The sequence below is a fragment of the Micromonospora sp. BL4 genome (assembly GCF_003667505.1).
Lineage (GTDB): Bacteria > Actinomycetota > Actinomycetes > Mycobacteriales > Micromonosporaceae > Micromonospora.
This window is the reverse complement of sequence record NZ_RCVJ01000085.1, coordinates 57,422-109,384: the sequence shown is the minus strand read 5'-3', so window position 1 is coordinate 109,384 and position 51,963 is coordinate 57,422. Positions and strand designations below refer to the sequence as shown.

Sequence of the window (51,963 nt, the reverse complement as noted above, 5' to 3'; positions counted from 1 at the left end):
TTAGCGGGGGGTGCGGAGGGCGGCGGCTCGGCGGGCGCGGTCTACGGCGGCCGGGAGGGCCGCGATCAGGGCGTCGATGTCGGCCTGGGTGCTGGTGTGGCCGAGGGTGAAGCGCAGCGAGGAGCGGGCGCGGTCGTCGTCGGCGCCCATGGCGAGCAGCACGTGCGAGGGCTGGGCCACCCCTGCTGAGCAGGCCGAACCCGTCGAGCAGGCGATTCCCTGGGCGTCGAGCAGGAGCAGCAGGGCGTCGCCCTCGCAGCCGGGGAAGGAGAAGTGCGCGTTGCCGGGCAGCCGGTCGACCGGGTCGCCGTTGTAGACCACCTCGGGCACCGCGCGGCGGACCCGCTCGATCAGGTCGTCGCGGAGCGCGGCCACCCGGGCCGCGTACTCCTGCTGGCCCTTCACCGCCGCCTCGACGGCGACCGCGAAGGCGACGATGCCGGCGGTGTCCAGGGTGCCGGAGCGGACGTCGCGTTCCTGCCCGCCGCCGTGCAGCAGCGGCGTGGCCGCCACGTCCCGGGCGAGCAGCAGGGCGCCCACCCCGGTCGGGCCGCCCAGCTTGTGCCCGGTGACGGTCAGCGCAGCGACCCCGCTCGCGGCGAAGTCGACCGGCACCTGCCCGACCGCCTGGATGGCGTCGGTGTGGAACGGCACACCGTGCTCGGCGGCGACGGCGGCCAGCTCGGCCACCGGCTGGACGGTGCCCACCTCGTTGTTCGCCCACATCGCCGTGACCACGGCCACCCGGTCGGCGTGCGCGGCCAGCTCGGCACGCAGGTCGGTCGGGTCGAGCCGACCGGCGGCGTCCACCGGCAACCAGCCGACCTCGGCCCCCTCGTGCTGGGCCAGCCAGTCCACCGCGTCCAGCACCGCGTGGTGCTCGACGGCGCTGGAGACCACCCTCCGGCGGTCGGGGCCGGCTCCGCGCCGCGCCCAGAAGATGCCCTTGACCGCGAGGTTGTCGCTCTCCGTACCGCCACCGGTGAAGATCACTTCGGACGGCCGGGCGCCCAGCACCGCGGCCACCCGCTCGCGCGACTCCTCGACCCGGCGGCGGGCACGGCGACCCGCCGCGTGCAGGGAGGACGCGTTGCCGACCTCGCGGGCGGTGGCGACGTACGCCTCCAGTGCCTCGTCGAGCATCGGAGTGGTCGCCGCGTGATCCAGGTAAGCCATCACCGCTCAGCCTACGGCTGACCGGGCGGGGACCGGATGGCGGAGGGGACCCCGGTGAACGGCGCGCCCGCGGCCCGCGCTCGACGCGGTGATGCCGGGGCGGGGAGGGCACAACCCGCCCCGCCCCGGCAGGCACGTGAGAAGCCGTCCGGGCTCAGGCCGGCACCGCGGTGACGACGATGTTGTCGCGGTACCGGCGCGTCTCCGCGTCGAACGGCCCACCGCAGGTGATCAGGGTCAGGCGCGGCTTGCCGTCCCGGGCGAAGTACCGGTCCAACGGGATCTTCGTCTTCGCGTACTCCTCCCGGGCGACGACCCGGTACTGACGTGCCCTGCCGTCGCTGCCGGTGGCGGTCAGGGTGTCGCCCTGGTCCAGCTCGCGCAGCCGGAAGAACGCCCCCTTGCCCTGCTTGGCGCTGTCCACGTGACCGGCGATGACCACCGAGCCGGCGTCCGCCTCCAGGCCGGGGCCGTAGCGGTACCAGCCGATCTGGTCGACGCTCGGCGGCACCTCGAACTCGTCGGTCCGCTCGTTGATGCCGACCGCGTTGACCGTGGCGGTGACGTCGAGCTGCGGGATCACCAGCCGGACCGGCGGGACGGTCGCCGCGTCGGCCGGCAACTCCCCGGTGGTCACCGGGACGGACGGGACAGCGGCGGCGGCCGGCGGGCTCGGAGTGGCGCTGGCCAGCGCGGTCGCCTCCTCGGTGCCCACGTCGTCGGCGGGCTGGGAGCCGCACGCCACCAGGGTCGCGACGGTGAGCGCGGCAACGCCGGCAGCCATGGCCGCCAGCGCGCCGCGGTTGCGCACCGTCACTTGCGGCCGGTCCGCGCGGAGGCCATCCGCACACCGCCGCCGAGCAGCAGCAGGACGCCGGCGCCGGTGAGCCCGTACCACCAGGTGTCCACGCCCGTGCCGGCCTGCCCGCCGTCACCGCTCGGCACGCCGCCCGGGGCGGAGTGCAGGCCGGTGATGGTCTGGGCCACCACGTCGAGGGTCTTGCCCTCGGCGGAGCCGATCGCGTAGACGATCGTCGCGGTGCCCTCCTTGAGGTTCAGGTCCGCCGGGCCGATGGCCACGGTGTCGGTGCCGGCCAGCACCACGTCCGCCTGCACGCTGCCCGCGTCGACGTCGCCCTTGGCCTCGTTCGGGTTGGTCAGGCCCTCGAAGACCGGGGTGCCACCGGCCCGCACGTCCACCTCCGGGGCGGCGGCGGTGTGCCGGACGATCAGCCGGGCCTTGCCGGCGTCGACCTTCGAGACGTCGTTGACGAACGGGGTGATCTTCGGCTGGCCGGCGGCGTCGAGGTGGGCCGCGATGCTGATGTTCGCCCCACCCGGAACCGCGGCGTTGTCGACCTTGAGGATCGCGCTGCCGACCGGCTCGCCGGGCTTGGTGAGCGCGATGTCGTACGCGCCCTCCTCCAGGTTGAGCGGGCCGGCCACGTCACCGGGCTTGAAGTTGTCCAGGGTCTTCTCGCCGTTGACGTAGACGTCCACCGGGGTGTCCGGGATGCCGTGCACGACGGAGACCTTCGACGTGGCGGCGTAGGCGGGGGTGGCGGTGAACGAGCCGACGCCGGTGAATGCCAGCGCGGCGACGGCGCCACCTGCGGCGACCCGACGGAAGTACGAGAGCTTCATGTCTGCCTCCTGGTGATTGGTGCTGATTCGTCAGGCCTGGCTTGCAGAACGGGTTACGCCGGCTCCGCGACGGGTGGATGCGACCCGGAGGTGATTTCTTTTCCGGCCCCGTCCGCATCCGCAGGGGCCCCGGCGGACGAAGAGCTGGGTGAGATGACATCGACGGGGAGAGTGGGGCGGAGGCTGTGGGAGTTACAGTCGGGCATGCCCCATCGAAGGCGAGCTGCTCGATGACGGCGTCAGGACAGGAACCGGACCCCCCGGTGGACGACCTCGCCCTCCGGTTTTGTGCTGGCGACGAGGTCGCGCTCCGCGCGGCGTACGACCGGTACGGCCGGGCCGTGCTGCACCTGGCCACCTCGATGCTGGCCAACCGCAGCGACGCCGAGGACGTGACCCAGGCGACGTTCGTCGCCGCCTGGCTGGGGCGGGAGACCTTCGATCCGGCCAAGGGTTCGCTGATCGGTTGGCTGCTCGGCATCGGCCGGCGCAAGGTGATCGACCGGATGCGGGCCGCGGCCCGGGAGACCCGGGTGGTCGAGACGGTCCGTCAGCTGCCCGAGCCGGCGCAGACCGGTCCCGATCCGGACCGGGTGGTCGATCGGCTGGTGGTCGCGGACGAGCTGGCCCGCCTGCCGGACGACCAACGACGCATGCTGGAGCTGGCGTTCTACGACGACCTGACACACCAGCAGATAGCCACGGTGACGGGCGTGCCCCTGGGCACCGTGAAGAGTCACATCCGGCGCGGCATGGCGAGCTTGAAACGCAGATGGGAGGTGGACGGTGCAGCACCTGGACCACGACCGGCTGGTCTTTCTGGCGCTCGGTGAGAGCGAGGCGGCCAACGGGGAGAGCACTCACCTCGACACCTGCGCGCACTGCCGACTGGAGATGGAGACCCTCCAGCAGGTGGCCGGGCTCGGCGCGGAGACGCAGGGGCTGGCCGACCTGCCCGACCCGCCGGAGCACGTCTGGCAGGGCATCACGGCGGAGATCAGGGCGGCGGAGGGCCTGCCGTCGCTGACCCACCGGCAGCAGGTCGACGACCGGTCGGCCGGCGCGACGCCGCCGCCGGGACCGGCCGGCACGGGCACGCCGCCGGGACCGGCCGGCACGGGGACGGCGGGCCGGTCCCGGGGCCGCCGGCGCGGTGGCTGGTCCCGCTGGGCGGCCACCGCGGCGACCGCGGCCGCCGCCGCGGCGATCGGTGTGCTGGGCACGGTCGCCGTGCTGGGATCGGACGAGCCGACGCCCGCACCGACGCAGGCGGTGGTGGCCAGTGCGCCGCTGGCGGCGTACGGATCGACGCCACCGACGGCCGAGGGTGACGCCCGGGTTTTCCAGAACGGCCAACTACATCTGCACGTGGCGAATCTCCCGCGCGTGCCGGGGTACTACGAGGTCTGGCTCATCAACCCGACGACGATGCAGATGTTCTCGGTCGGCACTCTCGGCGGCGGCTCGGACGCCCTGCTCCCACTGCCCCCGAACGTCGACCTGCGCAGCTATTCGGTGGTCGACGTCTCCGCCGAGCAGTACGACAACAAGCCCGCCCACTCCGGCGACAGCCTGCTGAGGGGCACCCTGACGGGCTGATCGGCGGGCCGGCTCAGCTCCCCGGCCCGCCGATCAGCTCCCTTTCCCACCAGGACGCGACGAAGCCGCCGCCCGGAGCACGGGCGGCGGCTTCGTCGGTACGCGTCACTTGCGCTTGCGGATCTCCTCGGCGGCCTGCGGGACGACCTTGAACAGGTCTCCCACCACGCCGAAGTCGGCCAGCTCGAAGATCGGCGCCTCGCCGTCCTTGTTGACCGCGACGATCGTCTTCGAGGTCTGCATGCCGGCGCGGTGCTGGATGGCACCGGAGATGCCGAGTGCGACGTAGAGCTGCGGGGAGACCGTCTTACCGGTCTGGCCCACCTGGAACTGGTGCGGGTAGAAGCCGGAGTCGACCGCGGCGCGGGACGCGCCGACGGCGCCGCCGAGCAGGTCGGCCAGCTCCTCGACCAGCTTGAAGTTGTCGGCGTTGCCGACGCCGCGACCACCGGAAACGACCACGCCGGCCTCGGTCAGCTCGGGGCGGGAGCCCTTCTGCTCGGCGACCCGGTCGACGACCTTCGCCAGCTTGTCGGTGTCGGTGACCGACACGGTGAGCTGCTCGATCGCCGGGGTGGCCGCCGCCGGGGTCGGGTTGACCGAGTTGGGCCGGACGGTGACCAGCGGCAGACCCCTGGTGACCTTGGACTTGACGATGGTGGAACCGGCGAACGCGACCTGCGTGGCGGTGCCGTCGGCGTCCAGGCCGACAACGTCGGTCAGGATGCCGTTGTCCAGCTTGACGGCGAGCCGGGCGGCGATCTCCTTGCCCTCCTGCGCCGACGCCAGCAGCACGGCGGCCGGCTGCACCCGCTGGACCAGCTCGGCCAGCACGGTGGCCTTGGGAGCCACCAGGTAGCCGTCGATCTCGTCACCCTCGGCGGCGTAGATCTTCTCCGCGCCGTACTCGCCCAGCTTGGCGCTCAGCGCCTCCGCGGCGCCGGCGCCGCCGAGCACCACGGCGCTCGGGGTGCCCAGCTCGCGCGCGAGGGTGAGCATCTCCAGGGTGACCTTCTTGACGCCGAATTCCTTGGTGGCTTCGACGACGACGAGAACCTCAGACATGTCCAGACCCCGCTCTCACACGAACTTCTCGGTAGCGAGGAACTCGACCAGCTTGACGCCGCCCTCGCCCTCGTCGGTGATCTTGGCGCCGCCGGAGCGCGGCGGGCGCTTGGTGTGCTCGATCACGGCGCTGGTGGCGCCGTCGACGCCCACCTCGGTCGGTGCGACACCGAGGTCGGCCAGGGAGAGCGACTGCACCGGCTTCTTCTTGGCCGCCATGATGCCCTTGAACGAGGGGTAGCGCGGCTCGTTGATGGTGTCCCAGACGGAGACCACGGCCGGGGTGGAGGCGGTGACGACCTCGTAGCCCTCCTCGGTCTGCCGCTCGACGGTCAGCGTGGCGCCGTCGACGGTGAGCTTGCGGGCGCCGGTGAGCGCCGCGACGCCCAGTCGCTCGGCGATCATGTGCGGCATGACCTGGACCCGGCCGTCGGTGGACTCGGCGCCGCAGATCACCAGGTCGGCGTTGAGCTGACCGAGGGCGGCGGCGAGCACCTTCGAGGTGGCCACCGCGCAGGAACCGTGCAGGGCGTCGTCCACCACGTGCACGGCCTTGTCCGGGCCCATGGAGAGCGCCTTGCGGATCGACTCGGTCGCCCGGTCCGGACCCATGGTCAGGATGGTGACCTCGCCACCGTGCGCTTCCTTGATCTTCAGCGCCTCCTCGATGGCGTACTCGTCCATCTCGTTGATCACGTTGTTCGCCGAACCGCGGTCGACGGTGTTGTCGTCATTGCGCAGGTTGCGGTCCGCGCCCGAATCAGGCACCTGCTTGACGAGTACGACGATATTCATCGCGCTTCGACGACCCTCCTGTGTGGTGTTGCGATTGGCTCGCCCGGTCTCGGGCGCAGCCTCGCGCGTCGGTCGACGCCCGGTCAACCGCAGGCTGCTGTGCGGTTGCCCACGGCGCAATGTTACCTGCCAGTAGGTTGCCGCCCCCGAGGCACTCAGAGTGACACAGCTCACCGATGCCGACAGCGGCGCGCGCCGGTCAGGCCGGGTCGGCCAACGCGCCCCGGATCCGGTCGATGACCGCCGCTTCCTCCGGGGCCACCCCGTCGTGCGCCCGGGCCACCCGGTCCGCCGCGGTCAACACCACCGCCCGGTACGCGTCCACGTCCGCCGGTGACTTCTCCCGCAGGATCCGCAACGCCCGGTCGAGAGCCGGCAGCACCACCGACTCGATCTCCAACTGGGAATCCCGGGGCAGCCGGGGCAGTGGACCGCTGGTCAACGCCTCCTTGACCACCCCGCTGGCGTCGGCCAACGCGCCGGAGGCGGCGACGCTCTCCCGGATCACGCCCAGCATGCCCGGATCGGCGTTCGAGACCAGGAAGACGGCCCCGAACGCGCCTGTCTTGAGAATCAGCCGCTCCTCGTCCGTCAACCGCTGCTCCATGATCACGGAGTGTAGACGTACGGGGTGGTGGTGGTGACCGGGACGAGGCCGAGCCGCTGAAGGATCGGCCGGCTGTCCTCGGACGCGTCGACCTGCAGCAGCGTCCGGTCCCGCTGGTCGGCCAGCCGCGCCCGGTAGGTGACCAGCGCCCGGTAGATGCCCTTGCGACGCCACTGCGGCAGGGTCGACCCGCCCCAGAGGGTGGCGAAGCCGGTGTTCGCCGGGAAGCGCACCCAGCCGGCGCTCACCACCGTCTCGTCCGTCTCGGCCACCACCACGGTGATCGAGTGCGGGTCGGCGTCGATCTCCTTGGCCAGCCCCCAGACGAGGTGCGAGCGGTCCTCCTGCCAGACCTCCTCCTCCATGGCGGCGATCCGCTCCAGGTCGGCCCGGGAGGTCACCTCACGCAGGCGTACCCCCTCGGGTGTGACCGGCAGCGCGGCGGCCAGCGGCGCGACCGGCCCGACCACGACGGTCTCCCGCTCCTCGGCCACGAAGCCGGCGGCGCGCAACCGGTCCGCCAGGTCCGCCGGCTCGTCGTGCTCGTTGAGCTTCCACTCCACCGACTGGCCACGCTGGCGGAACAGCTCCACCTGACGGGCGATCAGCTCGTCCAGCGCGTCGCCGGTCAACCCACCCAGGTCGCGGTAGGTGAGGAAGCCACCGGCGTCGAGCCCGATGATCCGGACCAACGGCCCGTCCCGCTCCACCGTCACCCCGGCCGGAACCGGGTCCGGGATCTCCGGGCGGAGCTGGTTGTCGTAGGCGGCGCGCAAGGTCATCACGTCAAGGTCGGTCACCGGCTCAGGTTAAGCGGCAGGACAAGCGGATAATCGGCAGCGTGCGGGAAGCGATCAGGCGGTGGTTCGACCCGGCGGACCTACGCTCGGTCGGCGAACCACCCGACTACCGCTTCTCCCTGGCCAACGAGCGCACCTTCCTCGCCTGGCTGCGCACCGGCCTGGCGCTGGTCGGCGGGGGCCTGGCCACCGCGCAGTTCCTGCCGCCGCTGCCGCTGGCCCACCTGCGGGAGGCGATCTCCGTCGCGCTGCTGCTGCTCGGCGGCGCCGTCGCCGTCCGCGCGGTGGACCACTGGGCGCGGACCGAACGGGCCATCCGGCTCGGTCAGGAGCTGCCCGCCTCCCGTTTCCCCGCCATCCTCGCCCTCGCCGTCGGTGCTGGCGCGGCGCTGCTGGTGGTCGCGGTGCTGGTCCGGGCGATCGGCGAATCGTGACCGGCGAGCCGGGCCGGGCGGCGCACGGCGGGCGCGACCCCGGGCTGCAACCGGAGCGGACCCGGCTGGCGTGGCGACGGACGGCGCTGGCGCTGACCGTCGTGACCGCGCTGGCCGTCCGGCTGGGCTCGACCGGCGACCCGAGCGGCGCGCTGATCGCCGGCGCCGCCGTGCTGCTCTGGGGGGCCGTGCTCGTGCTGTGCTGGCCGCGAGGCACCGGCACGGGACCGGCGCGCACCGGCGGTCGGACACTGCCCCTGGTCGCCCTGGCCATCGCCGGGCTCGCGCTGCTCGGTGCGCTGCTGGTGGTCCGCGGACTGTGGTGACGGGACCGGGTGCGCCATGATGGGTGCATGGCCCGGCTGTACGTACTCCTCTTCCTGGTGCAGATCGTCCTCGCCGTCTGCGCGCTGATCAGCTGTCTCTCCGCCGAGGAGGGCCAGATCCGCGCCCTGCCCCGGATCGCCTGGGTGCTGATCATCTTGTTCTTCCCGCTGGTCGGCTCGATCGCCTGGTTCGTCGCCGGCCGGGAGCCCGGCTCCGGCGCCCGCAAGGCCTGGCCGACCGGCAACCGCCCCGCCGAGCGCCGCCGCCCGGTCGCCCCCGACGACGACCCGGAGTTCCTCCGCTCTGTGCAGGAGCGCTCGCAGCAGCAGGACCAGGAGCTCTTCCGCCGCTGGGAGGAAGACCTGCGCCGGCGCGAGGACGACCTGCGCCACCGCGACGGCGAGCCGCCGCGCGAGGGTGACCGGCCGGAGGTGTGAGACCCGCCCGCGGGTCACACCCGACGCTTGAGCCCACGCACCGCCAGCGGAGCGAAGATCACCGCGATGCCGGCGCCCCAGAGCAGCGTCTGGAGCACCGGGCCGGCGACCGGACCGCCGACCAGGAGGCCGCGTAGCGCGTCGGCCACCACGGTCACCGGGTTGACCTCCACCCAGTTCTGCAGCCAGCCGGGCATCCGGTCGGTGGGCACGAAGATGTTGCTGGTGAAGGTCAGCGGGAAGATCACCATGAAGCCGAAGATCTGCACCTTGTCCGGCTCGCTCACCAGCACCCCGACCAGCACCGAGATCCAGGACGCGGCCAGCGTGAACGCCAGCAGCAGCGCGAACGCCCCGACCACCCCGAGCAGCCCATTGCCGACCCGGAAGCCCAGGATCGCTCCGACGCCGAGCAGCAGCGCGATCGACCAGGCCTGCTTGACGGTGTCGGCGAGGATCCGGCCGGCCAGCGGCGCCCACCGGGCGATGGGCAGCGCCCGGAGCCGGTCGAAGACGCCCTTGGTGAGGTCGTTGTTCAGCCCGAACCCGGTCGTCATGGTGGCGAAGAGCGCGTTCTGCACCATGATGCCGGGCAGCATGAAGGTGAGGTACTCGCCGGAGGACCCGGCGATGGCGGTGCCGAAGACGTACGTGAACAGCAGCACGAACATCACCGGCTGGATGCTCAGGTCGAGCAGCTCCATCGGGTTGTGCTTGATCTGCACCAGGCTGCGCCAGGCCAGCGTGAAGGTGTGCCGCAACCCGGCGACGGGACTGAGCCGGCGGGCCGGCGTCGACGCAGGGGCGAGAGTGGCGGCCGTCATGCCGGCGTCCTTTCCAGGTCGGTGCCGGCCGGGGCGTCCTCGGCCCGGTGGCCGGTGAGAGAGAGGAAGACCTCGTCCAGACTGGCGCCGCGCAACGCCAGCTCGGCGACCGCGATCTCGGCCGCGTCGAGGCGACTCACCACCGCCGGCAACACACCGGGATCGTTCACCGCGACGGTGACCGCGTTCTGGGCAACCTCGGGAGACGCGCCGGACACCGCGTGGGCGATGGTGGTCACGGCGCCCAGGTCGGCGAGGTCGGCCGGTCGCACGGTGAGGGTCTGACCGCCGGTCTTGGCCTTCAGCTCCTCCGGCGTGCCCTGCGCGATCACCCGCCCGTGGTCGACCACCGCGATCTCCCCGGCGAGCTGGTCGGCCTCCTCCAGGTACTGCGTGGTGAGCAGCACCGTCACCCCGTCGGACACCAGGGCGCGGACGATGTCCCACAGGTCGTTGCGGCTGCGCGGATCCAGGCCGGTGGTCGGTTCGTCGAGGAAGAGCACCTGCGGCCGGCCGACCAGGCTGGCGGCGAGATCCAGCCGGCGCCGCATGCCGCCGGAGAAGGTCTTCGCGGCCCGGTCGGCGGCGTCGCTGAGCTGGAAGTCGGCGAGCAGTTGACGGGCGCGCTGCTTGGCGTCGGCCCGGCCCAGCCCGAGCAGCCGGCCGATCAGCAGCAGATTCTCCGCGCCGGTCAGGGTCTCGTCGACCGATGCGTACTGGCCGGTCAGGCCGATCAGTTGACGCACCTGATGGGCGTCGCGGACGACGTCGAAGCCGCCGACCGTGGCCCGGCCCTCGTCGGCGCGCAGCAGGGTGGCGAGCACCCGCACCGCGGTGGTCTTGCCGGCGCCGTTCGGCCCGAGCAGGCCGAAGACGGTCCCGGTCGGGACCGCCAGATCAACGCCGGCGAGGGCGGTGGTGGCGCCAAAACGCCGCACCAGACCCTCGGCGCGGATCGCGTAGTCCATCGCAACTCCCTGTCGTCTCCGGTGGTGACACCACCATGGGCGACAGGTCTGACATCCCCGCCGGTCCCCGGCTGACGTTACGACGACCGGCGCCGACATTCCGCTGATTTAGCTGCCGGACGACGCCGCGCCGCCGCCCGCTGGGGCGACGGCGCGGCGGCGGGTGCGACTCAGGCCAGGTTCGACGACCGGGGGTACGCGTCGGTCGGGTCGGTGAGCACGTTGACCAGGTACGGCACTCCGGCGTCGAACGCCCGCTGCAGGGCCGGCCCGAGGTCGGCGGCCTTGGCGACCGTCTCCCCCGCGCCGCCGAGCGCGCTGACCACCGTGTCGTAGCGCAGCTCCGGCTGGAGGTCGGCCGCCACGTCGTAGCCGTACATGGCCCGCATCGGGTGCTTCTCCAGACCCCAGATGCCGTTGTTGCCGACGACGATCACGACCGGCAGCTTCTGGCGGACCAGCGACTCGACGTCCATCAGCGAGAAGCCGGCGGCCCCGTCACCCATCAGCACGCAGATCTGCCGGTCCGGGTGGCTGACCCGGGCGCCCATCGCGTAGCCCATGCCGGTGCCCAGGCAGCCGTACGGGCCCGGGTCCAGCCAGGTGCCGGGCTGCGCCGGCTCCAGGTACCGACCGGCGTACGAGACGAAGTCACCGCCGTCGCCGATGGTGATCGCGTCGCGGGCCAGGACCCGACGCAGCTCGCCGTAGATCCGGGCTGGACGGATCGGGTCGGTCTCGGCGGCCATCTCGGCCGCGTCGCGGGCCCGGGCCACGTCCTCGGCGGTGCGCAGGTCGGCGATCCAGTCGGTGTGGTCGGCGCGGTCGCCGGTGTGGTCGGCCAGCGCGGAGAGGATCAGGCGCAGGTCGCCGGCGGGTGCGGCGGCCGGTTGCACGTGCCCGGCGCGCTGGCTGGGCGCGTCGACGATGTGCACCACCTTGGCGTCACCGAAGTCACCGAAGCTGAGCCGGAAGTCCAGCGGGGTGCCGACCACCACGACCACGTCGGCGCCGGAGAGCGCGGCCCGGCGGGCCTTGGCGAAGGCGAGCGGGTGCTCCGGCGGGAGCGAGCCGCGACCCATCCCGTTGGTGAAGACCGGCACCTGCAACGCCTCGGCCGCCTCACGCAGCGCGGCGACCGCGTCGCCGGCGTACACGTCGGACCCGGCGATGATGACCGGCCGCTGCGCCCCGGCGATCAGCGTCGCGGCCCGGGCGACCTCCTCCGGGTCCGGCTCGACCGGGTCGATGCCGCCCGGGGCGGACACGTCGGCCTCGGCGACCGAGAAGACCGTCTCCAGCGGGAAGTCCAGGAAGGCCGGGCCGCGGTGCGGGGTGAGCGCCGCGGTGAGCGCCGCGCCCACCGCGCGGGGGATGTCGTCGGTGCTGAACACCGTCTCGGCGTGCTTGGTGACCGGGGCCACCAGCGGCAGGTGGTCCATTTCCTGGAGGCTGCCCGAGCCCCAGCGGAACGCGGGCGCCCTGCCCCCGAGCACCAGCACCGGGGAGGCGTTGAAGAAGGCGCTGGTCATGCCCGAGATGCCGTTGGTGACGCCGGGACCGGCGGTGAGCACGGCGAGGCCGGGACGACGCTGGAGCTTGGCCACCGCCTCGGCGGCGAAGACGGCGGACTGCTCGTGCCGGACGTCGTAGATCGGGAAGCCGGTCTTGTGCGCGGCGTCGTAGAGCGGGAAGACGTGCCCGCCCGAGAGGGTGAACATCTCGCGCACCCCGTGCGCCCGCAGCGCCGCGAGCGCGAGCTCCCCGCCGTGACCTTCGACCCGCTCCGTCATCGCCGCTCCCCTTCGTCGCTTCAGACCGGAGGCCCACGCTACTGGCCGGTAGGCAGAATGTGAACCGTTCTCGGCTCACTGTCGGGCCGGCGGCGCGGACCGCCGGCCCGAGCCACTCAGCGGCCCGTGAAGCCCGGCTTGCGCTTCTCGACGAACGCCGCCATGCCCTCGCGGCGGTCATCGGTGGCGAACAGCGCCGCGAAGAGCTGACTCTCCCAGGCCAGGCCCGAGTTCAGGTCCATGTCCAGGCCACCGTCGACCGCCAGCTTCGCCGCGCGCAGCGCCTGCACCGGCCCGGTCACGTACGGCTGCACCAGCGCGACCGCCGCCTCGTACACCTCGGCCGCCGGAACAACCCGGTCGGCCAGGCCGATCCGCAACGCCTCCTGGGCGTCCACCATCCGCCCGGACATGATCAGATCCTTGGCGCGGGCCGGGCCGACCAGCCGGGCCAGCCGCTGCGTGCCGCCCGCTCCGGGAATGATGCCCAGCTTGATCTCCGGCTGGCCGAGCTTGGCGTCCTCGGCCACCACCCGCCAGTCGCACGCCAGCGCCAGCTCGCAGCCGCCGCCGAGGGCGTAGCCGGTGATCGCGGCGACCACCGGCTTGGGAATCCGGGCGATCGCGCCGAGCGCGCTGGACAGGTTCGCGGCCCGGTCGGCCATGTCCACGTAGGACATTTCGGCCATCTGCTTGATGTCCGCGCCGGCGGCGAAGACCTTCTCTCCGCCGTACACGATGACGGCGCGGACCTCCGGGTCGGCGGTGGCCGCCGACGCGGCGGCGCGCAACTCCTCCTGCACCTGGGTGTTGAGCGCGTTCATCGGCGGCCGCTCCAGCCGGATGGTGCCGATGCCGTCCTTGGTCTCCAGCCGAACGAACTCGCCCACGCTGCCCTCACTTCCTCGTCGAAGTCGCGTGCCAACCTTACGACCCGGCTCGTTGGGGTAAGTAGTCTGGTGTCAGCCCCGCGGGCGGGAGTCCAGCCATGATCACCTATTACGACGACAGGTCGGTGCAGGTCACCTCCACCGCCGTCCGAGTGGACGGCCGCAGCTACGCGCTGGCCGACATCACCATGATCTGGCACCGCCGGGGCAGTCGCTCCTGGCGGGTGCTCGTCGGGCGGGGTGCGATCGGCGCCGCGCTGGCCGGTCCGCTGGTCGCGGCCGTGCTCGGCATCGGCGTGGCCGTCTGGCTGCACAGCTCCACCACCGTGACGATCGCGATCGTCGGCGCGTCGGTGCTGGTGGGGCTGGCCGTCGGCCCGATCGCCGACTTCCTCTTCGAACACCTGGACCGCTCGTACGCCCGGGGCAGCCGGCAACTGGAGATCTGGGCGCGCTGGCGCGGCCAGCCGGTACGGCTGCTGCGCACCGGCGACGCGCTGCGCTTCGGTCAGATCTACCGGGCGGTGCAGCGCGCCGTCGAGCGCAGCCAGCCGGCCCGCCCGGCCACCCGCCGCTAGGGGACGGTCAGAACCGGATCGGCTCGTCCGGAACCAGGTCGAGCCCGCGCAACAGGCCGTACAGGTCCTGCTCGCCCCAGAACTCGACGATTCGGCTCTGCGCCAGCCGGTACATCTTGCAGGCGCTCTGTACGGCGGTGGCGCCGGTGGCGTCCCGCCGGTAGGTCTGCGCCAGCGAGACGACGACCCGGTCCTCGGCCGCGAAGAGTTCGATGACCTGCTGGTCGAGCACGGTCAACCCGGGCGAGAGAACGGCCTGTTCCACGACATGCCGACCCCGCACGCTCGTGCCTGACCCGTAGATCCGGACGTCCTCCGCGACCACCGCCCGCAGCTCGACGAGGTCCCGGGTGACGAACGTACGCAGGTAGCGGCGGACCACCTCGACGTTGCGCTCCTGCTGCACCATGCCTCGACAAGCTACCCGTCGGACGCGTGCGCGCGGCGCACCGCTAGCCAGCTTTCAGATCTTGGACACTTGTCGATCGGCGCGGACGGCAACTGTCCAAGATCTGAGCGGAACGCACCGGACGGGTGGGTTGCCTGCCGGTGGTTAGGCTTAGTGATGACCCTCTATTACCGGGACGACGCGGTGCAGGTGACCTCCGAGTCGATCCGGGCGGGCGGTCACCTGGTCGCCCTCTCCGACGTGACGTACGTCTGGCACGCGCGCGGCCCGAAGACGCTCGCCGTACGCGGCCGGGTGCTCGGTCGCGGCGTCCTGGTCCTGCTGCTCTCGCTGCCGCCGCTGGTCGCGCTGGTCTGTGTGCTCTCGCTGGCCTACACGGCGCAGGACCGGGGCAACTGGAAGATGGCGCTGATCATCCTCGCGGCCTGCGCGGTGGGGGCGCTGGCGTTGACCCCGTTCCTGGAGATCCCCCTCGGCTGGCTGGACCGCTCCTACGAGCGCGGCAGCCACGTGCACGAGTTGTGGGTGCAGCACCACGGCCGGGAGCAGTTGCTGCTGCGTACTCCGGATGCGCTGCGGTTCGGGCAGATCTACCGGGCCGTGCAGCGCGCCGTCGAGCAGCAGGGGGACCACCGATGACCACCCGCCGGGCGGGGGCCACCGCGCCGGCCGGCCGCCGTCGGGCGGTTGTGGTGCGGTCGGCGCACACTTGATCGCATGGCGATTCCTCTCCCCACACCCTCCGCGGTGGTCGGCCTGACCCGCTCCGCTCTCGACCAGGCGCTCGGCTCGGCCGCCTCGTTCGCCGCCGTGCCCGTCCGCGCGTTCGCGGTGCTGGACGGGGTGGAGGCGCTGCTGGCCCGGATCAACGGCGTGGTGGACCGGATCGAGACGACGTTGGACCGGACCGACCGGGTGCTCACCGACGCCGAGACGGCGGTCCGCGAGGTGGCCGTGATCAGCGCCGCCGCGACCACCGCCATCGACACCGCCACCGAGGTGGCGACGGCGGCAGCCGTGGTGGTCCGGGAGGCCGACCAGGTCTCTCGCCTGGCCGGCACGGTGGTCGCCGAGGCCGAGACGGTCGCGGGCCGGGCCGCGGCCACCGTGGGCACCGCGGCCGAGGCGGCGGCCACGGCGGCCGAGCTGCTGGCGGCGTACGAGCCGGCGCTGCGGCGGGCCGCGCCGATGGCGGACCGGTTCGTCGGGGAGCTGAGCCACGAGGAGGTCACCGCGGCGATCCGCCTGATCGACGAGCTGCCCAAGCTCAAGCAGCACCTGACGGCGGACATCCTGCCCATCCTGGCCACCCTGGACCGGGTGGGGCCCGACCTGCACGACCTGCTCGATGTCACCCGCGACCTCAAGCTCGCCGTCGCCGGCATCCCGGGGCTGGGCATGCTGCGCCGGCGGGGCGAGAAGCTCAGCGACGACCTGGTCGGCTGAACGACCGGAGTGGTGCTGCTCGACCTGGTCAGCAGTCGCAGGTGATCGTGGCGCGGGGCGCGGTCAGGTCGTCGACCGGACGGCGGGTCAGCCCGGTCCCGGTCATCACCGGCAGTCCCTCCCGCACCCAGTACTCGAACCCGCCGAGCATTTCCTTGACCGGGTGGCCGAGGCGGGCGAACTCCAGCGCGGCCCGGGTCGCGCCGTTGCAGCCAGGCCCCCAGCAGTACGTGACCACGGCCGAGCCGGCCGGGATCAGCTCGGCCGCCCGGCTGGCGATCTCGGCGGTGGGCAGGTGCACCGCCCCCGGCAGATGTCCCTGCCTCCAGGAGGCCTCCCCGCGGGAGTCGACCACCACCAGGCCGGGAGTACGGGCGGACAGGTCGGCGTGCACGTCGCTGACGTCGGTCTCGACGCTGAGCCGGGCGAGAAAGTGGGCGGCGGCGGCAGCCGGATCGGCGGCGGGGACGGCGAAGGTGAAGGTCATGGACCGATCCTGGCCGGCGTCACCACCCGGAACGAGTGGCGGGAACGACGTCCTGCGCTAACATCCCGCCATGCCGATCCCCGCTGTGGCGACCGAGCCGCTTCCGGTGCCCACCTCCCGGCGCCCGGCCGCCGGTCACCGGGTCGCCGTGCTCGCGTACCCGGGAATGTCGGTGTTCGAGACCGGCATCGTCACCGAGGTGTTCGGGCTGCCCCGGCCCGAATTCGACGTCGACTGGTACGACCTGGTGGTCTGCGCCGAGCAGCCCGGGCCGGTGCCGGTGGTCGGCGGGGCCAGCCTGCACACCCCGTACGGCCTGGCGGAGCTGGCGGCGGCGCAAACGGTGATCGTGCCCGGTGTGCCGGACGTGACCGCCGACCCGTCGCCGGAACTGGTGACCGCACTGCGCCAGGCGCACCAGCGCGGCGCACGGATCATGTCGATCTGCTCCGGCGCGTTCGCGCTGGCCGGCGCCGGGCTGCTGGACGACCGACGGGCCACCACCCACTGGCGGTACGCGGACCTGCTGGCGCGCCGGTACCCGCGGGTCGAGGTGGACCCGGACGTGCTCTACCTCGACGACGGCGACCTGCTCACCAGTGCCGGCAGCGCCGCCGGGCTCGACCTCTGCGTGCACGTGGTCCGGCGGGACCACGGCGCGGCGATCGCCAACGCGGTCGCCCGCCGCCTGGTGATCCCGGCGCACCGCGACGGCGGGCAGGCCCAGTTCGTCGAGGCGCCGGTGCCCACCGACCCGGACGACGACCGGATCGCCGGCAGCATCGACTGGGCGCTCGCGCACCTCGCCGAACCGCTGACCGTGGCCCGGCTCGCCGGGCAGGCGCACATGTCGCCGCGGACCTACCTGCGGCACTTCGCCCGCGCCACCGGGACCAGCCCGATTCGCTGGCTGATCGACCAGCGCGTCCGGGCCAGTCTGGCGCTGCTGGAGGAGACCGACGCCCCGGTCGAGCAGATCGCCGGGGCGGTGGGCTTCGACACGCCGGTCACCTACCGGCACCACTTCGGCCGGGTCATGTCGACCTCGCCGTCGGCGTACCGCCGGGCCTTTCGCATCAGGGCGACGCCCGGCCGACCGGCGTAGGGCGGCGGGGTCAGCCCGGGGCGTACAGCTCGTCGATCTCGGCGCGGCGGGGCAGCGCCACCGAGGCGCCGAGGCGGCGGACGCAGGCCGCGCCGGCCGCCGACGCCCAGCGCACCGCGTCGACCAGCTCCCGTCCCTCGCCCCAGCCCACGGCCAGCGCGGCGGTGAACGCATCACCGGCGGCGGTGGAGTCGACGACGTCGACCCGGACGGCCGGGACGTGCACCTCGGTGCCCTCGCGGTCGACGTACCAGGCGCCCTCGCCACCGAGGGTGAGCACGGCCCGGGGCACCAGGTCGAGCAGCGCCCGTGGCTCGTCCCGACCCCGGCCGGTGGACGCCTGCGCCTCACCCTCGTTGACGACGAGCAGGTCCACGGCGGCGAGCAGCTCCGGTGGGAGATCCCGGGCCGGGGCGGCGTTCAGGACGACCCGGGTGCCGGCGGCGTGGGCGGCCACCGCGGCGGCCGCCACGGTCTGCACCGGGATCTCCAGCTGGGCGACCAGGACGTCCGCGCCGCGTACGGTGGTCAACTCCTCCTCGGTGAGGCCGGTCAACGCGTCGTTCGCGCCGGGGGTCACCACGATGGCGTTCTCCCCCTGCGCGTTGACCATCACCAGTGCCACCCCGGAGGCGCCGTAGACCACTCGCAGGTGGCTGGTGTCCACGCCGGCCGCGGTGATCCGCGCCCGGAGGGTGACGCCGAACGCGTCGGAGCCGATCGCGCCGAGGAAGGTGCTGGAGGCGCCGGCCCTGGCCGCGGCGACCGCCTGGTTGGCGCCCTTGCCGCCGGGCACCATCACGAAGTCGGTGCCGAGCATCGTCTCGCCCGGCCGGGGCAGCCCGGGCGCCATCGCGACCAGGTCCATGTTGGCGCTGCCCACCACGACCACCCGGGTCTGCGGCACGGTCACCTCCCGCCCGGTCCCACGTTCAGGAGGCGCGGGCGGTGTAACGGTCGCCCGACCGCTCGACCACCAGCGGCAGGCCGAAGGTCTTGGAGAGGTTGTCGCCGGTCAGCGTCTCGGCGAGCAGACCCTGGGCGACCACCCCGCCCTCCCGCAGCAGCAGCGCGTGGGTGAACCCGGGTGGGATCTCCTCCACATGGTGGGTGACCAGGACCAGGGCCGGGGCGTCCGGGTCGTACGCCAGCTCGGCCAGCCGCGCCACGAGGTCCTCCCGTCCGCCCAGGTCGAGGCCGGCGGCGGGCTCGTCGAGCAGCAGCAGTTCCGGGTCGGTCATCAGCGCGCGGGCGATCTGCACCCGCTTGCGCTCACCCTCGGAGAGGGTGCCGTAGCGGCGCTCGGCGAGGCCGCCGATGCCGAGCTGGCTCAGCAGCGCCCGCGCCCGCGCCTCGTCGCCGCGGTCGTAGCTCTCGCGCCAACGGCCGACCACCGACCAGGCGGCGGTCACCACCACGTCGCTGACCCGCTCCTCGGCGGGCAGCCGCTCGGCGAGCGCGGCCGTGGAGAGCCCGATCCGGGTACGCAGCTCGTTGACGTCGGTGCGCCCGATCCGCTCGCCGAGCACGTGCGCGACACCGGTGGTGGGGTGCAGCCGGCCGGCGGCGAGGTTGAGCAGGGTGGTCTTGCCGGCCCCGTTGGGACCGAGCACCACCCAGCGCTCGTCCAGTTCGACGCGCCAGGTCAGATCCTGCAGCAGGGCGGTGCCGGACCGGCGTACGCCGACGCTGTCGAGGCTGACCACCAGATCCGGGTCCACGGGTGCGGCGGCAGGCGCGGCGCCGGCAGCGCCGGGGATCAGGTCACCAGTCACCGGACCATCCAACCACGCAGCGCCGCGTTGCCCCCCACGGGCGGCGTCCCGGTCATAGGGTGAGGCGCCGTGTCGTTGATCACCATACTCGGAGGACGGTCCATGCCCCGTCGAGGTACGGAGCCGCGCGGATGAGCGCGGTCATCGAGATCGAGGGTCTGCGCAAGACCTTCCACAGCCTGCGGAACGGCCGACGGATCGCGGTCGACGGGTTCGACATGCTGGTCGAGGCGGGTCAGGTCCACGGGTTCCTGGGCCCGAACGGCTCCGGCAAGACCACCACGTTGCGTGCCCTGCTCGGGCTGGTGCGGGCCGACAGCGGGCGGATGAGCGTGCTCGGTGAAACGTCGCCACAGCGGCTGCCCCGGGTGGCCGGCCGGGTCGGCGCCATCGTGGAGAGCCCGCAGTTCTTCGGCAACTTCACCGGCTACCGCACGCTGCGGCTGCTGGCCCGGGCCGGCGGGGTGCCGATCACTCGGGTGGACGAGGTGCTGGAGACGGTGGGCCTGCGTGACCGGGGCGACGAGCGGGTGAAGGGCTACTCGCTGGGCATGAAGCAGCGCCTCGCGGTGGCGTCCGCACTGTTGAAGGACCCGCAGTTGCTGATCCTGGACGAGCCGGCGAACGGGCTGGACCCGGCCGGCATCCGGGAGATGCGGGACCTGATGCGGGAGCTGGCGGCGGCCGGGGTGACCGTGCTGGTGTCCAGTCACATCCTGGGCGAGATCCAACTGATCTGCGACCACGTCACGATCATTTCGCGGGGCCGGCGGGTGGCGACCGGCCGGGTGGACGAGGTGCTGGCCGGTCACGACCGGCACGAGTTCCTGGTCCGGGTGGCCGAGCCGGAGCGCGCCGTGGAACTGCTGCACGAGGCCGAGCTGACGGCGAGCGTGGACGGCGCGGCGCTGGTGGTGGGCGGGGTGGCCGACCCGACGGTGATCAGTCGGGTGCTCGGTGAACAGGGACTGTGGGTGGGTGAGCTGACCCCGCTGCGGCCGGATCTGGAGAGCGTCTTCCTGGAGCTGACCGGCGCCGGCGGGCATCCGTCGGTGCCCCGGCAGGTGGACGACTCGGGGCGGCCGCCGGGCGCGGGCGATGCTGAGATCGATCTCGACGTACGGGGAGTGGACGCGTGAACCTGGTCCGTGCCGAGGTGGAGCGGCTGTCCGCGCGTCGCTTCGTGCAACTCATGGTCGTCCTGCTGGTGCTGGCGTTCGGTGTCACCGCGGCGACCACCCTGGCCGGCTCGCACAAGCCGACCGCGGAGGAGCTCAGCTCCGCGCGGAGCCAGGCCGCCGAGGCGCGGCAGAGTATGGAGGACACCTTCCAGCAGTGCCTGGCCCGACAGAACGGCACGCTCCCGCCGAGCGACAGCGAGCAGTACTTCCCCTCCGACTGCTCGGAGATCGATCCGACGCTGCGGGACCGGCTGCCGATCGCCGCCGATTTCCTCCCCGGTGTGTTCAGCTTCGCCCAGCAGGCGCGCCCGCTGCTCTACTTCCTCATCGCGTTCCTGGTGCTGTTCGGGTTCCTGGTGGGCGCCTCCTACATCGGCGCCGACCTCAACTCCGGCGGCGTGGTGAACCTGCTGCTCTGGCGACCGCGCCGGCTGACGGTGCTCGGCGCGAAGCTGGGCACCCTGCTCGGCGGGGTGCTGACGCTGGCCGTGGTCGCCTCGGTGTTCTATCTGGCGACGTTCTGGGTGATCGGGCAGACCGCCGGGCTGGGCGGGGAGCTGGGCGGTGACTTCTGGCGCTCCCTCGGCGCGGTGCACGGCCGTGGCATGGTGCTGGTGCTGCTGGCCAGCGCCCTCGGCTTCGCCATCGCCACGCTGGGTCGGCACACCTCGGCGGCGCTCGGCGCGGTCGCCGCGTACGCGGTGGTCTGGGAACTGGGCGCCCGGCTGGTGCTGGAGATCGTCGACGCCCGCCGTCCGGACCAGCTGATGCTCTCCAGCTACATCGGGGCGTGGCTCAGCGGTGAGGCGCGGTTCTACGACAGCCAGCTCTGCACCGGGACGGAGATCGGCCGGTACTGCGACGGCTTCTACACCATGTCCTGGGCGCCGGGGCTGGTCGTGCTGCTCGTGCTCACCGGCGGGCTGACCGCGGCGGCGTTCGCCGTGTTCCGTCGCCGCGACCTGATCTGAGTCACGGCTCGGGCCGCCCGCCGTGGCGCGGGCGGCCCGGCGGGCCGGGGCTGCCACGGCAGGAGGTTGCAGCAGGCCGGCCAGCGGTGAAGAATTCCTTCACATGACCGCCCCAGCGGGCTCAGCCGACGGTCGAGCCGAACACCTCGTCGCGGACGGCGTCCAGTGCGGTGCGCAGCGCACCGCGCAGGATCGGCTCCTCGGTCAGCCCGGTGGGCACCACCCGGGGCCGCACCAGCGTGATCGCGGCGACCTCCTGCTGCACCCGGTCGGCGAGCGCGGCGCCGCCGGCCTGCCCGACCTCCCCGGCGAGCACCACCAGCGGCGGGTCGAGCACCACGCAGGTGCTGGCCACGCCCAGCGCGAGCCGGCGGGCGAGTTCGTCGAGCATCGGCGCGCCGGCGTCGCCGTCGGCCACGGCCGACCGCACCGCCTCGGCGGCGTCGGCGTCCGGGTAGCCGTGCTCGCGGGCCACCGCGCGCACCGAGTCCCCGCCGATCAACTGCTGGAACGCCGGCTTCGCGCGTCGGGAGACGTCCCGCGGGATGGGCGCCCCGGGCACCGGCAGGTAGCCGATCTCACCGGCCGCGCCGCTGCTGCCGTGGTGCAGCCGGCCACCCAGCATGATCGCCAGGCCGACGCCGGCACCCACCCAGACCAGTACGAAGTCGGTCAGCCCCTGCGCGGCGCCGGACTGCGCCTCGGCCACCGCGGCCAGGTTGACGTCGTTCTCGAAGACCACCGGGGTGTGCAGGTCGTCGCGCAGCGCGGCGAGCAGACCGCTGTGCCAGCGCGGCAGGTTGAAGGCGAAGGTGATGTCGCCGGTGTGCGGGTCGACCAGACCGGGCGTGCCGAGCACGATCCGCCGTACGCTGCTCAGCTGCGCCTGGGCGCTGCTCGCGGCCTGCACCACGGCGTTGTGCACCACGCCCACCGGGTCGTCGGTGTCCCGGGTGGACTGTTCCACCCGACCGATCACGGCGCCGGTGATGTCGGCGCAGGCGGCCACCACCCGGTCCGGCCCGACGTCGACACCGACCACGTGGGCGCTGCTCGGGCGTACCGCGTAGAGCTGGGCGTTCGGGCCGCGCCCGCCGGCCTGCTCGCCGACCCGGGTGACCAGGCCACGCTCCTCGAGTCGCTCGACCAGTTGGGAGGCGGTGACCTTGGACAGCCCGGTCAGCTCGCCGAGCCGGGCCCGGGTCAGCGGGCCTCGTTCGAGGAGCAGTTCCAGCGCGGCGCGGTCGTTGAGCGCCCGCAACAGGCGGGGGGTGCCGGGCAGCCGGGTCGCACTCATGCCACGTCCTCTAGTTTTAGTAAACTTTGCTAACTGTAAACCGACCTGCGAACGGGTAGCCGTAGCGTAACGGCCACCCGGAGGCGGAGCGCTCGGCCGACTCGGCAGGGCGATGACCACCGCCGGTACGACATTCGTACCCGTGGGCACCGAAGGGGGAGATCACGTGGGGCTCGATCCAGGACTGCGCCGGCTCGCGCTCGGCACGCTGCTCGCCGCGTACCCGGGACCGGTCCCCCCGGACTGGGCCGTCGACCTGGTGGCCGAAGGGCTCGCCGGGCACACCCTGTTCGGCACCAACGTGCACGACCCGTCCCAGGTGGCGGCGAGCACCGCCGCGCTGCGCGCCGGCCGGGCGGACGTGCTGATCGCCATCGACGAGGAGGGTGGTGACGTGACCCGGCTGGCCCACGCCACCGGCAGCCCGTACCCCGGCAACGCCGCCCTCGGCGCGATCGGCGACGTGGCGCTCACCCGGCGGGTCTACCAGGCGATCGGCGGCGAGCTCGCCGCCCTCGGCGTCACCGTCAACCTCGCCCCGACGGTGGACGTGAACACCGCCGACGACAACCCGGTGATCGGTACGCGGTCGTTCGGCGCGGACCCGGTGCGGGTGGCCGCCCACTCGGCGGCCGCCGTGGCCGGCCTGCAGGCCGCCGGCGTCGCCGCCTGCGCCAAGCACTTCCCCGGCCACGGCGCCACCGTCACCGACTCCCACCACGAGCTGCCCACCGTGGACGTTCCGCTCGCCCTGCTGCGTGAGCGGGACCTGCCGCCGTTCGCCGCGGTCGTCGCCGCCGGGGCGCAAGCGGTGATGACCGCGCACATCCGCGTGCCGGCGCTGACCGGCGCCGGTCCGGCCACCTTCAGCCGGGCCGTCCTCGTCGACCTGCTGCGCACCGAGTACGGCTTCACCGGCACCGTCATCACCGACGCGCTGGAGATGAAGGGGGCGGCAGTGGCCGCCGGCGGCGTGGGCCCCGCCGCGGTCCGGGCCCTGGCCGCCGGCGCCGACCTGCTCTGCATCGGCGCGAAGGTCGACGCTGAATTGGTCGAGCGGGTGGCCACCGAGATCGTCGACGCGCTCACCGACGGTCGCCTGGCAACCTCGCGCGTCGAGGAGGCGGCCGGCCGCGCCGCCGCGCTCGCCGCCTGGACCCGGACCGCCGGCGAGTCGCCGGCCGTCCCCGACACCGACCTGGGGTACGCGGCGGCCCGTCGGGCGGTCCAGGTGGACGGAATCCTCACCGGCCTGGATCGGCCGCTGGTGGTGCAGCTGCACACCGAGTCCACCATCGCCGAGGGGCGGGTGCCGTGGGGCCTCGGCCCGCACCTGAACGGCGTGCAGGAGATCCGGGTGATCGCCGCCGAGACCGACCGGGCGACGCTGCGGGAGCTGGCTGGTGAGCGACCGATCGTGCTGGTCGGGCGGCACCTGCACCGGTTGCCCGGAGGCCCGGAGCTGATCGCCGGCCTGGCCGCGGAGCATCCGGTGACCGTCGTGGAGATGGGCTGGCCGGCGCAGTGGCGGCCGGCCGGCGTACGCGCCTTCGTCACCACGTACGGCGCGAGTCACGCCAACGGTCGCGCGGCCGCGGAGGCGCTCGGCCTGGCCGGCTGAGACAGACCTACCTGCACTCTGCGTCACCACACTGCACCGGCCGCTCGGCGAGCTCCGATCCAGGTCAAGTCCGCTATTCGACACTCCGAACCGACAGCTCGCACCTTGCACCGAGCCTCCTCGATACGTAGCGTGATCGGCACGTACCGGCCCGTCCACCGCGGTCGGTCGCCCGAAAACCGGGACCTGGGGGAAGGTTGCGGACCGTGGATCCGGCCCGGGATCCACGGTCCGCGCCCTGCGACAGCGATCTCAGCGCGGATAGACCCCGTAGGCACGCCAGCCCCGGTCCGGGAAGCCGGCCGCCTCCGCGACCCGGGCCGAGGCGCGATTGTCCCGCTCGTGCAGGTAGGTGGGCACCGCACCCTCGTCGAGCACGCGCCGGGCCGCCTGCGCCACCAGCCGGCGGGCGAGGCCGCGCCCGCGCGCGGCGGGCACGGTGCCGACGGCCAGCTCGCGCCCGTACGCGTCGTGCCGCTTCACCCCGGCCCCGGCCAGGTAGTTGCCGTCCGGGTCGCGGACCACCAGCACCGGCCGGTCGAACAGCCGCAGCCAGGGCGGCAGCCCGGGGGCCGTCGACTCAATCCACTCCCCCACGTCCGGCAGCGGCGCCGGGTTGAGGGTCCACCGGAAGGGGCCGTCGTGCACGCACCAGTCCGGCAGCCCGACAGTCTCCGGCAGCGCCGGAAGCAGCCGGTCCGGCGCACGCCGGACCAGAGCGCGGACCGCCGCCAACCGGTCCGGCGGCACGGAGAGCACGGCGCTCTGCCCGGTGTCCACGGCGAGCGCCGGGCGCAGCCGGCCGTCCCAGGCCGGTTGCGCCCGCCGGTGCGAGGCGACCACGTGCAGCCCCGGCCCGGCCGGCCACTGACCGAGCCAGGTGGCCAGGTGCAGCTGAAGCCGCCGGTCGAGCATGCGCACCTCCCCGTCAGCCGGCCCGTCGTGGATCACCGTACGCCGGGCGGCCCCGGCGGGCGGGCGATCCGTCAAGGGCCGGGCCGTGGACCACTCTTCGCGCACCCGGAACCCCCGGCACTGATCGACCGTCATAGGTATTTCCATACATGGACACCTTTGTTTGGGACGGTATGGTCATGCCGATTCAGCCGAACGACCGCTACCACCAGGACCCCGAGCGACTCTGGCGGGCAACGGAGCCCGCTGGCCGTTTCCCGGCCCAGCCGCGGTACCGCGGGACCCGTACGACGGGAGGCGCGGACGCCCTGTCCTGGTCAGAGCTGAACAAGCTGCCGGCCGGAAGGTCCGCACGGCGGGGGCTCAACACCCGCTGACCCACCACGGCGCCGGCCACGACACACCCGGGCTGTCCAACGCGGGCTTTCGCACACCTGTCGGGTAACTTCTTCTGGTCCGAAATCCGGCCTACGACAGGAGAAGCTCCGCGCATGGGCAAGAAGACGATCCACGTCTCCGACTTCACCGGCACGGTCCTGCAGGACGACGACGAGGTGGTCCGCGTCGTCGTCCTGGAGCACCCGGACCTGGTCGCCGGGCCCGTGCAACTGGACGCCACCCCGACCGAGGTGGAGAACATCGACGACGCCGCGCTGGACGTCGCGGTGGTCGAGATCCACGACCGGCACGGTGGGGGCGAGCCGCGCCGGGTGGTGCTGACTGCCAGCGAGTTCGACGCGATGGCCACCGACGTGCCGATGGCGCAACTGCTGAAGACGGCCGAGCGGGTCCGCCCGCCGAAGGCCCGCAGGAGCGCCGAGAAGATCGACTACGGGACGCTGGACCACGCCGGCAAACCACATCGGGGACGGGTCACCGAGGAGGAGGCCCGGCTGGTGCGCGAGCAGCTCGACGAGGTCAACAAGCGCCTCGCCGACGCGGGCGTGCGCCAGATCGACCCGACCGATCCGGAGCACGCCCTGCGTTACGGCTTCCCGACGCCCTGATCGCGGGAGGTCACTTCTGCGCGACGGCCGCGGCGAGGGCGGCGGACAGGTCTGCCTCGACGGCCGCCTTCTCCAGACCGAGGTTGGTGAGCACGCCCGCGCCGCCCTCCTGCTCCAGCAGGGCCAGCAGGATGTGCTCGGTGCCGATGTAGTTGTGCCCGAGCCGCAGCGCCTCCCGGAAGGTCAGCTCCAGCGCCTTCTTGCCGCGCGCGTCGTACGGGATGAGGTCCGGGACCTGGTCGGCCGGCGGCCCGAGGGCGGCACCCACCGCCTCGCGTACCGCCTCCGGGGAGGCGCCCCGGCCGACCAGCACCTTGGCGGCCAGCCCGTCCGGCTCGGCCAGCAGGCCCAGCACCAGGTGCTCGGGGCCGATTTCGGCATGGCCACTGGCGCGGGCCTCCTCCTGGGAGGCCATCACCACATTGCGGGCCCGGGGGGTGAACCGACCGAAGCCGGCGTTCGGGTCGAGCGCCGCCGCCTCGGTCGAGGCCTTCGGCACGAAGCGCTTCTGTGCGGCCTGCTTGCTGACCCCCATGCTGCGGCCGATGTCGGTCCAGGAGGCGCCCGAGCGCCGGGCCTGGTCGACGAAGTGACCGATCAGATGGTCGGCGACGTCACCGAGGTGGTCGGCGGCGATCACCGCGTCGGTGAGCTGGTCGAGCGCGTCGCTGTGCGCCTTCTTGATCGCCTGGATCAGGTCGTCGAGGCGAACGGGGTTGGTCATCTGAAGAGGATCCGTCATGCGTCAACCATAGGTTGACGCCATCTCGGCGTCAACCACAAGTTGACGATCAGAGCGACCGGTCACCTGATGCCCAGCAACATGGAGCATCAGGTGACCGAGCCCAGAGGCGGTCAGCCCCAGTTCTGCGGGGCCGGCTGGCGGGTGGTGACGTTGAGCCGGTTGAAGAAGTTGCTGGTGGCCACCCAGAGCACGATCGCGGCGAGCTCCTTCTCGCCGAAGTGCCGGGCCGCCTCGGCCCAGACGTCGTCCGGCACCGCGTCGGCCCGGTCGGCCAGCCGGGTGGCGGTCTCCGCGAGCGCCAGCGCGGCCCGCTCCGCCTCCGTGAAGTACGGAGTCTCCCGCCAGGCGGCCACCGCGAACAGCCGCTCCTCGGTCTCGCCCGCCTTCCGGGCGCCCCGGGCACCAGAGTCGACGCAGGCGCCGCACCCGTTGATCTGGCTGACCCGCAGGTGCACCAGCTCCAACGTGCTGCCCGGCACCCCGGCCGAATGCGCGGCCTTGTAGAGCAGATTGATCGCCTTCACGATGTCCGGCAGCAGGCTGGCGGGGTTCTGGAGGCGCGGTTCGATGATCATGTCGGTCGTCCCGTCTTGTTAGGCTGCCCGGCGTGCGTCGCGGTACGAGGCCGTCCCGGTTGTCACTGGGATGTCGGCCGGGCAGCCGACGGCGTGACAGATGTGGCGGCGGTCACAACGCAGTCATGGAGCGCCCGGGGGTGGGGAGATCATGATCGAGGCGGATCTGCTGGCCCGACGCTTCGAGGAGAACCGCTCGCGGCTGCGGGCGGTCGCCCACCGGATGCTGGGCTCCGGCACGGAGGCCGAGGATGCCGTCCAGGACACCTGGTTGCGGCTCAGTCGAGCGGATGTCGCGGGCATCGACAACCTGCCGGGATGGTTGACGACCACGGTCGGCCGGGTCTGCCTGGACCGGCTGCGCACGCGTACCGCCCGTCCGGAGCAGCCATGGGACACCGCCGCACCGGAGCCCGACCCGACCGACGGCGCCCCGGTCGACCCCGAGCGTGAGGCGGTGCTGACCGAGTCGGTCGGCCGGGCGCTCCTGGTCGTCCTGGACACCCTCGCGCCGACCGAACGGTTCGTCTTCGTCCTGCACGACATGTTCGCGGTCTCGTTCGAGGAGATAGCCGCGGTGGTCGACCGCAGTCCCGCCGCCGTCCGCCAGATCGCCAGCCGGGCCCGCCGCAGGGTCAACCAGGGCGGGACCGTCCGGGAGGCGGACCCGGCACGTCAACGGCGAGTGGTCGAGGCCTTCCTCGCCGCCTCGCGCGAGGGCCGGTTCGACGACCTGGTCAGCCTGCTCGACCCGCACGTCGTGATGCGCGCCGATCCGGTGGCCGCGAGCCTGGGGTCGGTCGCCGAGTCGCGCGGCTCGGCCACCATCGCCGGCTTCTTCAACGGCCGGGCCCAGGGCGCGACTCCGGCGTACGTCGACGGCCTGCCAGGGGCGGTCGTGGAGCGCGGCGGGAACGTCCGGCTCGCGCTCAGCTTCATCGTCACCGACCGGATCATCGGCATCGAGGTGGTGGCCGACCCGGCAGACCTCGCCACCCTCGACCTGATCGTCGGATAGCCGCTGTGCGTCTGCACGTGGGATGCGCGATGTGGACCCACCGGTCGTGGCAGGGCCGGCTGCTGGCGCATCCACTTCCGCCGCACGAGCGCCTACGGCACTACGCCAGCTGGTGCGACGCCGTCGAGGGCAACACGACGTTCTACGCCACCCCGTCCCGGGACACCGTGGCGTCCTGGGCCGCGCAGACGGATCCCGACTTCCGGTTCGTCCTCAAGCTTCCCAAGATCGTCACCCACGAACGCCGGCTCACCGACGCCGACGAGCCGCTGCGTGCGTTCCTGGACGCGATCGAGCCGCTCGGCCCACGCGCCCATGCGCTGTGGATCCAGTTGCCCGGGTCGTTCTCGCCCGCCGACGTCCCCACCCTGAGCCGCTTTCTGGGCCGGCTCCCCCGCTCCCACCGGTACGCCGTCGAGGTCCGCCATCCCGCGTTCTTCACCGAACCGCGCGCGGCCCGGCTCCTGGCCGAGGCCCTCACCGTCGCGGCCGCGGAGTGGGTCCCCTTCGACACCACCGCGTTCTTCGCCAGCCCACCGACCAGCGACGCGGAGCGGGACGCCTGGCTCAAGAAGCCGCGCGTGCCGCTCCGTTCGCTCGCCCTGACCGACCGGCCGATCGTCCGCTACCTCGGCCGGGACGACACCACGCGAACGGTCGAAGGGTGGCAGCGCTGGGTCGACGTCGTCGCCGCATGGTTGCGCGAGGGCCGCTCACCGACGATGTTCGTCCACACCCCGGACAACGCCGACGCGCCCGTGCTCGCGCGCCGCTTCCACGATGAGGTACGAGCGCGCGTACCGGAGCTCGAAGCCCTACCCGAGCCGATACCGGTCGGGCCCCTGACCCTGTTCTGACGAGGCTGCCATTGAGGAACGGGAGCTTCCGCAATCGCCGATAGCGTGGCCGCAGAACCCATCGACGAGGGGAGACTGATGAGCCTGCGAGGATTCGCCACACTCAACATCTGGGCCGACGACGTGGCAGCGGCGACCGACTGGTACGCGGAGTTCCTGGGGCTGGAGGCGTACTTCCTGCGCACCGGCCCCGACGGACGCCCCGCCTACACCGAGTTCCGTGTCGGCGACTACCAGGCGGAGCTGGGCATCATCGACCGCCGGTACGCGCCGCCCGGCGCGACCGGCCCCGGCGGCGCCGTCATGCACTGGCACGTCGACGACCTCGACGCGACCGTCGAGCGACTGCTGGCGATGGGCGCCACGGAGTACCAGCCGATCACTCCGCACGGCGACGAGGGGTTCGTCACCGCGGCGGTGGTCGACCCGTTCGGCAACGTGCTCGGCGTCATGAGCAACCCGCACTACCTCGACGTCCTCTCGTCCATGAGGTCGGCGTGACGTACGAGTCTCAGCGTGCCGCCGCCGTCCCGCCCGATCTGACGGCCGCGTTGGCCGGCGAACCCCGCGCCACCGCCGCCTTCGAACGGCTCGGCCGCTCCGCCCGGTACGCCGTGATCCTGCCGCTGCTCAAGGCCCGCACACCCGAGACGCGGGCGAAGATCCTGGCCCGGACGGTCGCGCGGCTCGCGGATCAGGCGCAGACCGTGCCCCGTGGGGATGTCAGGGGTCCCTGATACCACTGCGGTGACGAGCGAATGCGGGTGGGCGAAGGAGACGGTCGTGGACACTCGGGAGCTGGCCCAGCGGTGGGCCCGGACGTGGACCGAAGCCTGGCCGGTCCGGGACGTCGAGGCGATCGCAGCCCTGCAGAGTGCGGACGGCGACCACTGGGCCTCGATGTTCCGCCCGTACCGGGGGCGTTCCGGCCTCCGTGCCTACCTGACGGAGTGCTTCGCCGAGGAGTCCCACCCGGCGGAGGTGTGGTTCGCCGAGCCGCAGGTCGACGGACAGGCGGCCGCCGTGGAGTACTGGTCGGTGATCTACGTCAAGGGTGCGGCCACGACCATCTCGGGCTGCACCCTGCTGCGCTTCGACGAAGCCGGCCTCGTGGCCGAGGCTCGCGACTACTCGCACGTCATGGAAGGCCGCCACCTGCCGCCCGCCGGCCTGTTCGAGTCAGCCCCCGCGCCTCAGTCCTGCTCGTCCTGATCGACGGCCCGCCGCACCAGCTCGGCCGCCGGGTCGGCGTCCAACCCGCTGGCGATGAGCAGGTCGTGCGCGGCTGTCCGGAACTCACCCACGGCGATCAGCCCGGAGTAGCCCAACCGGTGGGTGTGCGGGCGGGTGGGGTCCAACCCCGCTTCTCCCCGCGCCCGTCCGACCATCTCGACGGCCATCAGGATCTGCTCGCGCGCCTTGTGGGGCCCCTCGCGGGCACGGATGCTGGACCGCAGGGTCTGCACACCGTCGGCGAGCAGGTCGATGGCCGCCGGCAGCTCCGCGGGTATCGGTTCATCATCCTTGAGGGCTGTCGTGAGTCGGCGTGCGATCGACCGGCAGCTGTGCAGGGTGCGCTCCAGGTGCCGGACGGCCTCGGTGTAGAAGGCCAGGGAGGTGCGGTCGCGCCAGCGTAGTGGCGCTAATCGCACCACCTCCTGGGCCGCGCTGAGCCCCTCCTCCAGCGCGGTCAACCGGGGGTCGAGGTCACGCAGTCGTCGTAGGCTCCGCTGAGCCTCACCAAGATCACGCGCACGTAGCGCGGCGGCCAGGTCGTGCATGGCGGCCATACCCGGATCGAGGACGGGTTCGGCCAGCCGCTGCACCGTCCGTTGCGGGTGGATGGGCACCAGCAGCAGACCGACCGCCAGCCCGATCAGCCCTCCGACCGCGGCGTCGACGAAGCGGGGAACGGACAGGTCACGCACCGGCGGCTCCAGGGTGGCGATGAGCACGGCGGTACCACCAGCCTGGGTGAGCAGTGAACCACCGCCCTTTAGCAGGATGGCGACGATGATCGCCAACACGACCACCAAGCCGGTCTGCCAGGGCCCGATGCCGAACAGCGGCATGAGCGTGTCACCGACAGCGAGTCCGAGGACCACCCCGGCCAGCAGCTCAGCGGTACGGCGCAGGCGTGAGCCCATCGCGGCGGCCACGATGCCGACCGCGGTGGTCGGTGCGAAGACCGGGCTGGAGTTGTCCAGGAACTGGTAGGCCACGAACCAGGCGATCGCCGCCGCGATGCCGGCCTGCACAGCGAGCAGACCGAACAGGCGTAACCGCCAGGCGCGGGCGCGTACCAGGCGTTGCCCACGTTCCCGCAGGCCAGCGAACGTCCGGCCAACCAGGGACCGCCGCTGCGGCGCCGGGTCGACGTCGGCTGTCGCCTCCTGGTTCGCGGGCACGCGCGCCGTCTACCCACCACACGCGAACCTATCCGGCGCGGATGTACTCCCACAGACAGCGGTAACGACTCGCCGCGGGCGGTGGAGCCGGGGCGCGTAGGTATCGACAATTGCTGTTATGATCAACGGGCACGCGCCCCGATTGTTTATAAGATCCGGTGGATACCATGTTTCCTGACGGACAGGATCCGTACACGCTTCTCGGCGTGACACGTGAATCGTCGGTCGCGGAGATTCGGGAACGCTACCTCGTTCTCGCGCAGATCTGGCATCCGGACAGACATCAGTCGAGCTCCGCGAAGGTCCGGGAGGAAGTCACCCGGCAAATGCAGCGGATCAACGCGGCGTACCAGCATCTGACAGATGTCCACACTCGCGCACATCACGACCGCGAGCGTCAGACCCGGGAACGCCGGGACCGCGAGCGCGAAAACCGCCAACGCCAGGACCGCGAACGTCAGAAGCGCGAGGGTCAGAGCCGCGAACGGGAAGCCCGGGAACGTCAGGATCGGGAACGCGAGACCCGCGAACGCGAGAATCCCAGAGCACAGTGGACGCACCCGGGCTTCCCGGGCGCGAGCCGGCCGGTCACCTCAGCTGACCCGCGTTCAACTATTCACCCGATTGCCATCACACTTCGGTCCGGCGAAAGGGGATACACGCTTCGCGCGCACCTCGACGACCAACAGACCGACGCGGCATTCCTCGGCGCTCAGAGTCACCTGCTCCTATTCAGATCCGCAGAATCCATGCGCAAGTATGTGACCAGGACCGAAACCCATGAATTGGCTTCCATCGAGGGGTGGGAAAGCTTCCTGGACGGCATGGGCAGCACTGCGACGGAGCCTGACGATGAACACACCTTCGACTTCGACCTCATCACCTACAGCCTGAGGTTTCCGCCGGCGCAGTGGGTCCCGACATTGTTCATCGCCAACCGTGACCTCATTCGAGAGATCTCGGAGGCGTTCGAGCTCGACGGTGTGCTGAAGCACCTGGCCGTGGGTTCGCCCCTGGATTACCTCGATGACCTGTTTCGGGTCGCCGACCGGCCAGTCGCCGGCTGGGGCGCCCGTCGCCAACTCGCGTCCCTCCAGGGCGGGCTGTTCAGCGCTGTGTGGCGGACAGCGATCGGCGGAATCGAAGAGCGCGTCCGCTGGCTGCGTTGAACGTCTCGAAAGAGCACCCTGCCCGGCGCGAGTCACGGGACCATCGGGAGCACGTCGTCGTCGCAGCCGGCCTGGGGCAGTCCGGCAGCCGCGGCGATGACCGCTACGGGGGCGGGACAGTTGGCACAGAGCCGTATACCTCTGAGGCATAAATATGACTCTGAGGTATGAGGATGCCTGGCGACCACGCCCGGACCCGCGTCACTCCCCCCGAAACCACATCTGGGCACCCACCCGTGAGGGTGAATGCCCAGATTATTGCTGGTGCGCCGCCAGGGACTCGAACCCCGAACCCGCGGATTAAGAGTCCGCTGCTCTGCCAGTTGAGCTAGCGGCGCTCGTCGGCAACGGAGAGAACATTAGCACCCCGCCGAGCCGGGCTCCAATCCGGTTGCCCGGGTCCCCCCTTCGGTCGAGCTTAGCGGGCAAAAGGTCTCAAAACGGCCCGCGCGACGAGGACGGGACCGTCTGCCAAGGCGGTGATGCGGCACGATGTCCGCCAGGTACGCGAGAACAGAGGTGGGGATGGCACGGTTCACGCGAGCCGGGGCGGTGGTGGGCGCTCTGGCCCTGGTGGCGTCGCTGGCACTGACCGCCTGCGGCGACGAGCAGAAGAACCCGGAGTTCGTCGGCGGGTCCGGTCCGAGCGCAAGCGCGAGCGCCGAGCCCGGCGCGGCGGAGCCGACGACGCCGGCCGCGCCGAGTGGGCCCGCGCTCGCGCTGAGCCCGGGCGACGGCACGAAGAACAAGCCGGTGAGTACGGAGATCAGCGCGAAGCTCCCGGACGGCGCGAAGGTGTCCACGGTCACCCTGACCGCCGCGAGCGGCGGCGCGGTCGCGGGCACGCTGCGCACCGACGGCTCCGCCTGGGTGCCGAACGCCCCGCTGAAGTACGGCACCAGGTACACCGCCACGGTGACGGCGACCGGGGCCGACGGGACGAGCAGCCAGGGCACCAGCAGCTTCACCACGATGGCCAAGCCCAGGTCGACCATCGGGTCCGGCCTCTACCTCTTCGACGACAAGAGCTACGGCGTGGCCATGCCGGTGGTCACCGAGTTCCACCCGGGCATCCCGAAGAAGGACCGGGCGGCGGTGCAGAAGCGGATGTTCGTCCGCACCGACCCGCCGCAGCCGGGGGCGTGGCACTGGGTCGACAACGGCACGCAGGCCTACTACCGGGCGCCGGAGTACTGGAAGCCGGGCACCACGCTCACCGTACGGATCGCCCTGGCCGGGGTGCCGCTGAGCAATGGCCGCTACGGCGACGTGGACCGCAAGGCCACCGCCAAGATCGGCCGGTCGTTCGTGATGAAGGTCGACAACGCCACCAAGAAGATGACGGTGTACGAGAACGGCACGCTGGTCCGCACCGTGCCGGTGAGCCTGGGCAAGAAGAGCACCCCGTCGTCCAGCGGCACGATGGTGGTGATGGAGAAGAAGGAGTCCACGGTCTTCGACACCCGTGACGACCCGGACCCGGCCAACCGCTACGTCACCGAGATCGACTTCGCCCAGCGGCTCACCTGGGGTGGCGAGTACATCCACGCCGCGCCCTGGTCGGAGCACGTGCAGGGGCGGCAGAACGTCTCGCACGGCTGCGTGAACGTGTCGACGGCGAACGCCCGGTGGCTGTTCGGCAAGACGCGGATCGGTGACCCGATCACGGTGAAGGGGACCGAGCGCAGGCTCGCCGCCGGCAACGGCTGGACGGCGTGGAGCCTGAGCTGGTCGCAATTCGTCAAGGGCAGTGCGCTGCCGGTGCCCGCGGGTGGGTCCGGCCCGGCGCTTTGAGCCGTACTCCGGCCGCACGCCGGCCCGTGCGACCGCGCGGGCCGGCGCGTACCCTTGCACTGCCCGCGGCGCGACGGCGCCCGCGGCGACCCCTCAGTCCCGGCACGGAGACGAGCCAGACTCACGAAACGCCGGATTTTAACAAAATTCCGGCATCATCGTCGGCGTGTTCCGGTTCACCCTGTGCAACCAGGGCCGGTCCTGGTGCGTCAGTAGGAGACGATGGGTCAGGGACCACGACTGTGAGGGAATCATGCGAGCTAGCCAGGACCAGCTGATCCGGCCCGGTGGGCGACGCCGCGTGTTCGCGGCGGGGCTTCTCGCCGTGGCACTGGCCTTCACCTCCGCCTGTACCGACGGTGACGGCGGTAAGCCGTCCTCGTGGCAGGGCGGCAGCGAGAGTCCGGCGCCGAAGGCGGCGGCGACCATCAGCGAACCGGCGACCGACGCCAAGGACGTGCCTGCGTCCACCGGCATCACCTTCACCACGAAGGACGCCGTCGAGACCGCCGTCGAGCTCAAGGACGCGGCCGGCAAGGCGGTCGAGGGTTCCGTCAGCGCGGACGGCAAGACCTGGCTGCCGGCCGGGGCACTGGAGTACGGCACGAGCTACACCGCCACGGTGACCGCCACCGGCGACGACGGCCGTCCGGCCACCGCGACCAGCACCTTCACCACCATGGCCAAGCCGGGCAAGCAGGTGCGGGTGAGCAGCTTCCTCGGCGACAACCAGGTGGTCGGGGTCGGGATGCCGCTGATCGTGAAGTTCAGCCGCGCCATCCCGGAGGACTACCGCGACGACGTGCAGCGCCGGATGACGGTGACCTCGACGCCGGCCCAGGAGGGCATCTGGCACTGGGTCAGCCCCACCGAGATCCGGTACCGGCCGAAGCAGTTCTGGAAGGCCGACAGCAAGGTCTCCTACCGGGTGCAGGCCGGCGGCCTGCCGATGGGGGACGGCTGGTACGGCCGCGCCGACCTGACCGTGGACATCAAGATCGGCGCAGCGGTGGTCATGACCGTGGACAACAAGACCAAGCGGATGACGGTCACCCGGAACGGCTCCGTGGTGAAGACCATCCCGGTCAGCCTGGGCAAGAAGAGCACCCCGTCGTCCAGCGGCACCATGGTGGTGATCGAGAAGCTGCGCAAGACGGTCTTCGACACCATGGAGGAGCTGGGCCCCGAGGAGGGCTACCGCACCAAGATTGACTTCGCCCAGCGGCTCACCTGGGGCGGGGAGTTCATCCACGCCGCGCCCTGGTCCGAGGGGCAGCAGGGCACCACGAACGTCTCACACGGCTGTGTGAACGTGTCGATGGCCAACGGCGACTGGCTGTTCAAGAACACCCGGGTCGGTGACCCGATCACCGTCAAGGGCACCGAGCGGAAGCTCCAGAACGGCAACGGCTGGACCGACTGGAACATGAGCTGGGACGAGTACGTCAAGGGCAGCGCGCTGCCGTACGAGCCGCCCGCCGACCCGGACACCTCGCCGACCCCGGACGCCGGCACCCCGACGCCCACGCCGACCGCCTGAGGCAGCCGAAACGACGAAAGCCCCCTCCGTGGCGGAGGGGGCTTTCGTATGGGCGCCGATCCGCCCGTGGTCCTCTGACCGTCAGTCCCACATACGGCTCAGGCCCCCTCGTGGGAGGGGGCCTGAGATCCACTAGCTGGGTGACTGATGGGAATTGAACCCACGACAACCGGGACCACAACCCGGTGCTCTGCCAACTGAGCTACAGCCACCATGCCGCCGTCGCCCGGTCGATCGCCCCGGGCGGGGTGCGGACCAATAATAGCCACACCGCGCCGGACCCCGTCCAGCGGGTTGCCGGCTCACCCCGGCGGCGGGTCAGAGGTCGGCGGCGATTCCCTTGGCGGTCTCCACGTCAGGGCCGGGCAGCGGGACGAAGATGGTCCGCCGGTAGTACTCCAACTCCCGGATGCTCTCCCGGATGTCGGCCAACGCGCGGTGCGCCAGGCCCTTCTGCGGCTGGCCGAAGTACACGCGGGGGTACCAGCGGCGGCACAACTCCTTGATCGACGACACGTCGATCATCCGGTAGTGCAGGTGCGCGTCGAGTCGGGGCATGTCCCGGGCGATGAAGCCCCGGTCGGTGGCGATCGAGTTGCCACAGAGCGGCGCGGTACGCGGATCCTTGACGAAGCCGCTGACGTACTCCAGCACCCGGTCCTCGGCCTCGGCCAGGGTCACCGCGGAGCGGCGCACCTCCTCGGTGAGGCCGGACTTGGCGTGCATCGTCCGGACGATCTCCGGCATCGCCTCCAGCGCGGCCTCGTCGGCGTGGATCACCACGTCGACGCCGTCACCCAGCACGTTGAGGTCAGGATCGGTGACCAGTGCCGCAACCTCGATCAGCTTGTCCCTGCCGAGGTCCAAACCGGTCATTTCACAGTCGATCCAGACGAGGAGATCAGCCACCGGGACAGCCTACGCGCCGCCCACGACCCGCGGCTGCGCGCTCTCGACCGAGCGGCCCGCTAGGGTTTCGGAGTGCCAGCCGAACCCGTCGCACCGCCCGCCGTCACCGACGACGATCCCGGCGGCCGTACGGTCCGTCGGCTCGTCGCGGTGGTGGCGCTGATCGCCGTGCTGCCGGCGCTCTACCTGCCCGGCCTGGTGCACAACTTCTTCGACCTGAAGATCTACATGTCGGCGATGGACTGGTGGCGCGTCGGCCACCCCCTCTACGACTACGTCCAACCTGACCGGGTGCAGGGCGAGCTGTACTTCACGTACCCGCCGTTCAGCGCTCTGCTGCTGTGGCCGTTCGGGCTGCTGAAGCTCGGAACCACCGTGACGATCTTCACGGTGCTCACCGTGCTGGCCGTGGTGCTGACCACCCGGTGGCTGGTGATGCCGGTCATCGCCCGGCACAACCTGCCGCGAACGTTCACCCTGTGCGTCGCCGTGCTGCTGGTGCTGGCGGTGGAGAGCACCCGCGAGACGCTCACCTTCGGCCAGATCAACATGCTGCTGGTCGTCCTGATCCTGGCCGACCTGCTGTTCGCGGTGCCGCAGGCGCGGCGCTGGGCCGGGGTGGGCATCGGCCTGGCGACGGCGCTCAAGCTCTTTCCCGGCATCTTCATCGTGTACCTGCTGGCCACCCGGCGGTGGCGGGCCGCGGTGGTGGCGAGCGCGACAGCGGCGGCGGCGACTCTGCTGGCGGCGGCGATCGCCCCGAGCGACTCGTGGCGGTTCTGGACCCACGAGCTGTGGGACACTGATCGGGTCGGGCGCACCGACTACGTCGGTAACCAGTCGCTGTTCGGCCTGCTCAGCCGGTTCACGGCTCCGGAGAAGCCGGAGCGGCTGCTCTGGTTGCTGGTGGTCGCCGTCGTCGCCGTGTACGGGTTGTGGCGTGCGGCCCGCGCGGCCCGGGCCGGCGACGCCTTGACCGGCCTCACCCTGACCGGGCTGGTCGGTTCCCTGGCGAGCCCGATCACCTGGACCCACCACATCTACTGGTTCGTGCCGGCGGTGGTGCTGCTCGTGGACGCCGCGTTGAGTGCCGACCGCCCGGACGAGGCACGCCGGCGTCGGTGGTTGGCCGGGCTGGCGCTGGTAACCACGGCAGTGATCATCTACGGAATGGTGACGTTCCAGAAGTGGGGCACGGCGGTGGTCCGCACCGGCGATCCGGTGGACTTCGTCCTGCAGAACGGGTACGTGCTGCTCAGCCTGCTGCTGCTGGCCGCGCTACCGGTGCGCTCCAAGCACTCTGAGGAAAAATCGCACCAAATGGACAGGCCTCCCCACTAGCCACCATTGGCGCTAATCTGACCTCATCTACCTCAAGCGTCGCTCGGGTAGCACCGATCCCCCGGTGAGGGTGGCCCTCCGCGTCGGCAGCGCGGAGGGCCGCTCGCCGTTTCGTCCACCGTGACCGGTCGGGCCGTCGGCGCCGCAGTGGCCGGCGGCCAGGCCAGACTCAACGCCACCTCCGGGGGACGGGGCAGCCGGGCCGGCGCCTCCAGGTCGGCGAGGGTGCTCGGCCGGGCCGGTTCGGCGCCGATCGCCGACCGGGGCCGCGCGTCCGCGCCGGAACCGACCGGGGTGAGCTGCCGCCCGGCCGGCAGCGAGCGTGCCACCGCGACGTCCGGGGCGGGCGCGGTGCCCAGTCCACTCAACGAACTGACCCCGAGCCGACCGGCGAGCACCGGCACCTGATCCGGCTCGACCACGAAGACCACCTCGCGGGGGCGCGGCGGGCGCAGCAGGAGCACCGCCGCGCCCACCACCAGCAGCACCCCGACCGCCAGCAGCCCCCAGGTGGCCGGGGTGGTCCACCCGGCCCGCAACTCGGCGCGCAGGTCCAGAGCCAGGTCGCCGCCGCCGTCCGGCCGCATCACCACGAGGCTCATCGGCTCGCCGGCCAGGTCGTCCGCACTCCACTCCAGCGAGCCGATCCCCTCGCGTACCCAGAACGGGCGACCAAGGGGGGTCACCGGCCCGGCGGTGGTCGGGGCGCCGGCGGCCGGGCCGGCGGGATCGAGCCGGACGGGCAGCGGACCCCGCGCCAGTGCCACCCGGCGGACCGAGGCGTACGGCACCGGCTCCAGCCAGCGGCGCACCTCGGCGGTGGGCGCCAACCCCACGAAGGCCGGGCCGTCCGGCGTGCGCGCGTCCAACTCCAGCCGGGTCTGCGCGGTGCGCGCGAACGGCGCCTCCTGGCGCAGCAACCGGTCGAGGTCGGTGACCACGACCGCGTGGCCGGGTGTGCGGACGGTCTCGAACCGGGCGGCGAAGGTCCCACCGGGGTCGGCGTGCCGGGTCACGAGCCAGAGCGCGCCACCGGCGAAGATTGCCGGAATCCCGATGACCAACAGCAGCACCCCAGCGATCCCCCGCACGAAACGCATTCGCAACGTCCCCCTCCGTAGCCAGATACCCGGCCGACCTTACCGACGTACACCGTCTGATCAGGGGATATCCGCCGCACGGTCGGTCCCGTCCCGGGGAAAGCACGCTGGCCCGCCGGATTCTCCGGCGGGCCAGCGGGTGAGCGGCGGGTCAGGACTTGGCGACCGGCTCCCGACGGGTGCGGACGAACGCCAGCCCGCCCAGCACCAGCCCGGCGAGGCCGGCGACCAGACCGGCGACGCCGAGGCCGACCGCGACGCCCTCGCCCTCGTCGTCGTCATCGTCGGTCGTCGCCGCGGCTGCCGCAGCGGGCGCGGACGGCGCGGCCGACCCCGACGCCGCGGCGGCGGTCAGGGTGAGCACCGGCGCCGGGTGCTCCGGCTCCTCGCCCCCCGCGGTCGGCTCGTCGATCCAGCGCGACACGTTGCCGTCCGAGTAGGTCTGCAGGGTCTTGAAGATCATCGAGTCGACCTGCGGCAGCGGCCCCATCGAGACCGGGAACTCCTGGAACTGGCCCGGCTTCACACCCGCGTCACCGGTCGCGGTCCAGGTCAGCTTGGAGACCGCCTCGGTGATCGGGCTGCCGTGCACCTCGATCGGCGGGTCGACCTTGCGCTTCTCCACGGCCACCGTCCAGCCGGGCACCGGCATGGTCGACACCGAGCCGACCGGAGCGTTCTCCGGCAGCACCACCTCCAGCTTGGTGGTCGACGCGCTGTCGCTCTCGTTGGGCACGCGGAACGCCACCCGGGCGTACCCGCCCTGGGTCGCCTCCTTCGGGTTCACCGTGACGTGGGCGGAGGCCGGCCCGGCGAAGCCGAGCACGGCGGTCGCGACGGCGGTGAACGCCAGGGCGGTGGCGGCGGTTGCGGTACGCCGGAGACGGGTCATGGGTTTCGGGAGCCTTTCTAGCGGATGGGCACGGTGGCGGTCACCGTGGCCTGGTCGATGTCGGACGTACGAACGGTGATCTTCAGTTGCCAGTCGCCGGCGGCCGGCAGGCTGACGTCCCCGTAGGCGTGGCTGTCCGTCAGCGGCAGCAACGGGACCTCGATCGGCTCGATCCCGGCCGAGGGCAGCGCGGCGGTCGCCTGCCACTCCACCACGGGCTGCGGCTGGTTGTCCTTGGTGTACGCGTACAGGTGCATCGAGTTGTTGCCCCGCTCGGCCGGGTCCAACTCGACCTGGACGGTCAAGAGCGGGCTGGACAGGGTGGTGGAGAAGAGACCGGCCTGGGTGCCGGACGGCTCGGCCACGGCGGTGCGGGCGGGCGTGGTCTGCACCAGGGTCGCGGACAGGCCGAGCACCACCACGGTGACGGCCAGTTCCACCAGGACCGCCCGGCGCACCGGCGCCGGCCGCTGCGCCGCGGTGCGTCGGCGCACCAGCTGCCGGGAGTACGCGGCCACGGCGATCACCAGCGCGAACAGCCCGATCTTGGCCAGCAGCAGCCGCCCGTACGTGGTGTTGATCAGGGCATCGAGGGTGGCCACCTCGATCAGCGCCTGGACGGTGCCGGCCAGCAGCAACGCCGAGACGGCGAGCGCCGCCCAGCGCGACCAGATCGGCAGGATCGCGCCCAGCTCCCGCTCGTCGGCCTGGCGCAGCAGGAAGCCCGCGAGCATCAACAGGCCGCCCAGCCAGACGGCCATGCTGCCCAGGTGGACCGCGTCGACCACCACGGAGACCGCAGGGGCCGGGGAGGCCGCCGGGTGCCCGGCCAGCGGCCAGGTCAGCAGGGCCGCGCCGCCGAGCACGGCCAGGATGATCGCGTCGGTGCGCCCGGACGGCCCGGTCAGCAGCGGCCGGAGCAGGAACGCCGCGGCCGCCAGCAGGCCGAGCCGGACCAAATGGGCGGCGCCGAAGGCGCTGCCGAACACGCTGCCGAACCCCTCGCCGGTCACCTCGAAGAGGCCACCGCCGGCGGTGTAGGGCACCTGCAGCCACAGATCGGCGAGGGTGGCGACCGCCACGAGACCGAGGCCGGTCCAGGCCAGGCGGGCCGGTCCCCGCCGGGACAGCCGTCGTGGCCACAGCGCGGCGAGCACCAGCGCCGGGCCGACCAGCAGCACCAGGCCGGCGTACCCGAGGAAACGCGCCACCTTCACCGCGTTGCCCACCACCGGGTTGGCCCGGCTTTCGTCACCGGTGTCGGCCGGTGGCGTCGAGGGCGCGCCGACCGAGTAGGTGAACGCGCCGGAGACCGGGTGGCTGTCGGCGGAGATCACCCGGAAGCTGACCAGGTAGGTGCCGCGCTCGCCGGCCGGATCGACCGGGATGGTGACGGCGTTGCCGTCGAAACGTGGCTCACCCCGGTCGGCGCGGGAGCCGTCCGGTGCGATGACGCGGATCTTGCCGGGAACCTTGCGGACCGACTCGCTGAACGTGAGGACCACCTCGGCCGGCCCGCTCGGCACCACCGACGAGGCGGCCGGGCTGCTGCTCTGCAGCACCGCGTGCGCGCTGGCGGGAGTGGCCGGGGCGATCAGGAGGAGGACGACGGTGACCATAAGGCCGGCGGTGGCGGCCAACCGGGCGAGCCAGCGGCGGGGGGCGACAGTCATGCTGGCCATGCTCGCCGACGAGAGTGGATCTCGGCGACCCGAGTCTGCTGAGTCATTCAGCCGCGCCCCACCGCCAGCACCGGCGCGAGCGGCCGGTCCTCCCCGCCGGTACGCACCAGCGCCCACAGCAGACCCGCCTGCACCACGGCGGCCAGGTGGCCGACCTCGTGCATCAGCGCGGTGGTCGAGTTGGCGATGTCCACCACGCTGGTGCCGGCCAGGCAGACCGCCAGCACCAGAGCCACCGGCAGGAACGCTCGTGCCCGCTCGGGCCGCCAGGCGGCCAGTCCGAAGCCCACGGCCAGCGCCACGTCGAACGAGGCCATCTCCCGGCTGGTGTGCGGGTCCACCGACACGCCCAGCCCGGCGAGCAGGATCGGCAGCGCGATGGCCAACTGCGCCACCGCGGCCACCGCCACCGCGATCCGCAGCACCTGCCGGCGGGCCCGCCGGACGACGGCCGGGCTCCGGTGGGCGGAATCGGCGGCGACCGCGGCCAGCACCGCCGCGGTGAGGTCGGGCACCTCCACCGGCTGCACCCGGGCCAGCCGGGTCACCTGCTCGACGCTCGCCAGCCAGGCGCGGCAACCGGCGCAGGTGGCGGTGTGGGCGTCCAGCGCCGCCGGGGACGTCTGCGAGTCCTCCCCGTCCAGGCGCGCCGACAGCGCCGCGCGCACGTGGTCGCAAGTCATGACGGGGTAGTCGGCCCATGGCGGGGAAAAGTTCCCGACGTGGCGCAGAACATTCATGAGCCCAAGGGCTCCGCCGTTGCGCCGGGCGCCGCGTAACCTGGTTTGTCGTGATCCCCGTCCCGCGTGACACCGGTGCCGCCGGTCCGGCCGACCCGGCGGAAGGCGGTGCCCGGGATCCGGCCACCGAGTGGGCGTTGACCGCGCGCGACGGCGACCCGACCGCCCAGGCGGCCTTCGTCCGGTCGACCCAGGCCGAGGTCTGGCGCTTCACCGCCGCCCTGGTGGACCCGGACAGCGCCGACGATCTGACGCAGGAGACCTACCTGCGGGCGTTCCGGGCGCTGCCCGCGTTCGAGGGTCGTTCCAGCGCCCGCACCTGGCTGCTCGGCATCGCCCGACGGACCTGTGCCGACCACCTGCGCACGGTGATCCGCCGTCGCCGGCTCGACGAGCGGCTCGCGGCGAACGCGTACACCGACCGCCCGCACCCGGACCCGGCCGGGCAGCTCGGCGCCGCCGACCTGGTCCGCCGGTTGAGCGCCGAGCGGCGCGCCGCGTTCGTGCTCACCCAACTGCTCGGCCTGTCGTACGCCGAGGCCGCCGCCGTCGAGGGGGTGCCGGTGGGCACCATCCGATCCCGGGTCGCCCGGGCACGCGACGACCTGGTCGAGGCGGTCGGCGACGCCCTGACCGGCTGAGCGGGAACTTCCGGCGACGACGGGACGACAAATGACCGTGACAGCACCTTTGACCCGCGCCGGTCGCTGGGCCGCCGTCCGGCCCTGGCTCGGTGTCGCGGCCCGACTCGGCCTCGCCGCCGTCTGGCTGGTCGCCGGCGCGTCGAAGGTCGGCGACCTGGCCGCCTCCGGCCGGGCCGTGAACGCCTACCAGGTGCTGCCGTACGACGTGGCGACCGTGGTCGGCGCCGCGCTGCCCTTCGTCGAGTTGGCGCTGGGCGTGCTGTTGCTGCTCGGGCTGGCCACCCGGCTCAGCGCGGGAGTCTCGGCGGCCCTGCTGGTGGTCTTCGTCGCGGGGATCGCCTCGGCCTGGGCGCGTGGCCTGGCCATCGACTGTGGCTGCTTCGGCAGCGGCGGGCAGCTCGCCGAGGGGCAGGCACCCAGTTACCTCCCGGAGATCCTGCGCGACCTGGGATTCTTGGTGCTGGCCGGTTTTCTGCTGATCTGGCCGCGTACGCCCGTCTCGGTGGACGGGTGGTTGTCCGGTGAACCCGCCGTGGAGGACGAGGATGAGTAGTCGCAAGGGGCAGCGGGACGCGGCCCGGGTGGTCCGCCAGCAGCTGGCCCGCGAGCGGCGCCGCCGCCGCACCCTCTGGGTCTCCGCCGCCGCCGTCGCCGTGCTGGTCATCGCCGGCCTGATCGGCTGGAGTGTCTGGTCCAGCCAGCGCTCGGACGACTTCACCACCCCGCCCGGCGCCAACGCGGACGGCACCGGCATCGTCACCGGCGGCGGGCCGGTCACCGTCGACGTCTACGAGGACTTCCTCTGCCCGGCCTGCAAACAGTTCGAGCAGACCAGCGGGGCGACCCTGGAGCAGTTGGTGGCCGAGAACAAGGCGAAGGTGGTCTACCACCCGGTGGCGTACCTCAACCGCTTCTCCACCACCGAATACTCCACCCGCTCCTCGGCCGCCTCCGGCTGCGCCGCGGCCGGCGGCAAGTTCCGCGAGTACGCCAAGGCGCTCTTCGACCAGCAGCCGCCGGAAGGCAGCGCCGGGCTCACCGACGACCAGTTGATCGACATCGGCGCCGGGGTGGGGCTGGACCGGGGCTCGTTCGGCGTCTGCGTCAAGGACAGCACGTACCGGACGTGGACCGAGCACGTCACCGACGAGGCGAGCCGGAGCGACGTCACCGGCACACCGACCATCCTGGTCAACGGTCAGCCACTCGCCGACCGCAGCCCGCAGGGCCTCACCGCGGCCGTGGCGGCGGCCGGCAGGTGATCCGTACCCTGCTGGCCCGCGCCGGCCTGGTCGCCACCGCCGCCTGCGCGGCCACCCTGCTCACCGCGGCGCCCGCCGCCGCGCACGGCGCCGACGCCCCGGACGGCAGCGACTACCGCACCCGGACCACCGGCGTCACCCCGGCCCGACCCGGGCTGGAGGTACGGGTGGTCGAGGCGGGCGCCCGACTGGAGCTGACCAACCGCAGCGGCCGCCCGATCGAGGTGATCGGCTACTCCGGTGAGCCGTACCTGCGGATCGGCCCGGACGGGATCTTCGAGAACACCCGCTCCCCCGCCACGTACCTGAACCGCACCATCGCCGGGGACACCACGCTGCCCGCCGAGGCGGACCCGGCGGCAGCGCCGTCCTGGCAGCGGATCTCCGGCGGGACCACGGCCCTTTGGCACGACCAGCGCGCGCTGTGGCGGGAGTCGGCACCGCCGGACGCGGTACGCGCCGCCCCGGACCGCGAGCACCGCGTCCGGGACTGGACGATCCCGCTGCGCGACGGCGCCGAACCGGCGCAGATCCGCGGCACCCTGGACTGGCTGCCACCGCCGGACGCGTACACCTGGTGGGCGGTGACCATCGTGGGGCTGCTCGCGGTGGGCGCGCTCGGCCTGCTCGCCGCCGCCGCGCCCGCCGGCGCCCGGGCGCTGTCCGCGCTGGGCGTGCTGCTGGTCGCCGGGGGCGTCGTCGCCGTGCTCTACCCGGTGGGCCGGGAGCTGGACGCCGGCGCCCAGGGCGTGGGCGGGGTGCTGGCCGGGCTGCTGTCCGGACAGGTCTGGTCGCTGCTCACCGGCCTCGGCGCGATCGCCGCCGGTTGCTACGCGCTGGCCCGCCGCCCGGCCGCCGACTTCGCGGTGGCGCTGGCCGGGGCCTGCCTGGCGCTCTTCGCCGGGGTGGCCAACGCCGCGGTGTTCGCCCGGTCCGTCGCGCCGGTGCCCTGGCCGGCCGAGGTCGCCCGGGTGATGGTGGCCCTGGTGCTGATCACCGGCGCCGGCGCGACCGCCGCCGGCATCCTGCGCCTGCACGCCGCCTCCCGAACCGCCACCCCCGCCCAGACCTGACCCGCGCCGGTCAGGCGCGCGGAGCGAAGCCGTACGGAAGTTCGAGGCGGTGGCTGGCCAGGAGCGTGGAGTCGGCCAGCAGGTCCAGCGTGGGGGCGTCGGCGACGATCCGGCCACCGTCCAGGATCACCGAGCGCTCGCACAGCTCCGCCGCGTACGGCAGGTCGTGGGTCACCATCAGCAGCGTCACCGGCAGCTCGCGCAGAATCTCGGCCAGCTCACGCCGGGCCGCCGGGTCCAGGTTCGACGACGGCTCGTCCAGCACCAGGATCTCCGGGTGCATGGCGAGCACGGTGGCCACCGCCACCCGGCGGCGCTGCCCGAACGACAGGTGCTGCGGCGCCCGGTTCCGGTGCTCGCTCATCCCGACCGCCGCGAGCGCCTCGTCCACCCGGGCGGCCAGCTCCGCCCCGCGCAGACCCAGGTTGGCCGGCCCGAACGCGACGTCCTCCGCCACGGTGGGCAGGAAGAGCTGGTCGTCCGGGTCCTGAAAGACGATGCCCACCCGGCGGCGCACCTCGGACAGGGTGGCCCGGTCCGGCGTCACGGTCAGGCCGCCGACGCTCACCGTGCCCTCGGTCGGCGTGAGGATGCCGTTGAGGTGCAGCACCAGCGTGGTCTTACCGGCGCCGTTGGGCCCGAGCAACGCCACCCGGCCCCCGCGCGGCACGGTCAGGTCCACCCCGTGCAGGGCGACATGCCCGTCCGGGTACGCGTACCGAACGCCACGAACGTCCAGCGAGACAGCGGTCTGCACGACACCGATCATGTCAGCACGACGGCGGTGGCGGCGATGGAGGCCGCCACCACCGGCACGGTCGCGGCGACCAGCCACTGGCCGGTGGTCGCCGCGCCGTCGCCCTGCCAGACCTCGGGCATCCGCCCCGAGTACCCCCGGGACAGCATCGCCAGGTAGACCCGCTCACCGCGTTCGAACGCCCGCAGGAACAGCGCCCCGATCCCGGCGGCGAAGCCGCGCAGCTGCCACAGGAAACGCGGATCGTCACCCCGGGAGATCCGGGCCACCCGCATCCGCCGCGCCTCGCCGACCAGCACGTCGAGGTAGCGCAGCATGAACGTCGCGATCTGGGTGAGCACCTGCGGGCAGTGCAGCCGGTCCAGCCCGACGATGAGGTCCCGGGTGGTGGTGGTCGCGGCAAGCAGCAGCGAGGCGAGGACGCCCAGGGTGCCCTTGGCCACGATGTTCCACGCGCCGTGCAGCCCATCCTCGGACAGCCGCAGGCCCAGCACCTCGACCCGCTCGCCGGCACCGAGGAACGGCAACGCGACGGCGAACAGCACGAACGGCAGCTCGATCAGCGCCCGGCTGAGCAGCCACCGCGGCCCCACCCGGGCCAGCGCCGCCACCACCGCCACCAGCAGGGCGTACGCGCCGAAGGCCCAGAACGCGGAGCGCGGGGTGGCCACCACGGCGACCGTGAAGACCACCATCGCCACGATCTTGACCTCGGGTGGGAGCCGGTGCACCGGCGAGTCGGACTCCCGGTACAGCACGTGCCCGTGACCGGCACCCATCCGCGTACCCCTGCTCAGCCGTTGGCGTCGGCGTGGCGCCGGTCGTCGGCGGACGTTTCGACATCGCCCTCGGCGGGCGTCGTGGCGCCACGGCGGCGCAGCAACCAGAAGCCGCCGGCGCCGACCGCGAAGGTGAGCAGCACGCCGAGCACCCCGGAGAGGCCGGTGGAAAGGAAGCTGTTCTCCACGCCCCGCACCCCGTAGTCGGCGAGCGGGCTGTCCCCCAACTCGTGGTCCCGGGCCTGCTGGGCAGGGCAGCTTCCGCCGACGATGTTGTCATCGGCGTCCACGGTGCATCCCTTGAGCAGCGACGAGTCCAGCCCGTCCGGGTGGGACGAGGCGTAGTTGCTCACCACCCCCGCCAGCAGCAGGGCGACCAGCAGGCCACCGGCCAGGAAGGCCCAGGAGCGGTTCTTCATCGGACACCTCCGACGGCGGGAACGGTGGGTACGGTCGCGGGACGCAGCCCGCGCAGCGCGTAGACGAGATCGGGGCGCACCTTCGCCACGGTGACCACGGTGGTGGCAGTGATCAGACCCTCACCGATGCCGATCAGCAGGTGGACACCGGCCATCGTGCCGGCCAGGCTGGCCAGATTGCCGCCCAGGTCGGTGGTGCCGCCCAGCCAGTACTGCAGAACGAAGCCCTGGGACGCGACCACCACGCTGAGCATCGCGGCGACGAACCCGGTGACCGCCAAGCCGGCGGGCGTGCGGGGCAGCACCCGCAGCAGCACGGCGATCAGCACGTACGCCGCGGCGGTGCCGAGCAGCGCCATGTTGGTGATGTTGAGGCCGAGCATCGCCACGCCCCCGTCGCCGAAGACCAGCGCCTGCACCACCAGCACCACCGACACGCAGAGCGCGCCGACCCACGGGCCGACCAGCATCGCGGCGAGCGCGCCACCGAGCAGGTGGCCGCTCACGCCGGCCGTGAAGATCGGAAAGTTGAGCATCTGGACGGCGAAGATGAACGCGGCCACCAGGCCGGCCATCGGGGCCAGGCGGTCGTCGAGGTCGCGCCGACCGCGCAGCACGCAGCCGGTGAGCGCGGCCAGGGCGAGCGCCGCGAATACCGCTGCGACGGGACCATCGATGATCCCGTTCGAGATGTGCATCGCCAAGGTTTCCACGCGACCTCCCACGCGTCAGCGGACCCGTCCGGGGCCGGCGGAAGTCAGCCTATTTCCCGAACCCTGTTGTTGCCATACCCTGGCAACAAGGCATGTTGTTGATCACCCTTCGGGACCGGGGCGCCGCCGACCAGTGGCCGCGACCGCTCCGCGCGTCGCCTGCGGCGGCACCGGCTCGCCCGGCGGTATCGTCGGGCCATGACCCCCGGCTGCACCAAGCAGGCCTGCGACTTCCGCGACTCGCTCGCCTCCCTCCAGGCCGCCGGCTACGAGGTGATCGGCATCTCCCCGGACAAGCCCGAGAAGCTGGCGAAATTCCGCGACCGCGACGCCATCACGTTCCCGCTCGTGTCGGACGTGGACAAGGCGGTGCTGACCGCGTACGGCGCGTACGGCGAGAAGCAGCTGTACGGCAAGACCGTGACCGGCGTGATCCGCTCGACCTTCGTCATCGACGCCGACGGCAAGATCGAGCGGGCGCTCTACAACGTCAAGGCCACCGGGCACGTCGCCAAGCTCCGCCGCGACCTCGGCCTCGACTGACCTGTCGTACCGGGCGGCTACGTTCCGTCAGTGGTTCGATACAAGTACACGCCCGAGGCGCTGGCCGCGGCGGCGGCCGCGGCTCGCAACATCACCGAGGTGATGCGGCTGCTCGGCATCCGGGTCAGCGGCGGCTCCCACGCGCACATCAGTCGTCAGCTCAAACGATTCGGCGTCGACACGTCCCACTTCACCGGCCAGGCGCACAATCGAGGCGTCCGTTGGCGGCGGACATCGCCGGAAGAGTTGCTGGTGGTGCTTCCCGAGGGCTCCCGCCGAATCCCTGGTGTTCGTCTGAGGCGCGCTCTCGCCACGATCGGTCTTCCCGAGAACTGCGAGGTCTGCGGCACCGGCTCGACATGGCAAGGAGGCAAGTTGACGCTGCACGTGGATCACATCAACGGCGACTTCCTCGACAACCGCCCACGAAACCTCCGGCTGCTGTGCCCTAACTGTCACAGCCAGACCTCCACCTACGCTGGTCAGCGACGGCCCGCCCTCGTGGAGCCCGGGGTGGTTTACGATCCTGACGCTGTCACTCCAACCGGCTTCCCGATAGGCAGACGACTGCCTCGTCGGCAAGAATGGCCGTGGACGCTGGTGGAGTACAGCATCAAGGGGCCGTAGCCCAACGGCAGGAGGCATACGGTTTAGGTCCGTACCAGTGCGGGTTCGAATCCCGTCGGCCCCACGTCATCGTCGCGGGACGAGGCACCCAGCTCGATCAAAGCGCCCCGTCGTGCATGTCACGATCACGGGCCGGCGCCCTGGTCGCGGAGTCAGGATGGCGGGCGTGACTTTGCGCTTCGTCCTCGATCCCGAGCTGACCCCGCAGCTGCGCGCCGAGATCGTCGCCCTCTGGGTGGATGTCAGCAACGCCGGCGGCGCGGTCGGCTTCGTACCCCCGGTCACCGCGGCCGACGTCCGCGCCACCGCCGATCCGACCTTCGCCGGCATCGCCGACGGGCCGGACCGGCTGCTGGTCGGATACGACGGCGACCGGCTGGTGGGTGTAGCGATTTTCTGCGACAACCGGTTCCCGCTCAAGGCGCACTGGTGCGTGCTGAAGCGGGTGATGGTCCACCCGGACACCCAGGGTGCCGGTTACGGCTCGGCGCTGATGCGCGAGGCCGCCCGGCTGGGCCGGGAGCTGGGCCACGAGGCGCTGCACGTGACGGTGCGGGACGGGCTGGGGTTGGACGCGTTCTACCGCCGGCTGGGGTACCGGGAGATCGGTCGCCTGCCGCGCGCGTTGCGGGTGGCGCCCGGTGACGACCGGGACGAGATCCTGATGTGGCTGGACCTGACGTCCACGGACTGAGCGGTCAGCTCGCGCACCAGCGGGCCGTGGCCCCGGCCGGCCGGGTGCCCGGCGGGTTGGCCACCGCGGTGACCGACGCGCTCGCCTTCGCCACCTCGGCCGGGCGGCGGGCCGGCGTCGGCGTAGCCGCGGGTCGATTGGCGGACGGCCGCGCCGACGCGGACGGACGCGAGGTGGCGGTTGCCGCGCCGCGCCCGTACATGCGGACCGTGCTGGTCTGCACCTGACCGGGCGCCATCCGGATGCCGGCGACGGTGGCCCGGTTGCCGTACACGTCGGTCACCCGGATGGTGAACGGGCCGGCGCCGGCGCCGGAGGGGATCAGCCAGTAGTTGTAGTCCTGCCGGGCGGTCGACTGCCACGGGCCGCTGTCGCGCTGCCGGACTTCGACGGCGCGCAGCGGGTTGCCGTGATTGCCGATCCGGACGGCGAACCAGAACTGCGACGCGCCCTCTTTGATCCGGAAGGTGAGCGGACCGGGGAGCGGCGGGTTGACCACCGCGCGGTAGGTGATCGGTACGAGGCCCTGGACCGGGTCGGCGATCCGGGTGAACGCCTCGCGGGACAGGTCGAGGTGCCCGGGTGCGCACTCCGGGCACTGGTCCATGATCAGGACGCGGACGCTGCCCTTCGGACCGGTCACGTCGAGGAACCCGCCGCAGGCGGCGCCGGCGGCGTACTCGGTCGGGCCGAGCGCGACGTAGAGCCGGTTGGCCGGGGCGGCCGGGTTCGAGCAGTTGCCGCCGGCGCCGTTCGAGTCGTAGAAGGTCGCCTTGCCGCTGTGCGTGGCGGTGCCGGTGGGCGGGGCGGCGAGCGCGCGGCCGGCGGCGCAGGCCGGAGTGGAGCCGGAGCGCAGCGCCAGGGTGAGCCCGAGCACCGCCGCGAGGACGGTGACGCCGCTGGCGACCAGCCAGGGGATCGGGCCGGACGAGGGCGTGGGCCGGTCGTCCGGAGCCCGGTCCAGATCGAGGTCGATGTCGATGTCGACGCCGCCGGGAGCGCTTCCGTCCGTCACGCCGCGATGCTGCCCGAACCGCCATCGACCGGACAAGCCGGCTAAGCGAAAGCTAAGACAGTGTCGACGGACGGTGATCGCGGTGCCCACTCCGGGCGAGCGCTGGGCCGGTCACGCCTCCGGGACGACCGGGGCGCCCACGGCCACGGGGCCACCGTGCACGGGCACGAGGTGCAGTCCGAAGAGGAGTTTCTGGTGGACGTTGCGGTGCCGGCCGAGCGTGCGCAGCGGCTCCTTCGTGCGTACCCCGGTCTCCTGGTCGGTCGTGGTCACCACGCAGCGGTCGCATGGCCCGGCGGCACGGAACCGCAGGTCACCGATGCGCAGCGACCGGCCGACCCAGCCGTCCTCGGCCCACGCAAGGGCCCCGTCGATGACCAGGTTGGGCCGGAACCGGGCCATCGGCACCGGTTCCTCCCCGGCCTCGGCGAGCCAGTCGTTGAGCGCGTCGAGGGAGGCGGAGTTCGTCAGCAGCAGCGGGTAGGCGTCCGCGAAGTTGACCTGGTCGCCGGTGTC

At 72.4% G+C, this 51,963-nt stretch carries 58 protein-coding genes, 3 tRNA genes and 2 pseudogenes (1 of these 63 running past the window's edge); 30 read left to right on the top strand and 33 right to left on the bottom strand.

What is annotated here, in order from left to right:
- From EAD89_RS08015 to EAD89_RS08005, 3 genes are all read right to left on the bottom strand, one after another.
- Positions 1-1,176 (bottom strand): cysteine desulfurase family protein, encoded by a 1,176-nt coding sequence (locus tag EAD89_RS08015; protein WP_121675275.1) that lies wholly within the window; start codon positions 1,174-1,176, stop codon positions 1-3.
- Positions 1,177-1,330: 154 nt separating this feature from the next.
- Complete coding sequence (locus EAD89_RS08010; protein ID WP_121675274.1) at positions 1,331-1,993, bottom strand: class F sortase; 663 nt, start codon at positions 1,991-1,993, stop codon at positions 1,331-1,333.
- Positions 1,990-2,820 carry a DUF4397 domain-containing protein gene (locus tag EAD89_RS08005; protein ID WP_121675273.1) on the bottom strand — a complete coding sequence of 277 codons (831 nt, stop codon included), beginning with the start codon at positions 2,818-2,820 and terminating at the stop codon, positions 1,990-1,992. Before EAD89_RS08005 ends, EAD89_RS08010 begins: the two co-directional genes overlap by 4 nt.
- Positions 2,821-3,050: 230 nt before the next feature.
- Here EAD89_RS08005 and EAD89_RS08000 point away from each other — a divergent pair, with 230 nt between their 5' ends.
- The gene (locus EAD89_RS08000; protein WP_121675272.1) at positions 3,051-3,653 is read left to right on the top strand and encodes an RNA polymerase sigma factor; all 603 of its coding nucleotides are present in this window, start codon (positions 3,051-3,053) and stop codon (positions 3,651-3,653) included.
- Positions 3,607-4,419 carry an anti-sigma factor gene (locus tag EAD89_RS07995; RefSeq protein WP_121675271.1) on the top strand — a complete coding sequence of 271 codons (813 nt, stop codon included), beginning with the start codon at positions 3,607-3,609 and terminating at the stop codon, positions 4,417-4,419. Before EAD89_RS08000 ends, EAD89_RS07995 begins: the two co-directional genes overlap by 47 nt.
- 105 nt (positions 4,420-4,524) lie before the next feature.
- Here the strand turns inward: EAD89_RS07995 and EAD89_RS07990 are convergent, their stop codons facing one another.
- The 4 genes from EAD89_RS07990 to EAD89_RS07975 form a co-directional block, all read right to left on the bottom strand.
- A complete protein-coding gene (locus EAD89_RS07990; protein ID WP_121675270.1) occupies positions 4,525-5,484 on the bottom strand; it encodes an electron transfer flavoprotein subunit alpha/FixB family protein in 960 nt (319 codons plus the stop codon).
- A gap of 15 nt (positions 5,485-5,499) precedes the next feature.
- On the bottom strand, positions 5,500-6,279 hold the full coding sequence (locus tag EAD89_RS07985) for an electron transfer flavoprotein subunit beta/FixA family protein (protein WP_121652416.1): 780 nt from the start codon (positions 6,277-6,279) through the stop codon (positions 5,500-5,502).
- A 199-nt stretch (positions 6,280-6,478) separates the two neighbouring features.
- Complete coding sequence (locus EAD89_RS07980) at positions 6,479-6,892, bottom strand: hypothetical protein (RefSeq protein ID WP_121675269.1); 414 nt, start codon at positions 6,890-6,892, stop codon at positions 6,479-6,481.
- On the bottom strand, positions 6,889-7,686 hold the full coding sequence (locus tag EAD89_RS07975) for a GNAT family N-acetyltransferase (RefSeq protein ID WP_121675268.1): 798 nt from the start codon (positions 7,684-7,686) through the stop codon (positions 6,889-6,891). The genes EAD89_RS07980 and EAD89_RS07975 overlap by 4 nt, the downstream gene beginning before the upstream one ends.
- A 41-nt stretch (positions 7,687-7,727) precedes the next feature.
- On the opposite strand from EAD89_RS07975, the gene EAD89_RS07970 reads away from it, so the two are divergent.
- Genes EAD89_RS07970 through EAD89_RS07960 form a run of 3 tightly spaced genes read left to right on the top strand, consistent with a single transcriptional unit; the run spans position 7,728 to position 8,884 of the window.
- Positions 7,728-8,120, top strand: a complete 393-nt coding sequence (locus tag EAD89_RS07970) for a YidH family protein (protein ID WP_121652413.1) — start codon at positions 7,728-7,730, stop codon at positions 8,118-8,120.
- Complete coding sequence (locus EAD89_RS07965) at positions 8,117-8,446, top strand: DUF202 domain-containing protein (RefSeq protein WP_121675267.1); 330 nt, start codon at positions 8,117-8,119, stop codon at positions 8,444-8,446. Before EAD89_RS07970 ends, EAD89_RS07965 begins: the two co-directional genes overlap by 4 nt.
- Positions 8,447-8,473: 27 nt before the next feature.
- Positions 8,474-8,884, top strand: a complete 411-nt coding sequence (locus tag EAD89_RS07960; protein ID WP_121675266.1) for a PLD nuclease N-terminal domain-containing protein — start codon at positions 8,474-8,476, stop codon at positions 8,882-8,884.
- A 14-nt stretch (positions 8,885-8,898) separates the two neighbouring features.
- On the opposite strand, the gene EAD89_RS07955 is transcribed toward EAD89_RS07960, so the two are convergent.
- The 4 genes from EAD89_RS07955 to EAD89_RS07940 all read right to left on the bottom strand — a co-directional run bounded on the left by EAD89_RS07955 (position 8,899) and on the right by EAD89_RS07940 (position 13,359).
- Entirely contained in the window at positions 8,899-9,708 is an 810-nt protein-coding gene (locus tag EAD89_RS07955; protein ID WP_121675265.1) for an ABC transporter permease, read from the bottom strand.
- Positions 9,705-10,676 (bottom strand): ATP-binding cassette domain-containing protein, encoded by a 972-nt coding sequence (locus EAD89_RS07950; protein WP_121675264.1) that lies wholly within the window; start codon positions 10,674-10,676, stop codon positions 9,705-9,707. Before EAD89_RS07950 ends, EAD89_RS07955 begins: the two co-directional genes overlap by 4 nt.
- A gap of 170 nt (positions 10,677-10,846) precedes the next feature.
- The gene (locus EAD89_RS07945) at positions 10,847-12,469 is read right to left on the bottom strand and encodes an acetolactate synthase (RefSeq protein ID WP_121675263.1); all 1,623 of its coding nucleotides are present in this window, start codon (positions 12,467-12,469) and stop codon (positions 10,847-10,849) included.
- 116 nt (positions 12,470-12,585) lie between these two features.
- A complete protein-coding gene (locus EAD89_RS07940; protein WP_121652407.1) occupies positions 12,586-13,359 on the bottom strand; it encodes an enoyl-CoA hydratase/isomerase family protein in 774 nt (257 codons plus the stop codon).
- A 98-nt stretch (positions 13,360-13,457) separates the two neighbouring features.
- Between EAD89_RS07940 and EAD89_RS07935 the strand changes: the two genes are divergently transcribed.
- Positions 13,458-13,937 (top strand): DUF6232 family protein, encoded by a 480-nt coding sequence (locus EAD89_RS07935; RefSeq protein ID WP_121675262.1) that lies wholly within the window; start codon positions 13,458-13,460, stop codon positions 13,935-13,937.
- Positions 13,938-13,944: 7 nt separating this feature from the next.
- Here EAD89_RS07935 and EAD89_RS07930 read toward each other — a convergent pair whose 3' ends face one another.
- Positions 13,945-14,346 (bottom strand): nuclear transport factor 2 family protein, encoded by a 402-nt coding sequence (locus tag EAD89_RS07930; RefSeq protein WP_121675261.1) that lies wholly within the window; start codon positions 14,344-14,346, stop codon positions 13,945-13,947.
- Between the two features lie 156 nt (positions 14,347-14,502).
- Here EAD89_RS07930 and EAD89_RS07925 point away from each other — a divergent pair, with 156 nt between their 5' ends.
- Positions 14,503-14,985, top strand: coding sequence for a DUF6232 family protein (locus EAD89_RS07925; protein ID WP_121652405.1), 483 nt, complete (start codon positions 14,503-14,505; stop codon positions 14,983-14,985).
- A 78-nt stretch (positions 14,986-15,063) separates the two neighbouring features.
- On the top strand, positions 15,064-15,792 hold the full coding sequence (locus EAD89_RS07920; protein ID WP_121675260.1) for a hypothetical protein: 729 nt from the start codon (positions 15,064-15,066) through the stop codon (positions 15,790-15,792).
- Positions 15,793-15,820: 28 nt separating this feature from the next.
- Here EAD89_RS07920 and EAD89_RS07915 read toward each other — a convergent pair whose 3' ends face one another.
- On the bottom strand, positions 15,821-16,279 hold the full coding sequence (locus tag EAD89_RS07915; RefSeq protein ID WP_121675259.1) for a rhodanese-like domain-containing protein: 459 nt from the start codon (positions 16,277-16,279) through the stop codon (positions 15,821-15,823).
- A 70-nt stretch (positions 16,280-16,349) separates the two neighbouring features.
- Here EAD89_RS07915 and ftrA point away from each other — a divergent pair, with 70 nt between their 5' ends.
- The gene (ftrA, locus tag EAD89_RS07910) at positions 16,350-17,384 is read left to right on the top strand and encodes a transcriptional regulator FtrA (protein ID WP_121675258.1); all 1,035 of its coding nucleotides are present in this window, start codon (positions 16,350-16,352) and stop codon (positions 17,382-17,384) included.
- A gap of 10 nt (positions 17,385-17,394) precedes the next feature.
- Here ftrA and EAD89_RS07905 read toward each other — a convergent pair whose 3' ends face one another.
- Together EAD89_RS07905 and EAD89_RS07900 are read right to left on the bottom strand one after the other, a co-directional pair.
- Entirely contained in the window at positions 17,395-18,291 is an 897-nt protein-coding gene (locus tag EAD89_RS07905) for a ribokinase (RefSeq protein WP_121675284.1), read from the bottom strand.
- A 25-nt stretch (positions 18,292-18,316) separates the two neighbouring features.
- The gene (locus tag EAD89_RS07900; protein WP_121675257.1) at positions 18,317-19,159 is read right to left on the bottom strand and encodes an ABC transporter ATP-binding protein; all 843 of its coding nucleotides are present in this window, start codon (positions 19,157-19,159) and stop codon (positions 18,317-18,319) included.
- A 131-nt stretch (positions 19,160-19,290) separates the two neighbouring features.
- Between EAD89_RS07900 and EAD89_RS07895 the strand changes: the two genes are divergently transcribed.
- Together EAD89_RS07895 and EAD89_RS07890 are read left to right on the top strand one after the other, a co-directional pair.
- Complete coding sequence (locus tag EAD89_RS07895) at positions 19,291-20,298, top strand: ABC transporter ATP-binding protein (protein WP_121675256.1); 1,008 nt, start codon at positions 19,291-19,293, stop codon at positions 20,296-20,298.
- Positions 20,295-21,311 carry an ABC transporter permease subunit gene (locus EAD89_RS07890; protein WP_121652399.1) on the top strand — a complete coding sequence of 339 codons (1,017 nt, stop codon included), beginning with the start codon at positions 20,295-20,297 and terminating at the stop codon, positions 21,309-21,311. The genes EAD89_RS07895 and EAD89_RS07890 overlap by 4 nt, the downstream gene beginning before the upstream one ends.
- Before the next feature lie 121 nt (positions 21,312-21,432).
- On the opposite strand, the gene EAD89_RS07885 is transcribed toward EAD89_RS07890, so the two are convergent.
- The gene (locus tag EAD89_RS07885; protein WP_121675255.1) at positions 21,433-22,608 is read right to left on the bottom strand and encodes an ROK family transcriptional regulator; all 1,176 of its coding nucleotides are present in this window, start codon (positions 22,606-22,608) and stop codon (positions 21,433-21,435) included.
- 166 nt (positions 22,609-22,774) lie between these two features.
- On the opposite strand from EAD89_RS07885, the gene EAD89_RS07880 reads away from it, so the two are divergent.
- A complete protein-coding gene (locus EAD89_RS07880; RefSeq protein ID WP_121675254.1) occupies positions 22,775-24,229 on the top strand; it encodes a glycoside hydrolase family 3 N-terminal domain-containing protein in 1,455 nt (484 codons plus the stop codon).
- Positions 24,230-24,481: 252 nt separating this feature from the next.
- Here the strand turns inward: EAD89_RS07880 and EAD89_RS07875 are convergent, their stop codons facing one another.
- The gene (locus EAD89_RS07875; RefSeq protein ID WP_121675283.1) at positions 24,482-25,144 is read right to left on the bottom strand and encodes a GNAT family N-acetyltransferase; all 663 of its coding nucleotides are present in this window, start codon (positions 25,142-25,144) and stop codon (positions 24,482-24,484) included.
- A gap of 491 nt (positions 25,145-25,635) precedes the next feature.
- Here EAD89_RS07875 and EAD89_RS07865 point away from each other — a divergent pair, with 491 nt between their 5' ends.
- Positions 25,636-26,151, top strand: a complete 516-nt coding sequence (locus tag EAD89_RS07865) for a hypothetical protein (RefSeq protein ID WP_121675253.1) — start codon at positions 25,636-25,638, stop codon at positions 26,149-26,151.
- Positions 26,152-26,161: 10 nt separating this feature from the next.
- Here EAD89_RS07865 and EAD89_RS07860 read toward each other — a convergent pair whose 3' ends face one another.
- Together EAD89_RS07860 and EAD89_RS07855 are read right to left on the bottom strand one after the other, a co-directional pair.
- On the bottom strand, positions 26,162-26,893 hold the full coding sequence (locus EAD89_RS07860; RefSeq protein WP_121675252.1) for a Clp protease N-terminal domain-containing protein: 732 nt from the start codon (positions 26,891-26,893) through the stop codon (positions 26,162-26,164).
- 113 nt (positions 26,894-27,006) lie between these two features.
- On the bottom strand, positions 27,007-27,471 hold the full coding sequence (locus EAD89_RS07855; protein ID WP_199733434.1) for a carboxymuconolactone decarboxylase family protein: 465 nt from the start codon (positions 27,469-27,471) through the stop codon (positions 27,007-27,009).
- A 151-nt stretch (positions 27,472-27,622) separates the two neighbouring features.
- Here EAD89_RS07855 and EAD89_RS07850 point away from each other — a divergent pair, with 151 nt between their 5' ends.
- The 5 genes from EAD89_RS07850 (at position 27,623) to EAD89_RS07830 (ending at position 30,558) form a co-directional block, all read left to right on the top strand.
- Positions 27,623-28,489, top strand: coding sequence for a sigma-70 family RNA polymerase sigma factor (locus EAD89_RS07850; RefSeq protein WP_121675251.1), 867 nt, complete (start codon positions 27,623-27,625; stop codon positions 28,487-28,489).
- Between the two features lie 29 nt (positions 28,490-28,518).
- Positions 28,519-29,346: a DUF72 domain-containing protein gene (locus EAD89_RS07845; protein WP_199733439.1), complete on the top strand. Its 828-nt coding sequence runs from the start codon at positions 28,519-28,521 to the stop codon at positions 29,344-29,346.
- A gap of 78 nt (positions 29,347-29,424) precedes the next feature.
- Positions 29,425-29,847 carry a VOC family protein gene (locus EAD89_RS07840; RefSeq protein WP_121675249.1) on the top strand — a complete coding sequence of 141 codons (423 nt, stop codon included), beginning with the start codon at positions 29,425-29,427 and terminating at the stop codon, positions 29,845-29,847.
- Positions 29,844-30,083 (top strand): YdeI/OmpD-associated family protein, encoded by a 240-nt coding sequence (locus EAD89_RS07835; protein WP_121675248.1) that lies wholly within the window; start codon positions 29,844-29,846, stop codon positions 30,081-30,083. Before EAD89_RS07840 ends, EAD89_RS07835 begins: the two co-directional genes overlap by 4 nt.
- A 46-nt stretch (positions 30,084-30,129) precedes the next feature.
- Positions 30,130-30,558: a nuclear transport factor 2 family protein gene (locus EAD89_RS07830; RefSeq protein WP_158610725.1), complete on the top strand. Its 429-nt coding sequence runs from the start codon at positions 30,130-30,132 to the stop codon at positions 30,556-30,558.
- Here EAD89_RS07830 and EAD89_RS07825 read toward each other — a convergent pair.
- A complete protein-coding gene (locus EAD89_RS07825) occupies positions 30,540-31,754 on the bottom strand; it encodes an FUSC family protein (RefSeq protein WP_121675246.1) in 1,215 nt (404 codons plus the stop codon). The genes EAD89_RS07830 and EAD89_RS07825 overlap by 19 nt on opposite strands.
- A 167-nt stretch (positions 31,755-31,921) precedes the next feature.
- Here EAD89_RS07825 and EAD89_RS07820 point away from each other — a divergent pair, with 167 nt between their 5' ends.
- The gene (locus EAD89_RS07820; protein ID WP_121675245.1) at positions 31,922-32,923 is read left to right on the top strand and encodes a J domain-containing protein; all 1,002 of its coding nucleotides are present in this window, start codon (positions 31,922-31,924) and stop codon (positions 32,921-32,923) included.
- Positions 32,924-33,185: 262 nt separating this feature from the next.
- Here EAD89_RS07820 and EAD89_RS07815 read toward each other — a convergent pair.
- Positions 33,186-33,261 (bottom strand) — tRNA-Lys (locus EAD89_RS07815).
- Between the two features lie 187 nt (positions 33,262-33,448).
- Between EAD89_RS07815 and EAD89_RS07810 the strand changes: the two genes are divergently transcribed.
- Positions 33,449-34,717 (top strand): Ig-like domain-containing protein, encoded by a 1,269-nt coding sequence (locus tag EAD89_RS07810; protein ID WP_121675244.1) that lies wholly within the window; start codon positions 33,449-33,451, stop codon positions 34,715-34,717.
- A gap of 253 nt (positions 34,718-34,970) precedes the next feature.
- Positions 34,971-36,257: an Ig-like domain-containing protein gene (locus tag EAD89_RS07805; RefSeq protein ID WP_121675243.1), complete on the top strand. Its 1,287-nt coding sequence runs from the start codon at positions 34,971-34,973 to the stop codon at positions 36,255-36,257.
- Positions 36,258-36,396: 139 nt separating this feature from the next.
- On the opposite strand, the gene EAD89_RS07800 is transcribed toward EAD89_RS07805, so the two are convergent.
- Positions 36,397-36,469: transfer RNA gene (locus EAD89_RS07800), tRNA-His, on the bottom strand.
- 106 nt (positions 36,470-36,575) lie between these two features.
- Positions 36,576-37,166, bottom strand: a complete 591-nt coding sequence (gene orn / locus EAD89_RS07795; RefSeq protein WP_121652384.1) for an oligoribonuclease — start codon at positions 37,164-37,166, stop codon at positions 36,576-36,578.
- Positions 37,167-37,238: 72 nt separating this feature from the next.
- On the opposite strand from orn, the gene EAD89_RS07790 reads away from it, so the two are divergent.
- Entirely contained in the window at positions 37,239-38,507 is a 1,269-nt protein-coding gene (locus EAD89_RS07790; RefSeq protein ID WP_121675242.1) for a glycosyltransferase 87 family protein, read from the top strand.
- A gap of 260 nt (positions 38,508-38,767) precedes the next feature.
- Here EAD89_RS07790 and EAD89_RS30975 read toward each other — a convergent pair.
- The 4 genes and pseudogenes from EAD89_RS30975 to EAD89_RS07770 all read right to left on the bottom strand — a co-directional run.
- Positions 38,768-39,079, bottom strand: a pseudogene (locus EAD89_RS30975) (hypothetical protein); the annotation flags it as partial.
- 679 nt (positions 39,080-39,758) lie between these two features.
- Positions 39,759-40,499 carry a YcnI family protein gene (locus EAD89_RS07780; RefSeq protein ID WP_121675241.1) on the bottom strand — a complete coding sequence of 247 codons (741 nt, stop codon included), beginning with the start codon at positions 40,497-40,499 and terminating at the stop codon, positions 39,759-39,761.
- A 17-nt stretch (positions 40,500-40,516) separates the two neighbouring features.
- Entirely contained in the window at positions 40,517-42,181 is a 1,665-nt protein-coding gene (locus EAD89_RS07775) for a copper resistance CopC/CopD family protein (RefSeq protein ID WP_121675240.1), read from the bottom strand.
- A gap of 47 nt (positions 42,182-42,228) precedes the next feature.
- Positions 42,229-42,864 (bottom strand): zf-HC2 domain-containing protein, encoded by a 636-nt coding sequence (locus tag EAD89_RS07770; protein WP_158610724.1) that lies wholly within the window; start codon positions 42,862-42,864, stop codon positions 42,229-42,231.
- A gap of 107 nt (positions 42,865-42,971) precedes the next feature.
- Between EAD89_RS07770 and EAD89_RS07765 the strand changes: the two genes are divergently transcribed.
- From EAD89_RS07765 to EAD89_RS07750, 4 genes are read left to right on the top strand one after another with little or no spacing between them, the layout of a single operon-like run.
- Positions 42,972-43,562, top strand: a complete 591-nt coding sequence (locus tag EAD89_RS07765; protein ID WP_121652379.1) for a sigma-70 family RNA polymerase sigma factor — start codon at positions 42,972-42,974, stop codon at positions 43,560-43,562.
- A 31-nt stretch (positions 43,563-43,593) separates the two neighbouring features.
- Positions 43,594-44,118, top strand: a complete 525-nt coding sequence (locus EAD89_RS07760) for a MauE/DoxX family redox-associated membrane protein (RefSeq protein WP_121675238.1) — start codon at positions 43,594-43,596, stop codon at positions 44,116-44,118.
- Positions 44,111-44,827 carry a thioredoxin domain-containing protein gene (locus tag EAD89_RS07755; RefSeq protein WP_121652377.1) on the top strand — a complete coding sequence of 239 codons (717 nt, stop codon included), beginning with the start codon at positions 44,111-44,113 and terminating at the stop codon, positions 44,825-44,827. Before EAD89_RS07760 ends, EAD89_RS07755 begins: the two co-directional genes overlap by 8 nt.
- Positions 44,824-45,900: a hypothetical protein gene (locus tag EAD89_RS07750; protein ID WP_121675237.1), complete on the top strand. Its 1,077-nt coding sequence runs from the start codon at positions 44,824-44,826 to the stop codon at positions 45,898-45,900. Before EAD89_RS07755 ends, EAD89_RS07750 begins: the two co-directional genes overlap by 4 nt.
- 10 nt (positions 45,901-45,910) lie before the next feature.
- On the opposite strand, the gene EAD89_RS07745 is transcribed toward EAD89_RS07750, so the two are convergent.
- From EAD89_RS07745 to EAD89_RS07730, 4 genes are read right to left on the bottom strand one after another with little or no spacing between them, the layout of a single operon-like run.
- Complete coding sequence (locus EAD89_RS07745; RefSeq protein ID WP_121675236.1) at positions 45,911-46,669, bottom strand: energy-coupling factor ABC transporter ATP-binding protein; 759 nt, start codon at positions 46,667-46,669, stop codon at positions 45,911-45,913.
- Entirely contained in the window at positions 46,666-47,436 is a 771-nt protein-coding gene (cbiQ, locus tag EAD89_RS07740) for a cobalt ECF transporter T component CbiQ (RefSeq protein ID WP_121675235.1), read from the bottom strand. The genes EAD89_RS07745 and cbiQ overlap by 4 nt, the downstream gene beginning before the upstream one ends.
- Positions 47,437-47,450: 14 nt before the next feature.
- Positions 47,451-47,855: a PDGLE domain-containing protein gene (locus EAD89_RS07735; RefSeq protein ID WP_121675234.1), complete on the bottom strand. Its 405-nt coding sequence runs from the start codon at positions 47,853-47,855 to the stop codon at positions 47,451-47,453.
- On the bottom strand, positions 47,852-48,568 hold the full coding sequence (locus EAD89_RS07730) for an energy-coupling factor ABC transporter permease (RefSeq protein ID WP_121652372.1): 717 nt from the start codon (positions 48,566-48,568) through the stop codon (positions 47,852-47,854). The genes EAD89_RS07735 and EAD89_RS07730 overlap by 4 nt, the downstream gene beginning before the upstream one ends.
- A gap of 195 nt (positions 48,569-48,763) precedes the next feature.
- Between EAD89_RS07730 and EAD89_RS07725 the strand changes: the two are divergent.
- The 4 genes and pseudogenes from EAD89_RS07725 to EAD89_RS07710 all read left to right on the top strand — a co-directional run.
- Positions 48,764-49,111: pseudogene (locus EAD89_RS07725) on the top strand (peroxiredoxin); the annotation flags it as partial.
- A 30-nt stretch (positions 49,112-49,141) separates the two neighbouring features.
- Entirely contained in the window at positions 49,142-49,738 is a 597-nt protein-coding gene (locus EAD89_RS07720; protein WP_199723233.1) for an HNH endonuclease, read from the top strand.
- Positions 49,729-49,802, top strand: a tRNA-Leu gene (locus EAD89_RS07715). Before EAD89_RS07720 ends, EAD89_RS07715 begins: the two co-directional genes overlap by 10 nt.
- A gap of 93 nt (positions 49,803-49,895) precedes the next feature.
- Positions 49,896-50,432 carry a GNAT family N-acetyltransferase gene (locus EAD89_RS07710; RefSeq protein ID WP_121675233.1) on the top strand — a complete coding sequence of 179 codons (537 nt, stop codon included), beginning with the start codon at positions 49,896-49,898 and terminating at the stop codon, positions 50,430-50,432.
- Between the two features lie 4 nt (positions 50,433-50,436).
- Here the strand turns inward: EAD89_RS07710 and EAD89_RS07705 are convergent, their stop codons facing one another.
- On the bottom strand, positions 50,437-51,447 hold the full coding sequence (locus EAD89_RS07705) for an expansin EXLX1 family cellulose-binding protein (protein ID WP_233578302.1): 1,011 nt from the start codon (positions 51,445-51,447) through the stop codon (positions 50,437-50,439).
- Positions 51,448-51,558: 111 nt separating this feature from the next.
- Positions 51,559-51,963, bottom strand: partial view of an MOSC domain-containing protein gene (locus EAD89_RS07700; RefSeq protein WP_121675232.1) — the 3' end only. It continues 414 nt past the right edge of the window; only the last 405 of its 819 coding nucleotides appear in the window; its start codon lies beyond the right edge, outside the window; the stop codon is at positions 51,559-51,561.

Bases quoted from the DNA above. Each gene is read 5' to 3' on its own strand.
- EAD89_RS08015 (WP_121675275.1), bottom strand. From the start codon at position 1,176: ATGGCTTACCTGGATCACGCGGCGACCACTCCGATGCTCGACGAGGCA.
- EAD89_RS08005 (WP_121675273.1), bottom strand. From the start codon at position 2,820: ATGAAGCTCTCGTACTTCCGTCGGGTCGCCGCAGGTGGCGCCGTCGCC.
- EAD89_RS08000 (WP_121675272.1), top strand. From the start codon at position 3,051: ATGACGGCGTCAGGACAGGAACCGGACCCCCCGGTGGACGACCTCGCC.
- EAD89_RS07990 (WP_121675270.1), bottom strand. From the start codon at position 5,484: ATGTCTGAGGTTCTCGTCGTCGTCGAAGCCACCAAGGAATTCGGCGTC.
- EAD89_RS07985 (WP_121652416.1), bottom strand. From the start codon at position 6,279: ATGAATATCGTCGTACTCGTCAAGCAGGTGCCTGATTCGGGCGCGGAC.
- EAD89_RS07960 (WP_121675266.1), top strand. From the start codon at position 8,474: ATGGCCCGGCTGTACGTACTCCTCTTCCTGGTGCAGATCGTCCTCGCC.
- EAD89_RS07955 (WP_121675265.1), bottom strand. From the start codon at position 9,708: ATGACGGCCGCCACTCTCGCCCCTGCGTCGACGCCGGCCCGCCGGCTC.
- EAD89_RS07950 (WP_121675264.1), bottom strand. From the start codon at position 10,676: ATGGACTACGCGATCCGCGCCGAGGGTCTGGTGCGGCGTTTTGGCGCC.
- EAD89_RS07945 (WP_121675263.1), bottom strand. From the start codon at position 12,469: ATGACGGAGCGGGTCGAAGGTCACGGCGGGGAGCTCGCGCTCGCGGCG.
- EAD89_RS07935 (WP_121675262.1), top strand. From the start codon at position 13,458: ATGATCACCTATTACGACGACAGGTCGGTGCAGGTCACCTCCACCGCC.
- EAD89_RS07930 (WP_121675261.1), bottom strand. From the start codon at position 14,346: ATGGTGCAGCAGGAGCGCAACGTCGAGGTGGTCCGCCGCTACCTGCGT.
- EAD89_RS07925 (WP_121652405.1), top strand. From the start codon at position 14,503: ATGACCCTCTATTACCGGGACGACGCGGTGCAGGTGACCTCCGAGTCG.
- EAD89_RS07920 (WP_121675260.1), top strand. From the start codon at position 15,064: ATGGCGATTCCTCTCCCCACACCCTCCGCGGTGGTCGGCCTGACCCGC.
- EAD89_RS07915 (WP_121675259.1), bottom strand. From the start codon at position 16,279: ATGACCTTCACCTTCGCCGTCCCCGCCGCCGATCCGGCTGCCGCCGCC.
- ftrA (WP_121675258.1), top strand. From the start codon at position 16,350: ATGCCGATCCCCGCTGTGGCGACCGAGCCGCTTCCGGTGCCCACCTCC.
- EAD89_RS07895 (WP_121675256.1), top strand. From the start codon at position 19,291: ATGAGCGCGGTCATCGAGATCGAGGGTCTGCGCAAGACCTTCCACAGC.
- EAD89_RS07885 (WP_121675255.1), bottom strand. From the start codon at position 22,608: ATGAGTGCGACCCGGCTGCCCGGCACCCCCCGCCTGTTGCGGGCGCTC.
- EAD89_RS07875 (WP_121675283.1), bottom strand. From the start codon at position 25,144: ATGCTCGACCGGCGGCTTCAGCTGCACCTGGCCACCTGGCTCGGTCAG.
- EAD89_RS07865 (WP_121675253.1), top strand. From the start codon at position 25,636: ATGGGCAAGAAGACGATCCACGTCTCCGACTTCACCGGCACGGTCCTG.
- EAD89_RS07860 (WP_121675252.1), bottom strand. From the start codon at position 26,893: ATGACGGATCCTCTTCAGATGACCAACCCCGTTCGCCTCGACGACCTG.
- EAD89_RS07855 (WP_199733434.1), bottom strand. From the start codon at position 27,471: ATGATCATCGAACCGCGCCTCCAGAACCCCGCCAGCCTGCTGCCGGAC.
- EAD89_RS07850 (WP_121675251.1), top strand. From the start codon at position 27,623: ATGATCGAGGCGGATCTGCTGGCCCGACGCTTCGAGGAGAACCGCTCG.
- EAD89_RS07845 (WP_199733439.1), top strand. From the start codon at position 28,519: ATGTGGACCCACCGGTCGTGGCAGGGCCGGCTGCTGGCGCATCCACTT.
- EAD89_RS07840 (WP_121675249.1), top strand. From the start codon at position 29,425: ATGAGCCTGCGAGGATTCGCCACACTCAACATCTGGGCCGACGACGTG.
- EAD89_RS07820 (WP_121675245.1), top strand. From the start codon at position 31,922: ATGTTTCCTGACGGACAGGATCCGTACACGCTTCTCGGCGTGACACGT.
- EAD89_RS07810 (WP_121675244.1), top strand. From the start codon at position 33,449: ATGGCACGGTTCACGCGAGCCGGGGCGGTGGTGGGCGCTCTGGCCCTG.
- EAD89_RS07805 (WP_121675243.1), top strand. From the start codon at position 34,971: ATGCGAGCTAGCCAGGACCAGCTGATCCGGCCCGGTGGGCGACGCCGC.
- EAD89_RS07780 (WP_121675241.1), bottom strand. From the start codon at position 40,499: ATGACCCGTCTCCGGCGTACCGCAACCGCCGCCACCGCCCTGGCGTTC.
- EAD89_RS07775 (WP_121675240.1), bottom strand. From the start codon at position 42,181: ATGGCCAGCATGACTGTCGCCCCCCGCCGCTGGCTCGCCCGGTTGGCC.
- EAD89_RS07770 (WP_158610724.1), bottom strand. From the start codon at position 42,864: ATGACTTGCGACCACGTGCGCGCGGCGCTGTCGGCGCGCCTGGACGGG.
- EAD89_RS07760 (WP_121675238.1), top strand. From the start codon at position 43,594: ATGACCGTGACAGCACCTTTGACCCGCGCCGGTCGCTGGGCCGCCGTC.
- EAD89_RS07755 (WP_121652377.1), top strand. From the start codon at position 44,111: ATGAGTAGTCGCAAGGGGCAGCGGGACGCGGCCCGGGTGGTCCGCCAG.
- EAD89_RS07745 (WP_121675236.1), bottom strand. From the start codon at position 46,669: ATGATCGGTGTCGTGCAGACCGCTGTCTCGCTGGACGTTCGTGGCGTT.
- cbiQ (WP_121675235.1), bottom strand. From the start codon at position 47,436: ATGGGTGCCGGTCACGGGCACGTGCTGTACCGGGAGTCCGACTCGCCG.
- EAD89_RS07735 (WP_121675234.1), bottom strand. From the start codon at position 47,855: ATGAAGAACCGCTCCTGGGCCTTCCTGGCCGGTGGCCTGCTGGTCGCC.
- EAD89_RS07710 (WP_121675233.1), top strand. From the start codon at position 49,896: ATGGCGGGCGTGACTTTGCGCTTCGTCCTCGATCCCGAGCTGACCCCG.